This is a genomic window from Corynebacterium diphtheriae (genome assembly GCF_001457455.1).
Lineage (GTDB): Bacteria > Actinomycetota > Actinomycetes > Mycobacteriales > Mycobacteriaceae > Corynebacterium > Corynebacterium diphtheriae.
This window is the reverse complement of record NZ_LN831026.1, coordinates 344,320-401,990: the sequence shown is the minus strand read 5'-3', so window position 1 is coordinate 401,990 and position 57,671 is coordinate 344,320. Positions and strand designations below refer to the sequence as shown.

The window sequence follows — 57,671 nt, the reverse complement described above, 5'->3', positions numbered from 1 at the left end:
AAGCAGCTGCACATGATCGTACGTGTTTAGTAGTATCCCATGATCCATTTGATGTATCAGCGATCGCCAGCACTATCGTTGTTGTGGATCAAGGCATAGCGATCGCGGCTGGTCCGACCGATAAGGTTTTAGCAGAACCTGCTCATGAGTTTGTTGCTGAATTTGCTGGGGTTAATGTGATATCAGGGCAGGTTTTAGCAGTAGACAACACCATTGCGACCTTGGCCATAGGCACGATTACGCTACAAGGGGTTACTTCCGCAAAGATCAACGTTCACGCTGAGGCTAAGGCGCTGTTCTCCCCTGATGCTGTCACTCTTACAACACGGAATCAACCGGATGCTGTCTCTTCTGCGCAGAATCATTTTGTGTCCACAATTTTGGGCATGACCTCGCATGGTGCGGTTACTGTGGTAACCCTCGCCGTGGAGAATGCGGCTAAAATACGGGTTCCGCTGACCACTATTTCTGCGCGGTCTTTAGATTTAGCGGTGAATCAAACTGTATTTTGTAGCATAAAAACCATGGCTATAAAAATTGTAGAATCATGACTTTGTATTCGATATCATCTCGGGTGTTATCCACCAGCAAAAGGTGGGAGAATGTCTACGCGTTGCGTTTTACGGATATTCGTGTCATGATGCGCGGATTGGCCATCTGTGAGAAAGGTGGAACGTTGGAGAACGTACCCTAAGTTAACTCCACCAGCGCACAATTCTCCATATTGTCGCGTTAAATATCCAACTAGATCAGCGAGCGTTTTCATGTCTGGATATTGAGCAATATCAACATTATCAATCTCTTCGCCTCGGGCTGCTCGTGCCACAGCATAATAATGTATTTCCATTACTCCAGTGTGCCTTAATGTTTCAGTATCGGGCTAATCGCAAAGCACACAGAATTTATGTTTCAAGGAATCTGTTATGTCTCATTCACACTCATCCACTCAGAACTTACGGGGTCTTGTCCTTGTTGCCTCTACACGCGCTGCCGCAGGTGAATATGAGGATACTTCTGGGCCGCTTTTAAGAACATGGCTCCAAGAACGTGGTTTTTCCACCCCCGAGCCAATCGTCGTTGCTGATGCTGACATCGCTGCGGCTGTTGCAAAGATCTTTGCTCAATCGGAAAACCTTCCCGATGTGCTGCTGACTACTGGTGGCACGGGGATTACCTCTGATGACCGCACAGTGGAAGCAGTGTTGCCGTATATCGACACAATGTTGCCGGGCATTGCTCAAGCGTTTTGGAATAAGGGTCTTGAGTCTATTGATACTGCGGTTGTAAGCCGTTGTGTCGCCGGAATTCATGCAGATAAAACCTTTGTTATGACTCTTCCGGGATCACGAGGTGGATGTCGAGACGGGGTTGCGGTGCTTGACCCGCTTATTTCTCATATCATGAACCTCGTCGCAGGCAATCCCACTCATCACGAATCTCAACAGCACCATCACTGTTGTTCTCATTCCGGCCCCGACCCTGATTATGTTCAAGCACAAGTGGGCAAGATTATTGACGGTTTTATCACTGAGGAACCATTGGAAGCATTGGTACACAACGCCCGCTCACAAGTTTTTACCGACGCTATGGGGGCGGTGGTCACGTTTGATGGAATCGTGCGCGATCATGACGGCGGCCAACGAGTAAAACACTTGACGTATTCTGCCCATCCCACTGCAGAAGCTGAACTGCATAAAGTCTTAGCAGAGCAGATTAAAAATCATCCTGATGCACGTGTGTGGGCGGCACATCGAGTTGGCAAATTGCAGGTGGGTGAGGCTGCGTTCATTGTTATTGCAGCTGCAGCGCATCGACAAGCAGCTTTTTCTGCGGCAAGTGCTATCGCTGATGCAGTCAAAGCCCACGTCCCTATTTGGAAGGAACAGCTTATGGCGGATGGATCTACCCAGTGGGTCGGGGTCTGATGTTAGTAGCAGATAACCCACGATACTCGCGACAAGTTTCCTTAGCGGGGTTTGGGATCCAGGGACAGCAGTCGTTAAGCAATGCCCATGTGTTATGTGTAGGAGCAGGTGGCTTAGGTTCACCAGTCGCGCTTTACCTTGCAGCAGCTGGGGTAGGCCGTCTGACTATTGTCGACGACGATGTTGTGGATCTTTCTAATTTACAAAGGCAAATTCTTCATTCCAGTGGTTCTGTAGGACGCCCGAAGGTTGAATCTGCAGCTTTACGTTTAAAGGATCTCAACCCTGAGTGTGAGGTAACTGCGATCAATAGTCGGTTTTCGTGGCCAAGCTGTATAGATGTGTGTCGCGATGTCGATGTTATTGTCGACGGTTCTGATAATTTTGATACTCGCTATGTGGTCAGCAGCACTGCCGTGCGTTTAGGTATTCCACATGTGTGGGGGTCAATTCTTGGTTTCGACGCTCAGATGAGTGTCTTTAATGCACTATCCGGCCCTATTTACGAGGATGTGTTTCCTCAACCACCACTTCCAGGAGATGTCCCTAATTGTGCGGAAGCAGGAGTTTTGGGACCTCTTGTTGGCACCATTGGTTCCGCAATGGCGTTGGAAGCGATCAAGTTGATCGCTGATATTGGTACTCCCCTCGTTGGCTCCATTGGGTACTTCGATGGTTTAACTGGCAGATGGGAATATATACCGATCACGGCTAATCCAGATGTGAAACGGGCCGTCAAAGAATCTATCCCACGCCATATGCCAGCGGTGACTGAAATATCGTCGTTATCCGAAGCGTCGTTTAGCGCGCTTATCGACGTCCGTGAGCCTGCGGAAACTGCTCTTGGTGTTATTCCCGGTGCCCAGATTGTTCCACTGTCGCTGATAGAAAAGGACATCGATGCAGCACAGGCATTAGTGCCGTCTGGAGCAGTATTATATTGTGCCGCTGGAGTACGTTCAGCACGGGCTGGTATTTTGCTTACCCGTGCTGGAACGACCAATTTGATGAGCTTAGCTGGCGGATATAACCGTTGGATGCTCTCTAACACCGATTAAAATAGAGCTGCGGGGTCTGTCTTCGTTGCTAATGCGCAGGCCAGTAGGATTCGTGACTGTCCGGCGCGCAGGATGTCTGCACCAATCACGCCTTTGGCGGCAAGTGTTGCGCCACCGCCGGCACCGCCGTAGGTGCCTTCGACGCGGCCGGCGTCGACACGCGTGGACATCACTACGGGGATTTTCTTGTCCAAGGCGTCGGAGATAGCGAGGGCGATGTCACCGCCTACGTTGCCGGCACCCATGCCTTCGATGACCAGGGCTTTGGCGCCGCTGGCGAGGGAGGCGTCGACAAGCGCGCGAGGTGCGCCTGGGTAGGCGGCGATGATGTCAACGCGCTGGTGTTCTAGGGGTTTGTAGGCCAATGCTGCAGGACGGGTGAGCTCGTTGTCGGCGTTGCTATCAAATCCGTCCACGCTATTGGCGTTGGATTTGTAGGCGCCACGGGCACGAAGTGTCTTTTCACCGAAGGCAATAAACGCGCCTTTGCCGCGGTTTTCGGGGGCGGTAGCGGTGCGAACTGCGAGCAAGAGGTTGGCTGGGCCATCGGTTTTGGGGTCGTCGAAAGGCAGCATGGAGCCGGTGAATACGACGGGTACGTCGGAGTCGAGGAAGGTGTCTACGGCGATGGCTGATTCTTCCATGGAGTCGGTGCCGTGGGTGACGATCACACCGGTCACGCCGTCTTCTTTTACGGCTTTGAGCACCTCGGTGATAATCATGTCGGTGTCTTTGAGAGTCATTGCCGAGGAGTCGAGCTGAGATACTTGGCGGACATCGATGCTGAGTTTGTCTTTGTCGAAGGTGTCGTATACTCCTACGACGAGTTCTTCTCCGGAGACGGTGGGCACCAGTGCTCCATCGACGTTGGTGCATGCGATCGTGCCACCGGTGCCGAGCACGATGAGGTGACCGGAGGCGTCGTTACGCGCACCTGCGCTGCCGGCTTTGTTGCTGCATGCCTGCACCGCACCTGCCACTGAAGCAAGAGCGCATGCGCCGAGGAAACTTCTGCGTGAAATCATAAGGAATACTCCTTGAAAGTGGGATATGGGAAAACTGCCGACCACCTCATGATGAGGCAATCGGCAGCAGGGGATTTATCAGCTACACGGCATAAGTCGTGGCATTAAGACTTTAGCGAGGCCACCAAGGGACGTCTCACGGTATTTGGAGTCCATATCCTTACCGGTTTGGTACATCGTCTGGATAACCTGATCCAGCGACACGGTAGGGGTAGAACCACGCTGTAGCGACATATTTGCCGCATTAACCGAGGTCACAGCAGCAATTGCATTGCGTTCGATGCAAGGAACTTGGACTTGGCCGCACACTGGATCACAGGTAAGACCCAAATTATGTTCCATGGCGATCTCCGCTGCGGCGAAAGCCTGCGCAGGAGTTGCTCCCATGAGTTGTGCAATACCAGCCGCTGCCATTGAGCAGGCCACGCCGACCTCACCTTGGCAACCGACCTCAGCACCTGAGATGGAGGCGTTCTTCTTGTACAAAGCGCCCACCACGCCGCAGGTCAGCAGGTAGTCAATCACGTCTTGCTCACCAACTGGTTTGACCAATCGATCCCAGTAGGACAACACAGCAGGAAGAACGCCGCAGGCACCGTTTGTAGGCGAGGTCACTACACGGCCACCGGAGGCATTTTCCTCGTTGACGGCCATGGCGAACATGTTAAGCCAGCTCATCATGCGTAGCGGTTCATTTTCGCTGGTGGCTTCGAGGCGCTCACGAAGTGCCTTGGCACGGCGTGGTACTCGTAGGTCACCTGGCAGGATTCCTTCTGCTGAGGAACCACGCTCGATGCCGCTTTGCATGACTTTCCATACCTTAGCTAGGTGTTCGCGCACGGCTTCTTCACCGTTTGCCGCAACCTCATTGCGCCATGCGAACTCTGGAATGCTCATCCCCTCGCGATCGCAGTGTGCGAGCACTTCCTCGGCGGTGTTGTAAGGGAAAGGTACTACGGCGGTGTCTTCGACAGGTAGGCCAAAGTGCTCTTTATCGACGATAAAGCCGCCGCCGATGGAGAAATATGCCTTGATCAACAAGACCTCGTCGCCTTCAAATGCGGTGATGGTCATGCCGTTTTCGTGCAGTTGCAGGCAGGTGTTGTGGAAGACGATGCCTTCGGTTCGGCTGAAGTCCACCGTCTTCTTCCCGCCTGCTAGTGCAAGGCGTTGCAAGGAGGCGACGATTTCGAGGAATCCTGGCATGGCGTCGATGTCCACGGTTTCTGGCTCGAATCCTGCCAAGCCCATGATGATGGCCTTGTCGGTCGCGTGGCCGATGCCGGTCAGCGACAGTGAGCCGTAGACGTCGGCACGCACGCGGGTGACTCGATCAAGCAGGTCACGCTCTTCAAGCGTATCGACGAACGCCTTGCCAGCCTTCATAGGGCCAAGCGTGTGAGAGCTCGATGGGCCGATACCAATCTTGAACATATCGAAGCAGCTGATGAACATGATGTACGCTCCTTAACCCGAACTCTAGAAAGCCTGGATGATGCTGTAGACGATGGTGCATAGTGCCAACAGGCCCATGCCGAAGACCAAGTAGTTCGAAATACGACCACGGTACTTAGCCAATGCCGGAACCTTATGGATGGCGTACATAGGCATCAGGAAGAGCAGGATGGCGATTGTAGGACCACACATCGTCTCGATCATTCCGAGGATGGATGGGTTCAGCCATGCCACCAGCCACGAAGAGATCAGCATGAAGGCGAGAGTGCCCAGCACCAGCGCACGGCTTTGAGTATCAACAGTCTTGCCCTTAGAAGCAGCACCCGAAGCAATCAAGCCTTGGAAACCTTCAGCAGCACCGAGGTAGTGGCCAAGGAAGGACTTTGCCACAGCGATCATGGCAATAATGGGAGCAGCCCACTGAATCACAGGGTTATCAAAGTGATTAGCCAAGTAGGACAAGATGGTGATGTTTTGTTCTTTAGCAGCAGCGAGGTCGGCTGGCGACAAGCTCAATGCGCAAGAGAACACAAAGAACATAACCACAACGACCATCAAGATCTGGGCGGCGCTAAGAATGCGACCGGTCTTGTAGTCAGCCCACTGACCGTACTCAGCACGCTTTTCTTGGGCGAAAGAGGAAATGATTGGTGAGTGGTTGAAGGAGAAGACCATCACTGGGACGAGAAGCAGCAGGGTAACCCAGATGCTATGACCGGAAGCCTCAGCTGAAGTGCGCAGGTCGAAGGTCTGGAATAGTGCGGTGTTCCACTTAGGGATCAAGTAAACAGAGAGCACAACCAAGATGGCGATGAAGGGGAATACCAAAACCGACATGGCCTTGACGATCACCGTGCGACCGAGGCTGACTACGAAGATAAGTCCGCCGACCAAGATGAGCGACATCAACCAGCGTGGCAGCGGGGTGATTCCCAGCTGGTTTTCCAAGAAGGAGTTCACGGTGTTGGTGATAGTAACTGAGTAGACCAACAAGATCGGGTAGACCGACAAAAAGTACAAGACGGTGATGAATGCGCCGGCCTTGTGGCCGAAGTGCTCATCGACGACGTCCGTTAGGTCTGCGTCTTCCTTGGATGCTGAAAGGATGAAACGAGTAAGACCTCGGTGTGCCCAGTGGGCCATCGGGTACGCAACGACGGCCATGACGAGCATGGGGATGATTCCGCCGATACCGGCGTTGATGGGGAGGAACAATACGCCCGCACCGATGGCTGTGCCGAAGAGGCTCAAGCTCCATACGGTGTCGGTTTTACGCCAAGAAGGCGCGCTAGATGAGGCAGGTGATTCTGATGGTGCTACACCATCGCGGACCCCAGCAGATGCTGAGTGGGAAACAATCTGAGACACGATAGTTCTTCCGTTCTCTCTCGAAGCACAAACCAACGACCTTGACTAGAAAACGGCAGTTCACCCCACCATTTCCAACATAAACCCACATTGTAAGCAACTTTTCACCCCCGCTAAAGCGGTGAAGAATGCATATAAATATCACTTTCGAAAAGCCAGTGATACAGATTACAAACCGAGTCTCAATGTCCTTGGCATTACATAAGCGAGCGTAACTGATTTCTCACGCTATGGGAAACTTGAAAGCCTTAGTTCGCAGTGTAATTAGAATCACTTTGCTTTTTATGAATCGCGTTAGGTCACTTTTAATAACTTATAAACCCTATAACTACAGTTCAAGCGCCATTTACTTTTCCTTTCCATATTTATTCAATACATCGTAATTCATAATAATAATTTCTATAGCGCGATTGAAGCTGTAGATTTAGGTCACCAATTTCGACTATCAATTAATTGACAGTTTTAATAACTAATTAAATTCAGCACTCCATTTAGTGGAAATAACAGCGCAAAATACATGCAAATCACGGAAGTTTTGCAGGTATTTGATACCCCCTAGCCTATGTACCCGTGTTGGGTACCCCCCGTGCGTATTCCTGCGCCATGAAACAGAAAACTAGGTACAAGTAGCAGCGCCACACCGTCTGAGTACGAGAAAACCCCCTTCCGAAGAAGGGGGTTTCACGTTACTGCTACGAACTAATTAGGCGTCAGCCTTCTTGAATGGGAAGCCGAGCTCGCGAAGCAATGCGCGGCCTTCCTCGTTGTTGGTAGCGGTGGTAACGACGGTGATGTCCATACCGCGTGGGCGATCGATCTTGTCAACGTCGATTTCGTAGAACATGGTTTGCTCGGAGAGGCCGAACGTGTAGTTACCGTGACCATCGAACTGCTGGTCAGACAGGCCACGGAAGTCACGAATACGTGGCAGTGCGACGGTCAGCAAACGATCCAGGAACTCCCACATGCGGTCGCCACGAAGGGTAACGCGAGCACCGATTGGCATGCCTTCACGGAGCTTGAAGTTAGCGATGGACTTCTTGGCACGGCGAAGCTCTGGCTTCTGACCGGTGATCAAGGTGAGGTCCTCAAGTGCGCCGTTGATCAGCTTGGAGTCACGAGCAGCGTCGCCGACACCCATGTTGACAACAACCTTGACAACACCAGGGATCTGCATGACGTTCTCGTAGGAGAACTCATCGTTGAGCTTGGTGCGGATCTCTTCGCGGTAGCGGGTCTTCAGACGTGGAGTGTAGTTCTCGCTCATGATTAGATGTCCTTCCCGTTACGACGCGAGATACGGACCTTCTTGCCGTTCTCATCGAAGCGGTAGCCAACGCGGGTCGGATTGCCGTCGGAGTCCAAAACCATGACGTTAGAAACGTGGATTGGAGCTTCCTGGGTGACGATTCCGCCAGACTCAGCGCCGCGCTCTGGAGCAGAGTTAGCAACGTGCTTCTTGATGCGGTTAACGCCCTCAACCAAGACCTTTTCGGTCTTAGGGAAAGCCTGAATGACTTTACCCTTAGCACCCTTGTCTGGGCCGGAGATCACGAGAACCATATCGCCCTTGTGGATCTTCATAACTAGATCACCTCCGGTGCGAGAGAAACGATCTTCATGAACTTCTTGTCACGAAGCTCGCGAGCAACTGGGCCGAAGATACGGGTACCACGTGGCTCGTTGTCGTTCTTGATCAAAACAGCAGCGTTTTCATCGAACTTGATGTAGGAACCGTCTGGACGACGGGTTTCCTTCTTTGCACGGACGATAACAGCCTTAACGACTTCGCCAGCCTTAACGTTGCCACCTGGGGTAGCTTCCTTGACGGTAGCGACGATGACGTCGCCAATGCCAGCAAAACGTCGGGTGGAGCCACCGAGAACGCGGATGCACAGAATCTCTCGTGCACCGGTGTTATCGGCAACCCGCAGACGCGATTCCTGCTGAATCACTATGGGTCTCCTGACCTGGATCGAATGTGTGGCAGATTTCCGAACTGACACACGCGGTCTATGTACATGAGGCCAGCACTCTTCAACGAACGATTGTCGAGGGGTTTCGATCGCTGTGTCCGGAAACTAACACACTAACGATCGACCAATGCAGGCAACCTGAACATTTAACCACAACCCCACCCCGCTTCTCAACTATTCGTAGCGAAGAGCCTCAATAGGGTTGAGCTTGGCAGCTTTGCCTGCGGGGTAAGAACCAAAGAACAGGCCAATGGCCAAGGAGAACACCAACGAAATAACAATGCCGCTTAGTGGTGGGAAGACAAATTCTCCCATCAATTTCGCACCGAGCATGCCTACTGCCCCACCGAATATCACGCCCAGCAAGCCACCCATCAGGCACACGATCATGGCCTCAACAACGAACTGCAGGCGGATGTCGCGGCGCGTAGCACCCAAGGCTTTACGCACACCAATTTCTCTGGTGCGTTCGGTCACGGTAATCAGCATGATGTTCATAACGCCAATACCACCAACCAGCAGTGAGATTCCACCGATTGCCGCAATAGCCGCGCTAATCGACGTCAAAATCTTATTCACCGATGCTAAGTCCTGCTTCTGATCTGTCACCTTGACCTTATAGTCTTTATTGTCTTGGTAACGCTCATCAAAAAATGCCTGTAGTCGCTTTTTCACTTGAGCATCATGCTCATTACGTTCTGTTTGCGAACCTCCTGTGGGGCTAGCAAGCCGAATACTAATCCCAGGGAATACACCCGAGATCTCTGCGACCTTAGCTTCGGAAGGGTAAGGTACAAGAATTTCTACTTCATTATCAGAAAAACTTAAAAGACCGCCTTTTTCTTCGGGCTTCTTTGTCACTCCCACGATCTGAAAATCTGCAGTACCAAAGTCAGTTTCTATTGTCACGCTGTTGCCCAGCGCTGCTGCGGGATCGCTACCGTAGAATGAAGTCGCAAGCTTTTCAGGAACAACAGCCACTGGACGGTCACCGTCGATGTCCTCATCGGTGATTTCTCTTCCCCATCCGATTTTCACGCTTTTGGTGCGTTGGTAGTCCACGTTGATTCCTCGGACAACGCCCTTGAGCTCTTTATTTGCATCAAGGTCGGTGCTTGCAGTTGCTGGTGTTCCGCCATATCCACCGACTTGTATCTCGGAGATATCCGGCCCAAATTGCGAGCGGAGGTCATCGATCATCTCTGGTGTGATCAGAGCATCGGGTTCGGTTACAGGTGGGCCAAAATTAAAGCCTTCTGGTTCGGGTTCGCCTTCAGGGGTTCGCTCACGAACGTCAGCGTTGTAGTCGTTGATGCCAATGCCTTCCAAACCGCTTGTGGTTTGGGTTTTCAGCGCATGTCCTAGCGTCAAGATGGCAATGACTGAGGCGATGCCGATAATCACGCCCAGCAGTGTCAGAGCTGATCGCATCTTGTTGGTGCGAAGGCTTCCAAGGGCTAAAGAAACTGATTCAAGAACGCTCATTGTTGCCCCGTCGTATGAAAGTGAAAGATATCTTCGTCAACAAACATGCCGTCACGCATAGTAGCTACCCGAGTAGTTTCGGCAGCTAGCTCGGGGTTGTGGGTAATAAACACAATGGTCTTCCCATGTTCTTGATTAAGCGTATGAAACAGGTCCATCACTACCCTGCCGGTGGCAGTATCAAGGGCACCGGTGGGTTCGTCGGCAAGCACAAGGTGCGGGTCGTTCGCTAATGCGCGCGCGATGGCAACACGTTGCTTTTGTCCACCGGAAAGCTCATTGGGCTGGTGGCGCATACGATCGGCCATACCGACAAGCTCCAAAAGCTCCTCCGCCCGTGTTTGCCGTTCTTTACGGTTCACACCGGCGTACATCATGGGCAGCTCAACGTTTTTCAGGGCGTCGATACGCCCGATGAGGTTGAAGTTCTGAAACACAAATCCAATACTCTTACTGCGGTAGCGCGAAAGCTCATCGTCGTTGCTTTCCAGCACATTCACGCCGTTAAAAAGGTAGCTGCCGGCGGTTGGGCGGTCGAGAAGCCCCACGATATTCATCAACGTGGATTTACCCGAGCCAGACGTACCCACCACGGAAACAAATTCACCTTCCGTGACGTCGAAATCGCAGCCATGCAGCACCTGCAATTCGCCAGGTTGCCCGATGTTAAAGCGCTTAACAATCCCGCGCATCTTGATCAGTTGCTCTGCCATTGCACTGACCTCCGCACTAGCGCTTATCGACGGACACCGAAACGCCCTCATAATTCTTATACAGGTCAGGAGCCTTAATCACGAGGTCTTGAGCCTTGAGATCCTTCGATTCCACAGTGGTCTCAAAGTCATTGCCCTTACCAACAGTCACTGCCACTTTCTTAAGAACCTTCGTGCCCTCGTCAGAACCGTCGATGGCAAGCACATAAGAGGTGCCGTCTTCTTCAAACACGGCTTCCTTCGGAACAGCTAGTCCAGGCTTTGATTTAGCGGTCACAATCTTGGCTTTGCCGGAGCCACCCAACAGCAGGCCGTCGCGGTCACCAGATACCGTGATCTCGATCGGGAACTGAGCCTTCTTGGTTTTTTTCTCCGGTTCCCCAGCGTTAGATTCTGCAGCGGTCGATACCGCACTCACGCGGCCTTTGAACTGTTTAGTTCCGGTAGCCGGAGTGGTAAAAGTTACCTCGTTGCCTACCTTGATTTTCGCAACGTCTGCCTCCGACACCGTGCCACGCACCAGCATGTCTGTATCGTCCGCGATGGTCAGCAACGCACCTTCTACAGGCTTGCCTACTTGACCAGTCACAGATGTCACCACGCCACGAATCGGAGCTCGTACCGACGCCTCACCGATAGAAAGCTCCAACTTTCGGTTCGACACCGCTGCAACCGCGTTACCCGCATCCGCTGCCCGAATCGCCTGATCCACGGCCTGGCTTTGAGTAGCTAACTGGTTGTTCGCCTGCAAACGTGCTGTTTCGAGGCCGCGGGCGGCGTCGTTACGCGCAGCGAAAGCCTTTGCCACCGCACGCTGCTGCGTCGCCAATGACTGATCCACCTTGACCAATGCGTCTTCGTAGTTCTTCTGCTCGCGGTTCAACGCATCCCACGCTTGGCGGGCGCGATTAACACTATCGACGGCCGCAATCCCCTGCTCAATAGCCTGTGTGTTCAACTTGGAAGCTTGCTGCTGCTGCAGCTTCTGGGCCGTATCCGTAGCATCCTCTGATGCACCATTCAGCGCAGTACCGAGAGCATTGAAACTTGCACGCACCGCATCCAGAGATGCGGTTTCTACACCATCGCGCGCAGAGTTCACAGCATTCGCCTGCGCCTTAAGAGCGTCATCAATACCTGCGTTACGGTTATGCAGCGAATCCTCAAAAAGCTTCTTTGCCTCCGCATACTCATGATCTGCAGCATGCAACGCATTCTCAGCGCCGTTAACCTCACCATTGAGGCCTTGATGCAACGCATCCCATGTCTGTTGGTACTGCAACTGGGCCTGCTCCACAGCTGCCATCGACTGCGCATAATTCTGAGCCTGCTGCGCATAGTTAGCGTTCAGCTCACCACGCTCATTATCCGTATTGATCTGGGCCAACACCTGGCCTGTCTCGATACGGTCCCCCACCTTCACGTTCAAGGCCTCCACTGGGCCAGTCAGCTTGGAAGCCAACACCACATCACGCTTAGGGCCAAGTGTGCCAGAAAGGTTAATCGACTGTGAGACTTCCTTCTTTTCCACCACTGCGTAGTCGCTAGCTCCAACCACCGGATCACTGGATCCTGCTGTGAGAAAGTAAGTAGCCCCGCCGCCGAGTGCTACCAGTGCCGCAATCGATGCGGGGATAACAATTTTTTTTAACCACGTGCGCGCCTTGTCCTTGTATTTAAAAAGCGAGGTGAGGGAATCAATCTAGATTCCAAAAGTATAACATTGTTCATTAAATAGAATTTTGCGGCATAGCAAAACCCCCAGACTCACCATAAAGGCAGGTCTGGGGGTTCTTTTCTGTCTCAGTGACAGTAGAGCAGCAAATTACTTTGCCTTCTCCACGATCTCGACGAGACGGAAGTGCTTGTCCTTAGACAGTGGGCGGGTCTCTTCGATGCGAACGAGGTCACCGATGCCGGCGATTTCCTTCTCATCGTGAGCCTTGACCTTCGAGTTGGTACGAATGGTCTTGCCGTACTTTGCGTGGGACTTGCGGTCCTCGAGCTCGACGACGATGGTCTTCTGCATCTTGTCAGAAACCACGTAGCCGGTGCGGACCTTGCGTGCGCCCTTTTCCTTTTTGTTCACGTTTGCCTCACTCATGTTTAAGCCTCAGCTCCCGGAACCTCGGACAGGCCCAGCTCACGCTCGCGAATAACCGTGTAGATGCGGGCGATGTCGCGCTTGACCGTGCGAAGGCGGCGATTGTTGGTCAACTGACCGGTTGCGGCCTGGAATCGCAGGTTGAACAGCTCTTCCTTAGCCTCGGTCAGACGGGTCTTAAGCTCCTCGGCGTTCAGCTCGCGAAGCTCGTGTGCGGGGGTACCGTTAGCCATTAGAACTGGTCCTCCTTCTTAACGATACGAACCTTGCAAGGGAGCTTCTGGCCTGCACGACGCAGTGCTTCAAGAGCAACTTCCTCGTTAGGGAAGCTCATCTCGAAGAGGATGCGACCTGGCTTGACGTTGGCAACCCACTTCTCAACTGGACCCTTACCGGAACCCATACGAACGCCGAGTGGCTTCTGGGTCAATGGACGGTCCGGGAAGATGTTGATCCACACTTTGCCACCACGCTTGACGTGGCGGTTAATGGCAATACGTGCAGATTCGATCTGACGGTTGGTGATGTAGGCAGGCTCGAGAGCCTGGATGCCGTAGTCACCGAAAGTGATGCGGTTACCGCCCTTAGAAACGCCGCTACGGTGAGGGCGGTGCTGACGACGGTACTTTACGCGCTTAGGGATAAGCATTTCTTAGCCCTCCTGCTTCTGCTCAGAGCGCTGACGACGCTGACCGCCACGACGTGGACGTCCGTTGCGGTCGCCGCGGCCGCGACGCTCTGCTGGTGCGTTGATCTCGCTCTCACGACGACCACCGACGACATCACCCTTGTAGATCCACACCTTAACGCCAATGCGGCCGAAGGTGGTGTGAGCCTCGTAGGTGCCGTAGTCGATCTCGGCGCGGAGGGTGTGAAGTGGAACGCGACCCTCGTGGTAGCGCTCGGTGCGGGACATCTCGGCACCGCCAAGACGACCGGAGCACACAACCTTGATGCCCTTGACCTGTGGCTGACGCATAGCGCCCTGGATTGCCTTGCGCATTGCACGGCGGAATGCCACACGGTTGGTCAGCTGCTCGGCGATGGACTGTGCCACCAGCTGAGCGTTTGCATCAATGTTCTTGACCTCGAGGATGTTGAGGGCGACCTGCTTGCCGGTGAGCTTCTCCAGCGAGGTGCGGAGGCGGTCAGCCTCAGAGCCGCGGCGGCCGATCACGATGCCCGGGCGGGCGGTGTGAATGTCGACGCGAACGCGCTCGCGGGTGCGCTCGATGACAACATCGGCGATACCTGCACGGTCGAGGGTCTTTACCAAGTACTCACGAACACGGATGTCTTCAGCGAGGTACTCAGCGTAGTTCTTGTCGGCGTACCAGTGGGACTTCCAGTCGGAAGTAATGCCCAGACGTAGGCCGTGAGGATGGATTTTCTGGCCCACTACTTGGCCCCTTCCTTCTGGCTCTCAACCACGATGGTGATGTGGCTGGTGCGCTTGCGGATCTGGAAAGCACGACCCTGAGCGCGTGGACTGAAACGACGCATGGTTGGGCCCTCGTCGGCGAATGCCTCGGAGACAACCAGGGAGCGGCGATCCAAGCCGAAGTTGTTTTCGGCGTTAGCTGCAGCGGAAGCTACAACCTTTGCTACTGGCTCGGAAGCTGCCTGTGGGGCGTACTTCAGAATTGCGAGTGCTTCCTCAACGGACTTGCCGCGGACCAAATCGATCACGCGACGTGCCTTCATTGGGGAGACACGGACGAAGCGCGCGGTTGCGCGTGCGGAGGTGATTGCTTCACTCATCGCTTATCGACGTCCCTTCTTGTCGTCCTTGATGTGACCCTTGAAGGTCTTGGTTGGAGCAAACTCACCAAGCTTGTGGCCGACCATGGAGTCGTCCACGAACACTGGAACGTGCTTGCGACCGTCGTGAACGGCGAAGGTGTGTCCAATGAAGTCTGGGAGAATGGTGGAACGGCGGGACCAGGTCTTGATGACCTGCTTGGTGCCCTTTTCGTTCTGAGCGTCGACCTTGTTGAGGAGGTGCTCATCGACGAACGGGCCCTTCTTTAGGCTGCGTGGCATCTAAGTTTTCCTCCTCTTAGCGCTTCTTGCTCTTGTTCGTGCGGCGGCGCTGCACGATCATGTTGTTGCTGTAACGGTTAGGGTTACGGGTGCGGCCTTCCTTCTTGCCCCATGGGGAAACAGGATGACGACCACCAGAGGTCTTACCTTCACCACCACCGTGTGGGTGGTCGACCGGGTTCATAACGACACCACGGACGGTTGGGCGAACGCCCTTCCAGCGCATACGGCCAGCCTTGCCCCAACGGATGTTGATCTGGTCAGCGTTGCCGACCTCACCAACGGTTGCGCGGCAGCGGATGTCGACGCGGCGGATTTCGGAGGAAGGCATACGCAGAACCGCGTACTTGCCAGCCTTACCGAGCAACTGGATGGAAGCACCAGCGGAACGAGCCAACTTTGCACCTGCACCTGGCTTGAGCTCTACGCAGTGGATGGTGGTACCGGCAGGGATGCTACGCAGTGGGAGGTTGTTGCCAACCTTGATGTCTGCGTTAACACCGGACTCAATCATCTGACCCTGCTGGAGGCCCTTAGGAGCGATGATGTAGCGCTTCTCGCCGTCCACGTAGTGGAGCAGCGCGATGTTAGCGGTACGGTTTGGGTCGTACTCGATGTGTGCGACCTTGGCTGGGATGCCGTCCTTGTCGTTACGACGGAAGTCGATCAGACGGTACTGGCGTTTGTGTCCACCACCCTTGTGGCGAACGGTGATGTGGCCGTGTACGTTACGGCCACCCTTCTTAGGAAGGGGGCGTACCAAAGACTTTTCCGGAGTCGAGCGAGTGATCTCCTCGAACATGGAAACGGAGCTCTGGCGGCGACCCGGGGTTGTCGGCTTGTACTTACGAATAGCCATAATGTGTCCTTACCTCGACCCTTACGCGGCGTTTCCGCCGAAGATGTCGATAGCGTCGCTGCCCTCTCGAAGCGTCACGTAGGCGCGCTTGGTTGCCTTACGAACGCCGTAACCGGTGCGGGAGCGCTTGCGCTTGCCTGCACGGTTAGCGGTGTTAACGGAGTCAACCTTAACGCCGAAGATCTGCTCGATGGCGATCTTGATCTCTGTCTTGTTAGCAGTTGGAGCAACGAAGAACGCGTAGGTGTTCTGCTCCATCAGGCCATAAGACTTCTCAGAGACGACCGGGGCGAGAATGATGTCACGGGGGTCTGCGATCTTAGCCATTACTTCTCCTCCTGAGCCGCACCGGAAGCGCGGTTAATGAAGGTGTTCAGAGCCTCGACGGAGAACACAACGTCGTCCGAGTACAGAACGTCGTAGGTGTTCAACTGGTCAGCGAACAGGATGTGTACGCCTGGCAGGTTACGAGCACTCTTCTGTGCGGTTACGTCCTCACGGCCGACAACGAGAAGAACGTTGCGACGATCCGTGATGCGCTCGATGAAGGAGCGTGCGGACTTGGTGGATGGGGTCTGACCAGCAACCAATTCAGAGATGACGTGGATACGCTCGTGACGTGCACGGTCGGTGAGAGCACCGAACAAAGCGGCCTTGATCATCTTCTTAGGGGTGCGCTGGCTGTAATCGCGTGGCTTAGGGCCGTGCGAAATACCACCACCGGTGAAGTGAGGAGCGCGGATCGAGCCCTGACGTGCGCGACCGGTGCCCTTCTGGCGGAACGGCTTACGTCCGCCACCGGAAACCTCTGCACGGGTCTTAGCCGAGTGGGTTCCCTGACGCTTTGCAGCGAGCTGTGCGTTGACGACCTGGTGGAGGAGTGCCACAGATGCTTCGCGATCGAAGATCTCTGCTGGCAGCTCGACCTGACCATCGGTCTTGCCCTCAGCGGTGAGGACGTCCAACTTCAGATTGGTCATGCGTGTGCACCGCCCTTCACTGCGGTCTTAACGGTTACGATGCCACCGCGAACGCCTGGGATAGCGCCCTTGATCAGGATGAGGTTGGCATCTGCGTCGATCTTTTGAACCTTGAGGTTCTGGGTGGTGACGCGGTCACTACCCATGCGGCCTGCCATACGGGTGCCTTTGAAGACACGACCTGGGGTAGCGCAGGCACCGATGCCACCGACGCGGCGGTGTGCAGCCTGGTTACCGTGGGCAGCGCCCTGGCCAGCGAAGCCGTGGCGCTTCATAGCGCCGGCGTAGCCCTTACCCTTGGTGGTGCCGGTGACGTCAACGAAGTTGATACCTTCGAAGATCTCAACGGTCACGTCCTGGCCGAGCTCGTAGCCGGAGACATCGTCCATACGAATCTCTGCTACGTGACGGCGGGGGGTAACGCCTGCTTTCTTAAAGTGACCCGCAGCTGGCTTGTTAGCCTTGCGTGGGTCGATTTCGCCGTATGCGATCTGGATAGCGTTGTAGCCATCGGTCTCTACGGTGCGAATCTGGGTTACGACACATGGACCAGCTTCAACGACGGTAACCGGAATTACGCGGTTGTCCTCGTCGAAGATCTGAGTCATGCCGAGCTTGGTGCCCAGAATGCCCTTGATCTCAGTTTCACTCATTAGTTATTCTCCGCTGCCAAAAATTTCGTCGATCACTGAATATTCACGTCGACGCTGGCCGGAAGGTCGATGCGCATAAGTGCGTCAACCGTCTTCGGCGTCGGGTCGAGGATGTCGATCAGGCGCTTGTGCGTGCGCATCTCGAAGTGCTCGCGAGAATCCTTGTACTTATGGGGAGAACGAATAACGGCGTATACGTTCTTTTCGGTGGGCAACGGCACTGGACCAACAACACGAGCGCCGGTACGGGTGACCGTCTCGACAATCTTCTTTGCAGAAGCGTCGATCGCCTCGTGATCGTAGGCCTTCAGCCGAATGCGGATCTTTTGTCCCGCCACGCTTATCCTCTTCCTCGCTTGTCCCACATCCTTGGATTGGTGGGAATCGCTTCAATATTTCTCTATAACGTTGTCCGGATCTTTGGGGACCTGGGCGCAACGCCAGTTCTTAACTTGACTGTCTTATCGACTTGGTGGAGTTCATAGGACGATGGCACATAACAAACGCCGTAAACATCCTGACGGGGTACAAGACCCGTAGTGTCAAGCCGGAAGGGACTTTATCTCACGATAAGCGAGACCCTTACGTATACTGCCGCTGTTTATTTGCCATGCCCCTTCAAACTCCGGCCCTCAAGGTTGAACAGGCTTAACGCCTTGGCCTCAAGGATCCTTAACGTGTGGTCCATTTCTGAACCCACACCATGAAGGTGTCATGGTTGCTGCGCCAGCTCGCTTAACCGCGACCTGTCAAAGCAACTTGATTATTAAAACACGTATAAAACGACTTTGCAACACTATTGCTAAGTTTTTTTAAAAATTTCCGCAGGTAGTTAGTCCTCACCGGAAACTATGGGTAGATATATTCCACACCCGCAACATTCTTAAGTAATTCCGGATCCATCGACACGCCTTCTCTAATAACCGATAGGTCTCCTGTGGGCTCGAGGATCATGCACTGAACTTGGCTCAAACTGGCAAGACCAGCTCTGCGCACTGCCAGTCGTACGTCACTATAAGATAGGCGCGTTTTTCGCAGCTGCTCAGTGATGATTTCTCCATGTGCCATGACTACGTGCGATCGGCCGTTCAGGGTGTGTTGGAACCTCGAGAATCTCCGGATTTGTCCAAAGATCGCTTCAAGCAGCATGAGGGTTGAAAGTCCAATGAGCCCGGCTGCAAGGGTTGGTGGGTGTCCGATGGTAACACGGCCTGCTACTGCCCCAAACATGACAAGGACAACTGCGTCAAAAGCGGTCATTTTTGCGAGTACTCGGGTGCCAAAAATTTTAACCAGTGCTAAAAAGCCAATGTAGGTTCCCACTGCGGAAAGCACTACGACGGGGATGCGCCAGGGATCGATTGTTAGTTGTTCGAGCATCACGTCGCGAAAGTAGGGATTTAGCATAGGTTCGATAATACGAGAAAAGCCGCCTCCCCTTTGTGGGGAAGCGGCAATTCTATGCGCCTAGGCGCAGTTGATCATTACTTGATGATCTTGGTAACGCGACCAGCGCCGACGGTGCGGGAGCCCTCGCGGATAGCGAAGCGCAGGCCCTCATCCATAGCGACAGGCTGGATCAGGGTGACGGACATGTCGACGTTGTCGCCAGGCATGACCATCTCGGTGCCCTCAGGAAGCTTCACAACACCGGTAACGTCGGTGGTGCGGAAGTAGAACTGTGGGCGGTAGTTGTCGAAGAATGGGGTGTGGCGGCCACCCTCGTCCTTGGACAGAACGTAGACAGAGCCCTCGAACTCGGTGTGAGGGGTGTAAGCGCCTGGCTTAACAACAACCTGGCCACGCTCAACGTCTTCGCGCTTAACGCCACGGAGAAGCAGACCACAGTTGTCGCCAGCCTCGGTGTAGTCGAGAAGCTTACGGAACATCTCGATACCGGTAACGGTGGTGGTGGTAGCCTTCTCGCGGATACCGATGATCTCGACGTCCTCGTTGACCTTCAGGGAGCCACGCTCAACACGGCCGGTAACAACGGTACCGCGGCCGGTGATGGTGAAGATGTCCTCGATAGGCATGAGGAATGGCTTGTCGGTCTCACGCTCTGGGTCTGGGATGGAATCATCGCAAGCCTGCATGAGGTCGATGATGGACTGGGTCCACTTCTCGTCGCCCTCAAGAGCCTTCAGTGCGGAGATGTGGATGATTGGAGCCTCTTCGTCGTAATCCTGCTCAGCGAGCAGCTCACGGATCTCCATCTCGACGAGCTCGATGATTTCCTCATCATCAACCATGTCGCACTTGTTCAGAGCAACGAGGATGTAAGGAACGCCGACCTGGCGAGCGAGCAGAACGTGCTCACGGGTCTGAGGCATTGGGCCGTCGGTGGCAGCAACAACGAGGATTGCGCCGTCCATCTGAGCAGCACCGGTGATCATGTTCTTGATGTAGTCAGCGTGACCTGGAGCGTCAACGTGTGCGTAGTGGCGCTTCTCGGTCTGGTACTCCACGTGGGAGATGTTGATGGTAATACCACGCTCTTTCTCTTCCGGTGCCTTATCGATGGCATCGAAAGCGAAAGCTTCGTTCAGCTCTGGGTAAGCGTCTGCCAAAACCTTGGTGATAGCAGCGGTGGTGGTGGTCTTACCGTGGTCAACGTGACCGATGGTGCCGATGTTGACGTGCGGCTTGGTACGCTCGAACTTAGCCTTTGCCACTGTGTGTCCTCCTGGACTTCGTGGTGGCTACGATTTCGCAGCCACGAGTTGACAGTGCTGTACATTTCTGACTGCTAATTCGGCAGCCTGGCAGTACAGCTATTTACATTGTGCCAGTTACATGATCCTAGGGTCACAACGGGGTATTTATCAAACCACCGAAGAAACCAGATGGGATCGTACAGGGTAACGGCCGGCTCAACATTCCCTTTGATGTAGAGGAAGTGCTCAGCAAGCCGCTACCCCCGCCTACGCTCCCCCTATGCCCTGTAACTGACTAGAAATTTTGCATAGGGAGATAAGCGAGAGGCTAGTTGTTAGGCAGTGCCGTTGCGCTCTGCCACGATCTCAGCTGCCACGTTGGTAGGAACCTCAGCGTAGGAGTCGAAGATCATGGTGTAGTTTGCACGGCCCTGGGTACGGGAACGCAGGTCGCCCACGTAGCCGAACATCTCGGACAGTGGAACCTTAGCCTTAACAACCTTTGCGCCAGCGCGGTCATCCATTGCGGAGACCTGGCCACGGCGGGAGTTGATGTCGCCGATAACGTCGCCCATGTACTCCTCAGGGGTGATAACCTCAACGGCCATCAGTGGCTCGAGAAGAACTGGCTTTGCCTTTGCGACGGCTTCCTTCAGCGCTTGGGAACCAGCGAGCTTGAAGGCCATTTCAGAGGAGTCAACCTCGTGGTAGGCGCCATCGATCAGGGTTGCCTTGATGTTCACCAATGGGAAGCCTGCGAGGTAACCGTACTGCATAGCATCCTGGATACCAGCGTCGACGGATGGGATGTATTCCTTTGGCACGCGACCACCGGTGACGGCGTTCTCGAACTTGTAGGTTGCGGACTCGCCCTCTTCCAAGGTCTCAGCTTCTGGAGCGTAAGGCTCGATGCCGATGATGACCTTAGCGAACTGACCGGAACCACCAGTCTGCTTCTTGTGGGTGTATTCGAGCTTCTCGACAGGCTTACGGATGGTCTCACGGTATGCAACCTGTGGGTTACCAACGTTTGCCTCAACCTTGAATTCGCGCTTCATGCGGTCAACAAGAACGTCGAGGTGGAGCTCGCCCATGCCGCCGATAACAGTCTGGCCGGACTCTTCGTCGAGCTCAACGGTGAAGGTTGGGTCCTCTTCAGAAAGCTTCTGAATAGCGGTGCCGAGCTTCTCCTGGTCAGACTTGGTTTTTGGCTCGATGGAAACCTTGATCACTGGGTCCGGGAAGTCCATGGACTCGAGGATGATCTGGTCGTTCTTATCGCAGAGGGTATCACCGGTGGTGGTGTCCTTCAGGCCGATGAACGCGTAGATGTTACCAGCGCGTGCTTCGTCAACAGGGTTCTCCTTGTTGGCGTGCATCTGGAAGAGCTTACCGATGCGCTCGTTCTTACCCTTGGTGGAGTTAGCAACCTGAGCACCTGGCTCAACGATGCCGGAGTAAACGCGGACGAAGGTCAGCTTACCGAAGAATGGGTGAGCTGCGATCTTGAAGGCAAGAGCGGAGAAAGGCTCATCAACGGATGGCTTACGGACCAAGTCAACGGTCTCGTCGCCGACCTTGTGGCCGTGGACCTCTCCGATATCCAGTGGGGTTGGCAGGTAGTCGATGACAGCATCGAGCAGTGGCTGAACGCCCTTGTTGCGGTAAGCGGTACCACAGAGAACTGGGTAGACCTCGGAGTTAACGGTCAGCTTACGGATGCCAGCCTTGAGCTCTTCGATGGTGAGCTCTTCGCCACCGAAGTACTTCTCCATGAGAGCTTCGTCGGACTCAGCAACGGTTTCAACGAGCTTCTCGCGGTACTCAGCAGCCTTGTCAGCCAAGTCAGCTGGGATCTCTTCGATAACTGGCTCTGCACCGGTCTCGACCTTGCCGCGCCAGGTGATGGCCTTCATCTCGAGAAGGTCAACAACACCGTCGAAGTCATCTTCAGCGCCGATTGGCAGCTGCATGACCAATGGCTTTGCGCCGAGGCGGTCGATGATGGTCTGAACGGTGAAGTAGAAGTCTGCACCGAGCTTGTCCATCTTGTTCACGAAGCAGATACGTGGAACGTCGTACTTAGCAGCCTGACGCCACACCTGCTCGGACTGAGGCTCAACGCCCTCTTTACCGTCGAACACTGCGACTGCGCCGTCGAGAACGCGAAGGGAGCGCTCAACCTCAACGGTGAAGTCAACGTGGCCTGGGGTATCGATGATGTTGACCTGGTTGCCGTTCCAGAAACAGGTAACAGCAGCGGAGGTAATGGTGATACCGCGTTCTTTCTCCTGCTCCATCCAGTCGGTGGTGGAGGCACCGTCGTGGGTCTCGCCGACCTTACGGTTAATACCGGTGTAGAAGAGGATACGCTCGGTGGTGGTGGTCTTACCGGCGTCAATGTGGGCCATGATGCCGATGTTGCGGACCTTGTTCAGATCCTTAAGCACTTCTTGTGCCACAGTTGTCCCTAACTTATGTAGCCGGAGTGAGCAAACTTTTGTTTCCTCACTCACTGCATGGATAGTTCCTGTTCAATTCTGCCAAATCCGAGGAAATTTCTCAGCATTGCTGGCAAAAATCGAGGTGTGCTTCTGCCATATATCCCCGTGGGGCTATATGGCAAAGGCCCAACTACCTGTAACAATAATGGTAACTTCGCGCACAAGCAGCGAAGCCGTGCCAGGAAGGTTGGGCCGGAATGCGCATGTGGATTACCAGCGGTAGTGAGCAAACGCGCGGTTTGCTTCAGCCATCTTGTGGGTATCCTCGCGACGCTTAACGGATGCACCAAGGCCGTTAGCTGCATCGAGAATCTCGTTAGCGAGGCGCTCGATCATGGTGTTCTCACGACGCTGGCGGGTAAAGGTAACCAACCAACGAAGAGCGAGGGTGTTAGCACGTGCTGGACGAACCTCAACTGGAACCTGGTAGGTTGCGCCACCGACGCGGCGGGAACGAACCTCGAGGTCTGGCTTGATGTTGCCGAGAGCCTTCTCCAAGGTCAGGACTGGATCGGTGCCGGTCTTTTCCTTGCACTTGTCAAGAGCACCGTAGACGATACGCTCAGCGGTGGACTTCTTGCCATCCAAGAGAACCTTGTTTACCAGCTGGGTAACAACCTCAGAGCCGTAAACTGGGTCTTTAACGATCGGACGCTTTGGAGCTGCATTCTTACGCATTGATTACTTCTCCTTCTTTGCGCCGTAGCGGGAACGTGCCTGCTTACGATCCTTAACGCCCTGGGTATCCAGTGCGCCACGGATGATCTTGTAACGAACACCTGGGAGGTCCTTAACACGACCACCGCGAACGAGCACCATGGAGTGCTCCTGGAGGTTGTGGCCCTCACCTGGGATGTAAGCGGAAACCTCGATGCCGGAGGTAAGGCGCACACGGGCGACCTTACGCAGTGCAGAGTTAGGCTTCTTAGGGGTAGTGGTGTACACACGGGTGCACACGCCACGACGCTGCGGGGAACCCTTCAGGGCTGCGGTTGCAACCTTGGCAGTCTTATCGTGGCGGCCCTTGCGGACCAGCTGCTGAATAGTGGGCATAACCGTCTTTCTATTTCGGTAACTTTTCCAAAGCTCCACCGAGGTGGTGCTTTAAAAAATTTTCGCTTTTGTTCGCGCCTAGTAGTGCACAAAAGAGTCCGGACAAACCAAAAAAGGGGCTCTTTCCGGGGCCTCTTCCGTGCATTTCCTTAACGCTTCTTGATAATCACCAATCGGCAAGAATCTACTAGGCAAAACGTAAGGCTCCCACGCATCAAACATGTGGGACTGTTGGCCACCCTACCAACTAAGGCAGCCTGAGTCAACTTAAAAATTACTCCGAAATAATCACAACGCCTTGACTAGCAGCTCGTGCACTGCGATAAAGATCAGTGAGCACCTCAACCGCTTCACCCGATAGGCTAGCTAGAGAATCCAGCATCTCCTCAACGCGTTCCGAGGGTACTAATCCTGCCATCGGGTCGCCCACGATAACTTCACAGCCACGAACTGCATAACCACGGAATCCGGCTGTACGTAGTTGCTCCTCCACGTCTACCCAAGCCGATCCGATAGTCACAGGATCGCCAAGAGCGCCGCTAAAAAGCTGCTCTAAAAGCTCGTCGTCTTTGATGCGAAGTTCGTCGAGAATACTGTCATCTACAGCAATGAAAAGTGGATGAGCCATGAGTTCTTTTTTACACGCCGATCAATGTCACTGCCACAATATGTGGGCACTTTTGCCAGCACATTCTCACACAAGCACCACTACATATTGATTTAGTGAGTTGTTACACAACTATATCTTGTAGTTTTTCGGGCACCTCAAGGCTTAAGTTGTTCCATATGAGTGATTCCCAAATTAATAGTCGAACGACTATCGACGAGTACCTTTCTCGCGCCGATTGGCGCGTCAATGCCAACGCCAACCAGGACTATTCCTTGGGCGGAATGATCCTCAACGCCGCTGGAAAAATCACGGCTAATTACTGGCTCGACCAAGTATTTAGCTCAGCAGCAAGTGCCGCTCACCGTGAAGGCTCTATCCACATCCACGACCTCGATATGCTCTCCGGATACTGCGCCGGCTGGTCCCTACGCCAACTCCTTGAAGAAGGCTTCGGTGGCGTACCTGGCACGATCTCCTCTCGGCCGCCCAAGCACTTCTCCTCTGCATGCGGCCAGATTGTTAATTTCTTGGGAACCCTCCAAAACGAATGGGCAGGCGCACAGGCATTCAGCTCCTTTGACACCTACATGGCACCATTTGTACGACTGGATAACCTCACGTACGACGAGATCGTCCAAGACATGCAGGAGTTCATTTTCAATCTAAACGTTCCATCGCGCTGGGGCACTCAGACACCTTTTACCAACCTGACCTTTGACTGGACCTGCCCAGCCGATCTTAAGGACTCGGTGCCGTTTATCGGCGAAGAACCTGTGGACTTCACCTACGGCGAGCTCCAAGAAGAAATGGACCTGATCAACCGCGCATTCATTCAGGTGATGTCGGCAGGCGATGCCGATGGCCGGCCGTTTACGTTCCCTATCCCGACCTACAACATCACCAAGGACTTCGATTGGGACTCCCCTAACACGGAAGCCTTGTTCACCATGACCGCGAAGTACGGTCTGCCCTACTTCCAGAATTTCATTAACTCCGATCTGGACCCCGGAATGATTCGTTCCATGTGTTGCCGTTTGCAGCTTGATCTTCGCGAGTTGCTCAAACGCGGCAATGGGTTGTTCGGTTCGGCGGAATTGACTGGTTCCATCGGCGTAGTCACACTCAACTGCGCACGTTTGGGCTACCTCTATGCCGGTGATGAACAAGCCCTGCTGGGCGCAGTAGATGAGCTCATCGAGTTGGGAATCGATACTCTTGAGCGCCGCCGGGATTTCGTCGCAACGCATATGAAGCAAGGCCTCTACCCTTATAGCGCTCGCTGGCTACCTAGCTTGGACAACCATTTTTCCACGATCGGCGTTAACGGCTGCAATGAGATGATCAGAAATTTCACTCACGACGCCTACAATCTCACCGATCCGCAAGGCCATGCCCAGGTCGCGCGACTTCTCGACCACATCAATGCCCGCCTCGTGCAAGCACAGGAGCGCACCGGCCACCTGTTTAACCTTGAGGCAACCCCAGCCGAAGGCACGACCTACCGATTGGCTAAAGAAGATCTCAAGCGTTACCCCGATATGTTGCACGCCGGCACGCCGGAGGAGCCCTACTACACCAACTCTTCGCAACTACCAGTTTCGCACACCCCGGATCCTTTCGAGGCCCTCGCTTTACAGGAGGATTTGCAGTCGAAGTACACCGGCGGCACGGTGTTGCACCTTTATATGGGCGCTGCGATGAGCGATGGTAAGGCTTGTGCGGCTCTCGTTCGTCGCGCGTTAACCAACTTCCATCTGCCGTACATCACGATCACCCCAACGTTTTCTATTTGCCCAGATCACGGCTATATTTCTGGCGAGCACCCTGAGTGCCTGCACTGTGGTGCTACGACGGAGATGTGGACGCGCGTGATGGGTTATTTCCGCCCGGTACAAAGTTTTAATACCGGAAAGAAGGGCGAGTTCCATGAGCGCACCTACTTTGCCGAAGCACTTATCTGATCTGCCCATCGCCGGAATTATTCCGTTTTCTGCGACTGATTGGCCTGGCAAGCTAACGATCACTGCGTTTACACAGGGGTGCCCGTTGCGCTGCGTGTATTGCCATAATGCCCAGCTACAGGAGTTCGCACCCGGCGCGGTGGGCGTGGATGATCTGGTGGATTTGGCGCGGCGTCGGATAGGGCTTATCGACGCCGTGGTGATCTCCGGCGGCGAGCCTACCGCGGTAGCGGGTCTTGCCGAGGCTATCTGTCGGATCCACGAGCTGGGCCTGCCTGTCGGGTTGCATACCTGTGGTTATGCGCCGAAGCGCTTGGCTACTTTGGTGTCACAACCGGAGTCGCGTCCCGATTGGATTGGCTTAGATATTAAGGCCTTGCCGCGGCACATGCATGAGATTACGGGATGTTCGCCGCGGGTCGCGCAGTCTTGTTGGGAGAGTTTGGCGATCATTGATGCCGTGGGTATCGAGGTTCAGACTCGGACCACGTTGTGGCCAGGTAGTGTGATCGAGCAGAATCTGCGGGAGTTGGAGGTCATGGTGGCTGCTCAGGGCCATGAGTTGGTGGTGCAGCAGGCCCGTTTTTAGATATCGCCGAAGCTGATACTGCCTACGCCGATGGCTACGGTGATGGCAACAAGCAGTGTCAGCGGTACGAATCGGGCGACAAAGCCGCGCCCCCATGCGCCTTGTTGCATGGCGATGAGTTTGACGTCGACCATGGGGCCTACCACCAGAAATACTAGTTGGGCGGTGGCGGGCATCATGGTCAGTGATGCGGCTACGAAGGCGTCTGCTTCTGAGCACAGGGATACTACGATGGCCAAGGTTGCCATGATGAGACAGGCAATGAGTGGTCGGGCACCTACGGCGGTGATTACCTCTACGGGGATGAGGACTTTCATGACTGCCGCTAGCATTGCTCCGATGACGAGGAACCCGCCTGCATTGAGCAGATCGTGCATGCAGGATTCTCGGAATCGATCCCAAGTGTTGCCGTGTCCGTGGCAGTGGGTGTGCTCGGAGTCTAAGGTGATGTCGAGTCGGGCGCTGATCCATACCCAGCCGACGATGATGGCCGCGATCAGGCTGGCGCATAGACGTGCGATCATCATGCGGGGGTCGCCGCCGAATGCGACAGCGGTGGAGACCAGAACCACGGGATTGATTGCGGGGCTTGCTAGTAAAAATGCTAGTGCGGCCGCAGGGGGTACTCCTCTATGGACGAGTGATTGCGTGACGGGTACGGAGGCGCACTCGCAGGCAGGTAGTAAGAAGCCGGAGGCAGCGGCGATGGGGACTGCGGCTTTTTCGTTGCGTGGGAGGCGTCGAAAAGCGGTTTGGGGTACAAATACTTCGATAACAGCCGAAATGATAACGCCGAGCACCAGAAACGGTACCGCTTGCAACACAATGGCGGTACTGATCTGCGACCACGCTTCCGCCTGCCCTTTGAGCTGAATAATCGGCCCCAGAACTAACGCGGCGATAATTCCGGCCCACCCGATCACAACTTTTTTCATAGGTATGGCTCCGTGGGGGTATCAATCGCCTCTAGCTTGTCTACCTCAATCACGGGGAATTGCGGGTTATGCGCGGACGAGACGCGCACAACACCACGCACGCGATACCACTGGTCGCTACGCATGCTTGTCGACGTCTCCAATGTTGCGGTGTAAGCCATCGCATCGGCGGCACAACAGTAGATCTTGTAACGGCTTAACCGCCACGTGCCATCCGCAGCAGCCGAGGCAAACCCTTCCACCTCAACCACTGTGCCGTCAAAAGTGGCGGAGTCACTGCGCAGAAATCTAGTGATGAGCTCCTCCATCGTCATCGGATTGAGTTGATCTTTGGCAAGTTTGGGCAACGCGAGATCGTCAAGATTATTTCCCACCACACGGGTCACCCCACTGCTATTAAGCGTTGCCGCCCCCAAAGCCGCTGGCGCAAACACAGCAACGACGCACACCGGAACCAAAAGGAACCACGATGTGCGCCGAGAAGAAAAACTATTCGGGCGTACTGCGCTCCACAGCGCAAGGGCAACCAACACGAGGCCAGTTGCCAAACTGACGGGGCGAAAACCTGGTTGAAGATAATTATTGATCCGCCCCGTAAGCGCCAGGTACGTCATGGTGATTCCCAGCGCGCCCACTATAAAGACATGTGTCTGCGCAGTCTGCTTCACCCAGCGGATTGTACCTTAACGGACATCGCGAACACGGTTGACCGCAAAAACAGACACCGTAGCAACAACCACCCAGCCCGCAATCACAGCAACGTTGAACCAATCGGGCTGAATCTGTCCGAGCTCAAAACCATGCTCCATTCCGGTTTCCACCGTTCCAGCAATCGTATCAGCCAACTGGCCGCTGCGAGGACGAGGGCTCAGCAGCCACAAGAATGTTGCTGCCTCAATCTTGGATGCTGCCAAGGGAATGAGCTGATCTATCACCAGCATCCACGCCAGTGGAAGAGCCACCGCCGCAACCTTACTGCGTGTGAGCATGCCGATAGCGAAAGCAAAGCTACCAAAAATAATGGCATAGAATAACGCTATGAACAGGTCCGTGGTTTCCCCGCCGCTAAAACTGCTGTCGGGGAATACTTGGGCAACTGCTACCGCCAGACCAATGCCGATGGCAAAAGTAATAGCCAAGAAAACGGTGTACACCACGGATTTTGCGGCGACCCAGGTGCTTCGGGAATTCTGGGTGAGATAAGCATGCGCGTGCATGTGATCGTCTAGTTCACCGGCAACACTGGCACCGGCAAAAGCAGTCGAAATTGCTACTGCGATGCCCCAGCCCACCAGCAACGAACTCCAATCAACACCCGAAGATGTATCAGCAAGGCCCACCAGCAGCACCATGGGCCCATAGAGGGCACCGGTGATCAAGATGAAATACACCGCCGTACTGCGCAGGCTCATCAGTTTGGTCCACTCGGATTTTAAAGCGTTAAAAAACATGGGTATGAGTTCTTTCCTAATTAGTTGCCGGCGTTGGAGGTTCGGTATTCTTGGACACTTTGCGTTGCTGCAAGGAACCGCTGCTCTAGGTTTTCTTGGCGGGTTTCTAGTCGGGTTACCGCGATACCGTATTCGAGAGCAAGCGCTGCCACTTGGGCGCGCACCGCGGGGTCGTCGTCAGCATTCTCCAACGCAATGACCACCTGGGTGTCCTGTACTGCGGCGGCAAGACCACGGTTTTTCAGGGCGTCGCAAAGCTGTGCTGCCTGTGGAGATTCCACGAGCACCGAGGTGCCATCAGCCAAGAACTCGCTCATCGTGTACTCGCCGATCATCTTGCCCTTGCCGATCACCACGAGTCGGTCCGCGGTCTGCTGCATTTCGGACAACAGGTGGGAGGACACCAGCACGCTGCGGCCCTGGCTTGCTAAATCGCGGATAGTGTTACGCATCCAGCTCACGCCTTCTGGGTCGAGGCCGTTGACCGGCTCGTCCAAGATCAGGTGCTGCGGGTTGCCCAATAGTGCTGCTGCAACACCAATGCGCTGCTTCATACCAAGGGAGTAGCCGCCTACTTTTTGGTGCGCTGCTTCGCGCATGCCTACGTAGTCGAGGCATTCCTCCACGCGAGCGTCGCTAATGCCAGCGCCGCGGGCGATAACGCGCAAGTGGCTGCGGCCGGACCGTGCTGGGGTGAACCAGCCGGCGTCGAGAATAGCGCCAGCGACGCTGGGCTTATTGCTCAAGCGCGCGAACTCATCGTTGTAGGACTTGGACTTGAAGGTCACGCGGCCTTCTGTGGGGGTATCCAATCCCAACATGCAACGCATGGTGGTGGATTTTCCGGAGCCGTTGGGGCCGAGGAAGCCGGTGACTTGGCCGTCTGGCACATGAAAGTTCAGGCCAGCGATGGCGGTTTTCTTACCGTAAGTTTTTCCGAGGTCTTGGACTGTGATCATGATGTCTATCATCGCGACCACAGGAGGCGAAAACATCAGACCACAGTCGGAACCTCGGAATATCAGCCCTGGGTATGAGTCAGCAGTTGGTTGGGCGCTACCAATCCCCTGCTAAAAGCAAACAGCACCGCATGGACTCGGTCTCGGGAACCAGTTTTGGATAGCACCTTGCTCACGTGGGTTTTTACCGTGGGCAACGAGATGAACAGTTCTTCGGCGATCTCGGTATTGGACTTGCCCAATGCAATAAGCAGCAGAATTTCCTGTTCACGCGGGGTAAGTGGGTCAATCAGCCCTGCGTTGATATCGCCGCCTGGGGTTGCCACCAGGTCGGTTTGCGGTGCGTGGCCGCGCATGCTCTTAAACAGTACGGCGGTAGCGGCTGGGCTAATCACAGCGCTTTGCTCTCCCACAGTACGCACCGCTGCTATGAGGTCTTCGGGGGCGGTGTCTTTTAGGAGGAATCCTGAGGCACCGTGTTCTACGGCCCCGACCACATAGTTTTCGCTGTCAAAGGTGGTCAACACAATAATGCGGGTATCGGTGTTGGTTGCCACGATCCGTTTGGTGGCTTCGAGGCCATCCATCACCGGCATTTGCACATCCATCAAAATCACGTCTACCGGCGTATTTGCGGCGTTTTCTAGTGCTTCTTTGCCGTCGTTGGCTTCCCACGCCACGGTGATATCGCTTTGCGAATCCAACACCATACGAAACCCAGCCCGCACTAGCTGCTGGTCATCCACTAACCCTACAGTGATCACCGTTTTAGCCTTTCACCGGAATTTCCGCTTCAACATACCATCCCCCAACGTAGCTTATCGACGCTCCCCACCGCGCCCGACCACCATGAATCAACGCACGCTCCCGCACACCAACAAGCCCTTTTCCAGTGGACTGCGTATCCACCAGCGCTTCCCCCGCTTCATTGTCTACTTTGATCCGCACCACGCTCGGGTCACTCCAGTCCATTACTACCCACGCACGCGTTGTACCCGCGTGCTTGAGCACGTTAGTCAGGCACTCCTGCACAATACGAAATACGCTCAGGCTTCGCGATTCATCCAACGCCTGCGGCTCCCCCACCACCTCATAGTGAATATCTAACCCAGCAAGCTGTGCCTCGTGGATAAGCGTGCCCACACTTTCAATACCAGGTGCTGCAGTCACGTCACGATCATCTGTTTCCCGCAACACGCTCAACAACCCACGCATCTGAGAAAGCGCCTCCCTACCCACCGAAGAGATCGTCTCCAAAGCTGCGAGTGCTTGTTGCGGATTATCCTTACCTGCAAACCGGCCACCATCTGCCTGTGCAATAACAACCGTGAGCGAATGGGCAACAATGTCATGCATCTCGCGCGCAATGCGGTTGCGTTCAGATACCGCTGCCAGCTCCGCGCGCGCACGCAAATCCCGCAGCTCATCAGCTTTCCGCTTAGTGGATAACCCCAGCTGCCAAAACAACGCGATAGACACCACCACCAGCGTGACCACTATCGCGACAAATAACCACGTTTGTGGCTCCTGGATAATCTCTTTGATCCCAACAGCTCCCCCTGTTTCCAATACGTTGAAAAACAGGATGGGAAACAGCAGATTAAAAGCAATAGAGCCAAAACTGCCTACGAACAAGGCGGTGAGCCAACGAGAACGATGCCTCATGATGCGTGCAGAAATAAACCACGCCTCATAACAAACAGCCACATATCCCGCTAAAAAGTTATACGTAAGCGAGAGGCTTATAAACACCAATCCGACGGTTACCGTGGTCACGCCACTGACCGGCTTCCAGCGTTGGAGCAAGAGCCCCACATAGGTCAACGCGATTCCCACATATGAGCAGATGTACAACACTGTCTGCCATGTTGGTGAGATATTAAAATTACCTACGAGCCCAGTAGCGCTAATAAATCTCAACGATACGAACGCTACAATCGTCTGGATAACAAGCTGTATCCAAAAACTTGGGGTCAGAAAGCGAAAAGTTGCCACACGCTCATGCTAGTCGCAGCGAGACTCGCCTAGGTTCGTACCCCAACGCCATAACCGTTCCAATGGGGCCTTGGGAGAAAAACTTAGTCACCCAGCAGAGCAGATACTTTGGGTGATCAGCATGACTGCCACCGCAATCATTGCGTGGTGATGTACTTAAGGAAGATGTGGAGAATGAAATTTACGTTTGAAGTTCCAGCACCGCTGCAGCAGGTCGCTCCGATTTCATACTATGAAAGCCTTCTGTCTAACTACCGCTATCGCGACATTTCGTTTCTCGAAATGTCGACCACAGGAAAAATTCTTGGAGAATGTACTATCGGCGAAAACAACTACACCATTCAGGGTTCTGAATGTGACGGATTGATTTCGTCCATCGAGATTTTAGATGTGAAAGAAGCGGACAGCTTCCTTGATATCCCGTTGTCGTTACCAAATCGAAAGTTTGTGAAAGCTTTGAAGGATTTGAGCATTGAGTTCGTCCACGACAGGGACGGCATTAACATTCACCATGAAAATAGAGTGATCGCATTGTCGTACCAATTCGGCAAAGTTGCCGCTATTTGCTGGGCTAGCGAATAAACCTCTGGCATGTAACTGCACGTATTAACCTACGCGACAGGATCGCCATAACCTGATGGATGAAACAACCAACGAAAAGGAAGACGCAGAAAATGAAGATTGAAAGTTCCTGCCCGTTGCCAGTCAAACCCGGTATGACGGTTGCTCAGGCTACCGAGGCGTGTTATCAGTCTGAATTGGGTGCTGATACCTATGTGGAGGAGTTTGAAGGGTGGGTTGATATCGAGGCTTTAGAGCCCGGTGACCCTGGCCGGAAGATCGTATGCTGCGTCGAGGATGGTATCTGTATCACGGTTGAGATGAAGTACATGGAATTACCGATTACGGATACCTTCTACGGCGTAGACCTTAACTGCCAGCCCGGTGAAGGTTGGATGACTAGTCTTGAGCGGGTCGCGCGAGCATTGGAAGATAAGGGGCTCGAAGTAGTAAAACGGGACTCCTATGTTTTGCTTCCCGACGTTTTTGTAGCTATTGAGGTGGGTGAAACAATTGGATGGTTTGACCCCGCATATTGGAGCCGTGAGGAGTTCCTGGAGGAAGCCATACTCGCTTAGCTTGCATAACCGCGTGCACGCGAGGATATTTTATAGTCCCTTCACCCTCAATGCCTGCGCCGTTGCTCTAGCCAACGTAGGTCACCATGTCTACTTAAGTACACCACCGTGGGGCGCCACAAGGAGATTGACAATCTCATGGCTCGTAAAATCTACAAGCAAATCGGAATGGAACAGTAGGACATGAATACGTTTACTGCCTGTGTTGAGCGCGGCGAGAACTGGTGGGTTGCCCAGCTTGTCGAAGACCCTGGCGTTATCGTTCAGGCGCGTCGTCTTGACCAGATTCAAGAAGAAATCCGTGACGCTCTCGCCCTTTTCCCGGAGCTTACCGATTCACCGGAAACAGCTAGTGTTCATCTTGACCTTGTTGGTGAGATGGAACAGAAAGCTCAAGCTACCCGCGACCAGCTTGCCGCCATCCGCGAGCGTGAAGCCCACGAGCTTGCCAATATGTCGCAGCATGCGCGGCAGCTGCAAGCAGCAGGAGTACTCCGTGACGCTATACGAATAGCTAGCGGAAGCCAAGCGGCGCGGTCTTGAATTTGAGGAAATCGTCCTATCGCGCCATGACGCTTATCGGGTAGGAACCGTGAGATTGACGATGTGACAGTCAAGAAGTTTGTCGACCAATACGCCCAAGAATTAGGGAAAGGCTGGTGGAGGTAATGACCACGACATACACAGTAACCGCAGAACGCGGAACCAGCAGAGTATGGGTGCTCGAATATGCCGAACTAGGGGCAGTGCCCCAAACTAAGCGGCTGGCTAATGCTGCCGACGAGATGCGCGAAGCACTGGCCTACCAGGCAGACCTAGCCCCAGACGAACTCAACATTATTGTTGATGTTGTTCTCCCACCGGGCCTTGCGGAAATGAAAGCTCGCGCCGAAAAAAGAACGCGAAGAAGTGACCTCGCTGTTGCAATGCGAAACGCTGGAATGACCGTGTGAGGTATGGGAACAGTCCTCGGAGTGTCTTACCAGCGCGCCCAAAAGCTTGCAGCATCCTAAAAGAGGACATCACACTGAAAGCGAAAGTCGCCCAGCACGTGCATGATAGACACGCGTACTGGGCGATTTTTATCGACCGGTAGACCCGTATGCGTTAGTGGCGCGTGACGGTGGGCTTACAAGGTGCAGCAAGGTCCTCAGGCAACCGTTCAGTAACGCGCCCCTCACGCCGAGCGGGCTTGCGTCCATTGCCTCGCCGTGTGCCACGAAACTCCAAGCTTTGGAGCCACGAACTTGCACGCTGCCTGCATGGAAATATTCTCCGCCAGGATGCGATCTTCCACGAGGCGGACAACGCGGCCCTTCGCTTCCTGGTCAAATTTTCTAGGCATGTTCGAAGATTTTCCCATCTACCCAAACGGAACAAAACCTGGGGCACTTCAGTCTTGGTTGTGCAATTTTATCGGGTGCCAACGCAGAAGCAGCAGAAACAGTGGGAGCACAGAGACCATAAAGAAGGTAACCAACTACCAAAAATCCATCTAATACTACATACCTAGAAATAGATAAAGCTATAAAGCTAAATTGTTAGAAAGGTAACACTCAAGACAGGAAAATATTTTCTTGCCAAAACACACCCAAATAGGTGGAATTAGACAGCGTTCAAAAACATACTCGAACGAAAAACTTGTATAGAAAACTTCTCCCTCATGAATAATTCTCATGCTTGTAGTGCATGAATCAACTTAACAGCTAGCCTTACTTGAGTTCCACCAAAAATTTCCCACTCTCAGGAAGCAACAAATTTGCGATTTAAACAAAAACGACAAGCGTTTGTATTAATCTGATTAACGACTCGCCGAGTCAAAACTGACGCAGAATAGGATTGTTTCCTACTCTCAGTTTCATCTCATCTCACAAGGAGCCGTAATGGATTCTATCAACTCCCTCATCCAGAATGATGCCGTCATTGATCTCGCAGATCAGGACGATTTGGGCTATTTCGTTACCGGAGGAACCATCCTGCACTGGTAATTCCGACACACAAGGGAGGGAATGGAAAGTATCCATCCCTTCCTTCCCCTTTTTAGTAATCTCCACTTTGAGTGAATTAGGCGCAACATGGTAGCCCTTGGCATAGTTATTGACAGGAAATGCAACATTAGATGCGGACACTGTTGTTTTTCTTCCACCCCTCAGGCCGAGGAACATCTCACAGATGAACAGATTCTTCGAATCGTTAAGGAAGGTTGTGAAACCCCCGCTATCGACACAATTTCATTGAGCGGCGGGGAAGCTCTCTTGCGTAAACCTTTAGTACTGGAAGTACTTCGCGTTGCTAAATCCTATGGGAAAGCCGCAACCTTAGTAACTAATGGGTTCTGGGGACAAAATAAGAAACGAGCTGAGGAAACACTTTTTGAGCTAAAAGAAGCAGGTCTTTGCGCTCTAAAGATCAGCTTCGATGATTTCCATCAAGATCTCCTCAAGGTAGAGAAAGTCAAAAATATCCTCGATGCCAACTTGAGTGTGAGGGTACCAATCGCAATTAATGTTGCGGTATCTAAAAACTTCTCTTCCGATAGGATTCTAGCGGCGCTTGGAGAATCGCTCATGGGAGTCAAAGTGATTAAGTTCCCCATTCAACGAGTGGGAGCAGCGGAACAATACCCTGAAGAATCAATCATTCGCCGCCATCGTATAGAAGACAATCTAACCTGTCCGGGTTTTGAACCCACCTACCACTACGACGGCAAAGTCTATCCTTGTTGCTCCCCCACGGTCTTTACCACAGGTCTCACCTTTGGAAAGGCAGAAGATCTTCCCGTAGAACGCGCAGTTTCCAGTATCGAGAGAAATCTTCTTTTTGCCGCGATCCGACAAAAAGGTTTCAAATGGCTCTTTGAGCGATGCATCGAAGAAAGGGTTCTGGATATTTCCTACATTGACCGCAGTTATGTCGACGCATGTGAAATGTGCCAAATCCTCTTCTCAAATCCACACACGCTGAAAGCTGTAGTGTCTATCGTTTCAAACGAATACACAAGTATCTCGAAATAAGCCCATGACTCAAAGATACAAAAACGATTCTTTCGAGATACTTAAAGAAGGAAATGTTCTAGTCATTAAAGATCTGTCTACAAAAAGGATCGTTCAGGCGCCTCTCTCCGCAGGCAAAAACCTTCCTTTTACAGAAACCTCACCTATTGTGAGCAAACCAGTTTTTACAGTTTATTTACTGCTTTCGATTTCCCTCATTGTATCCTCTACTGCATTAGGCATTTGGGGAGCGCATCAGGTGGACTTATCACAACTGGGCTGGCACAATTTTGCGATACTCATTGGCTACGCCTCCTGCCAGATAGCCATTCACGAGGCTGGCCACTATGCAGTATTCAGGCTGATGGGAAGATCTCCAGATAAGGTTGGATTTAAGCTTAATTACGGAGTATTTCCCGCTTTTTACGTGAGAATGAACGACTCCCACCTTCTCGTTCGCACGGATCGCTACGTTGTTCATTCTATCGGGATCGTTACCAACGCAATCATTACCGTTATAGCTTTTGGAATGCTCTGGGCAGACCTCTTAGAGAGAGATTGGCTGTTCGTGTTTTCTTGGTATGCCATTGCTATGGCTTATAACTGTATCCCCATACTTAACTCGGATGGTTTTAAGTCTCTGCTAGTCCTAGTCAACCAAAGGGAAGCAAAATCATTCAAAGATAACTCACTCTTAGTACGAGCCATTATTATTATCAGCTATGGTGTTGCGGTTATATATACCGCGCGAATCATTTGGCTGATTTGCGACATCTTAACGGAGGCACACATATGATCTTCAAAATCGCTTTAAACTCCGTACGTAAGGGAATAGCGTCATGGATCGCTCTACTTGTTTCTTCCATCGCCCTTTCGGTCGTTCTCACCCTCAATGTCGCCCTCATAGTTGCCGGCGCTGCCGTATCTGGAGATGCCCAGCAGGCATATATAAGCATGGGAGGAGTTGCACTCGCGTTCAGTGTACTTACAGGCCTCGCTTCATTCCACTTAGTTGTAGACACATGTATTCGCTTACAGCAACGTGAAGTTGCGCTTTGGCAAATAGCTGGGCTTCTACCTCCCACAGCACTTGCAATCCTCTTCACGGAAGTAGTGTTAGTTACCGCCGCATCAGCTGTGGTCGGTACGATAATCACGATCATAATCTGGCCAAGCTACGCAAGCTTCGTAGGACACAGTGGGCTCCCTTACAGTAGCGTTCTCGAGCACAATATCCCAGCTCCCGCCATTTCTATCGGCATAGCCATTACCGTCATCGTTAGCATTTTGGCTGGAATTAGCTCATCTCGAAAAATTGTACGCGGTGATCTTATTACTGGCGTTAAAGCCTCCTCATCTTTCGAGACAAAGCGCGGTTCAGTCAAAGGCTACATATTCACAACTACGCTCGGGGTGGCGTTCCTCGTTGGAATCATCGCAATCTATTCTGCGATTGGAAACCGAACCGAACTTACCGATCCTCAGGAAATCGGTGATTTCGTCACAATCTACCCAGGCATGGGCATACTACTTTGTCTTGTTTTTGCATTCCTTGGCCCATTCTTAATCCGTGCACTTGTCGCACTAATTCAACTATGTCCTGGCAAAGTTTCCTTTTTTCTAGCCGCTAGGGAAGCCTCCGCGCGCCCTGCACTAACTAAAGCGCTTGTCATGCCAATTAGTCTCGCAGCCTCCGCTGTTGGGGTAATGACATCGTGGGTATCGAAACTTAAAGATATTCTCGAAACAGTTAGCGGGGCTTCTAGCTCCGTCTCTGCCCCACCTGAGCAAATGGCATTATTACTCGCAGGTCCTATCATTGCGGCATGCGTATCGGCATCATCAATCGTCTTTGCGACGGCCTCAAACAGAGAGCAAGATAATGCACTCTTGATTGTGTCCGGTTCCACTCGGAGCGCAGCTTATACAAAAGCACTGTTTGAGACCGTCGTTTATGCGTTTATCTCACTATTCTGCGCTTATTTCATAATCATCGCTAACGAACTTGCAATGGTCGCTGCTTTTTCATCGGGACCAATTCCCTCCGCACAAGTTTCATTACCAAGTTGGGCGGCTACCGGGGTTATCACATTTGGCATGTCACTCACACTGCTCATGCTGCTTACCGTGACAAGCACAGGTTTCCGAAAAGAATCCATAACCGTCGTACTGGGGAGTAAATAATGCCAACACTCATCACAGCCACCGGAGTGAAGAAAAGCTTCGGTAAAGGTAGTCAGAAAGTAACAGTTCTCAAGGGAATTGATCTCACTATTTTACCTGGAGAATCTGTTGCAATTGTCGGAAAATCTGGTTCAGGAAAATCTACATTACTGTACTGCTTAAGTGGATTACTCGCACCCGATGAAGGATCTATCTACCTAGCCAATCAGAAAATCACCGCCACCTCGCCACGAAAAGTCGCTGAGATCAGGAGAAATCACGCAAGTTTCATCTTTCAAGACTTAAACCTCATTAGCTCCCTGACGGTCGCCGACAACATCCGGCTTCCTTCAAAGCTTGCTGGCCGAAACCCCAAAAAACGCGAAATCGACTCAGTTCTTGAAAAAGTGGGGCTGTCAGGAGCTGGCAATAAGTATCCAAACCAATTATCCGGAGGACAACAGCAACGCGTAGCTATCGCACGTTCTCTTGTCAGATCTCCCCAGATACTCTTTGCCGACGAACCGACCGGAGCACTAGACGTTACAACCAGCGCAATTATCCTAAAACTACTTCAAGAAACGGTCACCAAGAGAACTTCTCTAGTTATGGTCACACATGATCTGGATATTGCAGCATCAGCTGACCGTGTTGTGGTACTAAAAGAAGGAAACACAGGTCAAATTCTCCATCACACAACACCAACAAACATATTTGATGCTATGCATAAGAGTTAGTCAAAACGGTATCACCGCCAGTCTTGAAGGCGCGCCCTCAGTGTGAACAAGCCGAGAAAAGACTCGACTAACATTGCCAAAGCATCCCACAGGGTTTGACCAGCAGGTTTACCTATTTCCACAGGTTGCCTATAACCGTATAAACATATACCTAGGGGTAAAACAGATCAATAACCGCTATTGCTGGCAGGATACTAAACCACAGCATATTTTTCTGCTTATTCACAACTGTTCAACTTATAAAAAGAAGCGCCGCCTAGAAAAACTAGGCGGCGCTTCTACAACAGACCGAAATTGCGGGTTCGGCCGGTTTTAGAGGTCGTATGCCTCATCCAGTGGAACCGAAGCTCCGGTGAACTCACCGTAGCCATCATCACCGTAGATCGAATCACCATATGTTGGGATCGAGTATGCGGCATTTCGTGCAGCCTCCGTTGGCTTCACGGAGATGTTGCGGTAACGAGAGATACCGGTACCAGCTGGGATCAGCTTACCGATGATCACGTTCTCCTTCAGGCCGATCAGCTTGTCGGAGCGCTTGTTGATAGCGGCGTCGGTAAGCACACGAGTGGTTTCCTGGAACGATGCGGCGGATAGCCACGACTCGGTTGCCAAGGAAGCCTTGGTGATACCCATGATCTCGGAGCGAAGCTCTGCTGGCTGGCCACCGTTTGCCAATGCCTCAGCGTTTGCAGCTTTAGCCTCGGACAGATCCACCAGCGTACCTGGGAGGAACTCGGTGGAACCAGACTCGATGACGGTTCCGCGACGCAGCATCTGTCGAATGATGATTTCGATGTGCTTATCGTGAATAGCCACACCCTGGGCACGGTAGACGTCCTGCACCTCGTCGACAAGGTGCTGCTCAACACCACGGCGACCCAGAACCTCGAGTACATCATGTGGATCGGCAGGGCCGCGCAGCAGGCGGTCGCCAATCTCAACATGGTCACCCTCGGCCAAGGTGCGCTCGATCATGGCACCTGGGTTGGATTCCATTGGAACGCGGACAGTTGCCAAGCCCTGACGCTTCGACAGCTTCTCGTAGACCACAACGTCAGATCCATCGTCTGGGTTGATGGTCAGGGTGTAGAAGTTGCCTTCGTCATCAAGGTGGACGGTACCTGCGACAGAAGCGATCGGTGCACGGTTCTTAGGAACACGAGCCTCGAAGAGCTCCTGGACACGAGGCAGACCACCGGTAATGTCGCCACCGACACCACCCTGGTGGAACGTACGCATTGTCAGCTGGGTACCAGGCTCACCAATCGACTGTGCAGCCACAATACCGACTGCTTCTCCGATGTCGACCAGCTTGCCGGTTGCCATGGACTTGCCGTAGCACTTTGCGCACACACCGGTTGGGGTCTGGCAAGTCAAGACCGAGCGGACCTTGACTTCCTTGACTCCAGCGGCGATGAGCTCGTCGATAAGCTGATCGGTCAGGTTCTCACCTGGCTCGACCATGACGTTGCCTTCGGCGTCCTTGACTGCGGTAGCTGCCACACGACCGGCCACGGAGGTTTCGATCAGGCTGTGTCCGGTGTAACCGGTCACGTTGCCCTCAGCGTCCTTGACTTCAACGGCTACAGGAACACGAATGCCCTGCTTGGTGCCACAGTCGTCTTCGCGGACGATAACGTCCTGTGCCACGTCGACGAGACGACGGGTGAGGTAACCGGAGTCTGCGGTACGCAGAGCGGTATCGGCCAGACCCTTACGGGAACCGTGGGAGTTGTTGAAGTACTCGAGAACCGACAGGCCTTCACGGAAGGAGGTCTTAATCGGGCGGGTGATGTAGTCACCCTTCGAGTTCACAACCATGCCCTTCATACCAGCAAGCGTCCAGATCTGACGCATGTTACCGGCAGCACCCGACTTCACGATCATTGGAATTGGGTTGTCGTCTGGGTAGAGCTTCTCGACGGCGTTACCAACCTCGTCGGTAGCGTCCTTCCACAGCTCAACGAGGCGGTCGTAACGCTCGCGCTCGGTCAGAGCACCCTGCTCCCAGTACTTGCGCTCAATCTTGCGTGCCTCGGCCTCGTAGCGGTCAAGGATTTCTTCCTTGTTAGGAAGAACGAGCACGTCAGACATGGTGATGGTCACGCCAGAACGGGTTGCCCAGTAGAAACCGGCATCCTTCATCTTGTCCATCGTCTGAGCAACAGTGATCATTGGGTAGGTTGCTGCGAGGTCGTTAATCACGTCACCGAGCATGATCTTGCCGGTGCCGCCACCCTTACGAACCATCACACCTTCAAGGTATGGGTAGTTCCAAGGCAGCAGTTCGTTGAACATGATGCGACCCAAGGTGGTGTCTGCCAACCAAACATCGCCCTTGTTCCAGCCCTCTGGGAACTGCTCAGCCTCGATGTCTACTGGTGGACGCAGGTGAGAAATACGCACCTTGATCTTAGCCTGCAGGCCAAGAACGCCGCGGTCACGAGCCATGATGGCCTCAGCATAAGACGAGTACACGCCCTGTGCTGGTCCTTCTTCGGTTGCTGGAGCGTATGCGCCCTGGCCACCGATCTCGTTTTCGTCCTTGTCCATGGTCAGGTAGTACAGGCCGGTCACCATGTCCAGACGTGGCATGGCAAGTGGCTTACCCGATGCAGGGGAAAGAATGTTGTTCGAGGCCAGCATGAGGATGCGAGCTTCTGCCTGAGCCTCAGCGGACAGTGGCAGGTGGACTGCCATCTGGTCACCGTCGAAGTCGGCGTTGAAGGCTTCACATGCCAATGGGTGCAGCTGAATTGCTTTACCCTCGACAAGCTTTGGCTCGAATGCCTGAATACCCAGGCGGTGCAGGGTAGGTGCACGGTTGAGCATCACTGGGTGCTCGGAAATTGCCTCTTCGAGGACGTCCCACACCTCTGGACGCTGGCGTTCCACCATGCGCTTTGCCGACTTGATGTTCTGCGCGTAGTCGTTTTCCACGAGGCGCTTCATCACGAACGGCTTGAACAGCTCGAGAGCCATCAGTTTAGGCAGACCACACTCGTGGAGCTTGAGCTGAGGACCAACGATAATAACGGAACGACCGGAGTAGTCGACACGCTTACCCAGCAAGTTCTGACGGAAGCGGCCCTGCTTGCCCTTGAGCAAGTCAGACAGGGACTTCAGTGGACGGTTACCAGGACCGGTGACTGGACGACCGCGGCGGCCGTTGTCGAACAACGCGTCCACGGATTCCTGCAACATGCGCTTCTCGTTGTTCACGATGATCTCAGGGGCACCGAGTTCAATCATGCGCTTGAGGCGGTTGTTGCGGTTGATCACACGACGGTATAGGTCGTTGAGGTCGGAGGTTGCAAAGCGGCCACCGTCGAGCTGCACCATGGGGCGAAGCTCTGGTGGGATCACAGGAATGCAATCCAAAACCATGCCAGCTGGGTCGTTACCTGAACGCTGGAAGGCTGCAACAACCTTCAGACGCTTCAGGGCACGCATCTTCTTCTGGCCCTTGCCGTTGTTGATGATCTCGCGTAGTTCCTCAGCCTCGGCGTCAAGATCGAAGTTGCGGATCAGGGTCTGGATAGCCTCTGCGCCCATGCCGCCGGTGAAGTAATCCTCGTAGCGGTCCACAAGCTCTTCGTAGATGGTCTCATCGATGATCATCTGCTTAGGAGCAAGCTTGATGAAGGTCTGCCAGATCTCCTCAAGGCGGTCGATCTCACGCTCCGCGCGCTCGCGGATGTGCTGCATTTCCTTCTCGGCAGCCTTCTTGACCTTGTTGCGAGCGTCGGCTTTAGCGCCGGCTGCTTCGAGTTCTGCAAGGTCTTCTTCCAGCTTGGCGGCACGCTCGGCGATTTCGGACTCCATGTCCGCCTCGACGTCCTTCTTCTCCAGAAGCATTTCTGCTTCCAAAGTGGTCTGGTCAGCGTGGCGAGCCTCATCATCAACACTGGTGATGATGTTAGCTGCGAAGTAGATGATGCGCTCAAGATCCTTTGGAGCCAAGTCCAGCAGGTAGCCCAAGCGGGATGGAACACCCTTGAAGTACCAGATGTGAGTCACTGGTGCAGCCAACTCAATGTGGCCCATGCGCTCACGGCGAACCTTAGACTTGGTCACCTCAACGCCACAGCGCTCACAGATGATGCCCTTGTAGCGGACACGCTTGTACTTACCGCAGGCACACTCCCAGTCACGGGTTGGACCGAAGATGCGCTCGCAGAAAAGGCCGTCCTTTTCTGGCTTCAGGGTGCGGTAGTTAATGGTCTCCGGCTTCTTAACCTCGCCCTTGGACCAACGGCGGATGTCGTCGGCAGTGGCCAGGCCGATTCGAAGCTCGTCGAAGAAGTTGACGTCGATCACGTAACTCCCTTTCGTTTAGTGCTGATTCTGTAGTTTCTTGCCTGGCGTTAGGCGATGTCTGCGTCGGAACGCTCGTCGCGCGACAGGTTGATGCCCAAGGAGGCACCGGCCTGATCGAACTCGTCGTCATCCGATCCAGACAACTCCATCGGGGTGCCGTCTGCGGAGAGAACCTCCACGTTCAAGCACAGCGACTGGAGCTCTTTTAGGAGCACCTTGAAGGACTCTGGGATACCAGGATCCGGAATATTTTCGCCCTTCACAATGGCCTCGTACACCTTGACGCGGCCAACCACGTCGTCAGACTTGATGGTCAGGAGTTCCTGCAGGGTGTAGGCAGCGCCGTATGCCTGCATTGCCCACACCTCCATCTCGCCGAAGCGCTGACCACCGAACTGTGCCTTACCGCCCAGTGGCTGCTGGGTAATCATGGAGTAAGGACCGGTGGAACGTGCGTGGATCTTCTCATCAACCAAGTGGTGCAGCTTCAGGATGTACATGTAGCCAACAGACACTGGGTATGGGAATGGTTCGCCGGAGCGGCCGTCGAACAGCGTAGCCTTGCCGTTTTCGTCGACCATGACATCGCCGTCGCGGTTTGGACGAGAATTGCCCAACAGACCTGCGATTTCCTCGTTGGTAGCACCGTCGAACACTGGGGTTGCGGTCAGTGAACCAGCTGGGAAGTCGTAGAGATCCTCTGGGAGGGTCTTGAGCAATTCAGCGTTTGCTGGGTCTTCGGTGTCGATCTTCCAACCGGCAGCGGCCAACCAGCCCAAGTGAACCTCGAGCACCTGGCCGATGTTCATACGACGAGGCACACCGTGGGTGTTCAGGATGATGTCCACTGGGGTGCCGTCTGGCATGAATGGCATATCTTCCTGAGGCAGGATCTTGCCCACGACACCCTTGTTGCCGTGGCGACCAGCGAGCTTGTCGCCGTCTTGGATCTTGCGCTTTTGGGCAACGTAGACGCGAATCATCTCGTTGACGCCTGGTGCGAGATCGTCATCGTCGTCACGCGAGAAGCGGCGAACGCCGATGACCTTACCGGTTTCACCGTGAGGTACTTTCATGGAGGTGTCGCGGACTTCGCGTGCCTTCTCGCCGAAGATGGCACGAAGCAGACGCTCTTCAGGGGTCAGCTCGGTTTCACCCTTCGGGGTGACCTTACCGACGAGGATGTCGCCGTCGCGAACGTCCGCACCGATGCGAACGATACCGCGCTCGTCGAGATCCTTGAGCACGTCTTCGGAAACGTTCGGGATCTCGCGGGTGATTTCCTCAGGTCCCAGCTTGGTGTCGCGAGCATCGATCTCATGTTCTTCGATGTGGATCGAGGTGAGGATATCCTCTTCGACCACGCGCTGGTTCAGGATAATAGCGTCCTCGTAGTTGTGGCCTTCCCATGGCATGAAAGCTACGAGGAGGTTGCGTCCGAGGGACATTTCGCCGTTGTGCGTACCTGGGCCGTCGGCGAGAACCTGACCGGCCTCAACACGATCGCCGATGTTTACCAGCGGCGTCTGGTTGTAGCAGGTGCCCTGGTTGGTGCGCTCGAACTTACGCAGGATGTAGGTTTCGCGGGTTCCGTCGTCAGCCATCACGGTGATGATGTCTGCGGAGACGTTTTCAACCACGCCGCCCTTCTTGTTGATGATCAAGTCACCAGCATCGTAGGCAGCTGCGCGCTCCATACCGGTGCCAACGAATGGTGCCTCAGAACGCACGAGTGGGACAGCCTGACGCTGCATGTTCGCACCCATCAAGGCACGGTTAGCGTCGTCGTGCTCGAGGAATGGAATCATGGCGGTTGCCACGGAAACCATCTGACGTGGCGAAACGTCGAGGTAATCGACGGATTCCGGTGCGACGACCTGGATGTCGCCGTTCTTCACACGCACGGTTACGCTGTCTGCGGTGATTTTGCCGTCAGCGTCATGCTCGACGTTTGCCTGCGCGACGACGAAGCGATCTTCCTCATCAGCGGTCAGGTAGTCGATCTGGTCAGTCAGAACGCCGTTTTCTACCTTGCGGTATGGCGTTTCGATGAAGCCGAAGGCGTTGACGCGAGCGTAGGACGCAAGCGAACCGATCAGACCAATGTTTGGACCTTCCGGAGTCTCAATTGGGCACATACGGCCGTAGTGAGAAGCGTGAACGTCTCGGACCTCAATGCCGGCGCGCTCACGCGACAGGCCGCCTGGGCCCAGTGCGGAGAGACGACGCTTGTGGGTCAGACCGGACAAAGAGTTGTTCTGGTCCATGAACTGCGACAGCTGCGAGGTTCCGAAGAACTCGCGGATGGCGGCAGAAACAGGGCGAACGTTGATCAGCGAGGTAGGGGTGATCGACTCAGCATCCTGAGTGGTCATGCGCTCGCGAACAACGCGCTCCATGCGAGAAAGTCCCACACGGACCTGGTTTTGGATCAGCTCGCCGACGGTACGCAGACGACGGTTACCAAAGTGGTCGATGTCATCGGTTTCCACTGGGATGACCTCGCCGGTTGGCGACGTCATGGTGGTTTCACCTGCGTGCAGGCGTACCAAGTACTCCAAGGTGGTTGCGATGTCTTCTTCAGTGAGGGTCATGAGGCCCTCGTTGTCGCCACCCAAGCCCAGCTTGCGGTTGACCTTGTAGCGGCCCACCTTTGCTAGGTCGTAGCGCTTTGCACGGAAGAAAGAGTTGTCCAGCAGGGACTGTGCCAAGTCGCGGGTAGGCTGCTCACCTGGACGCTGCTTGCGGTAGATTTCCAGCAAAGCCTCGTCGGTGTTAGATACACCGTCGGACTCGAGGGTGGACATCATGATCTCAGAGAAGCCGAAGCGCTCCGTGATCTGCTCAGTGGTCCAACCAAGGGCCTTGAGCAAGACGGTCACAGGCTGACGACGCTTGCGGTCGATACGCACACCAACGGTGTCACGCTTATCCACGTCGAACTCGAGCCATGCACCGCGGGAAGGAATGACCTTCACGGAGTGCAGTGGACGCTCGGTGGACTTATCGATCGTCTGATCAAAGTACACGCCAGGAGAACGAACCAGCTGAGAGACAACAACACGCTCGGTACCGTTCACAATGAACGTGCCCTTGTCCGTCATCATCGGGAAGTCGCCGATGAATACGGTCTGCGATTTGATCTCTTGGGTTTCGTTGTTGATGAACTCTGCGGTCACATACAGTGGCGCGGAGTAGTTGATGTCTTTGTCTTTGCACTCATCAATAGTGTTCTTCATGTCCTCAAAGCGAGGCTCAGAAAGAGACAGCGACATATTTCCGGAATAATCCTGGATAGGAGATAGCTCCTCCAAGATGTCTTCAAGTCCGCTTGTTACGCGAACCGAGTCGCCCAGCTCTTCTTGCTGGCGGGCGCGCCACTCAGGCGTACCAATCAACCAAGCAAAGGAGTTGAGCTGAATATCGAGAAGCCCCGGAACCTCGATTGGTTCCGTAATCTTTGCGAACGACTTGCGTTCGGGGGCCCCAGGGATGTTGGCCTTGGTCTGGCGGGAGACTGCCAAGATGGGTCCTTCCAGCACCTCACGCGGCGGTGGCCCCGCAATATTGACCACCATTTCCGCTGGTAATTGAGCATTCGGTCTGCAGAGGAGCTCTCATACCCAGATAGCACGGAATGACCTTGTCAAATTGGTTTTTTACACCGTACTGATCAAGGTCGACATGCTAACTGGATTTAGGCTCCAGCGCAACGACCTAGCTTATAGCATAAGTGCCCTAATGTAAAGCAACTGGACGACGGCGAAACGCGCCCATCAGACCAACGACGCTCAGCACCGCCCCAGCGGCGAGCGCCACGCGGTAGAGCACTCGAGCCACGGAGCCATCGGAGACTGCGGACGCCTGCTCAAAGAGCGCCGCTTTGTTATCCTCGCTCATTCGCCCATGGAATATCAACGCATCTTCACGACGCGTGCCATCGGCATCACCGAAATAATCCTCGATATTTTCTTCCACGTCAACCACAAGCCCCGAAATTTGGTCCACATACCACTGCCGATTTCCGGAATGATACAGGTAGAGCCTGTTTTCATCTTTTTGCGTCGTGTTGAAAACCGAGGCGTATTTCTCAGCCACATTGGTCGGTTTTATCTCTTGGCTATACCGATAAATTGTCCGACCGCCCCGATCGATCTCCTCGGAAAAGACGGCAGGCGTTGTGCTTCGAAGAGTTGGATCGAATACCTCATAGGTGGTCTGCTGGGCATCGCTAGGAAACTTCAACCAGGCACCGTCAACCGGAACGCTTTCGGTGGGGCTTCCCAGTTGCGCGCTCACAGTCGCAGGCGCTAGTGCTTCGCCACTGAGCCGGTCGAGGGGGTACGTCCACACGGAAGCCTGAATGAGGCGATCGACGTCTGTCTGTCGGCTCTTCCGCACATCAGTTACTCCAATGCGCACTGTTGCGGTATCGGCATCGGTGGGCGGCAAAATATCCATGTGCCACTGGCGCACAACCCCTGCATCGAGCACACGCCCATCGTTGATAAGCCGTGTACGTGCATGATCATCTACGAGGGTAAAAGTGGTCTGCGATAGGTCGAGCGGCAACCGAGCATCAGTATTGACCCATCGCGGGGCTAAAATTCCCACGGCTACCAGACCAACGCCTAAGCCGAGTAGTAGCACGGACAGGATTCGAGTCGTGGGAAGCATAGACTCAGATCTTACCTTGCTGCTTCTTCATGTTTTTGGCTTGACTAAAGAACACGATGCCGCCCACCATGGCCATAGCACCTAGCCCAAGCAGAAAACCAGACCACCAGCCGCGCTTGCGTATTGCTTCCGCTGCGGTACGAACATCTTGCTCTTCCGCTTTTTTCGCATGCGTTGTACTCTCCCGCTCCGACTTGGGGGCAGGTTTACGCTCTGGTTTCTTGTCTTCTTTTGGCTCTTTTTTCTCTTTTACTTTCTTTTCTTTGGGTTTTTGCGACGGTTTTTGCTGCGGTTTTTGCGACGGTTTTTGCTGCGGTTTGGAATGCGACTGCGGCTTCTCCTGCGGTATTACAGGAGCCGGCTCTGCAGCTTCAGGTTCCTCGGTTTCCACAACGCTAGGAGGTGTGGAAGCCTGCTCTATTTCCTTGGTCAACTCTCGTAGGCTTTGTTGGACGTCGGCAAGCCCGCGTTTGATTCCCGCATAGTCTAATCGTGCAGGCGCATCACCGACATAGAATTTCCACACTGTCGAGTGGTTGTTCAAGATGATCTCTGCGACATACAGGCCGGGCTTTTCAAATTCCACCCCTTGGGCGTAGCTTCCAGGTGCTGCCATGTCCACTGGCTTGTCAAATTTCATGGTGCCAGGACCACTCATTTTTCCAAGGCGTGCGTGAGCATTTTCTTCTGAAGTCTCAAATACGAGGCGCGTCATTTTATCGCGCACCAAGTCCTCCGGTTCCCCAGCTGCCGGCAGTGACCAGTGCTGGTCTTTGGTTTTGGCAGCGTCGGGAACTACAACCACGAACTCGGCAGAGGTGTGCTCGATCAGTTCAGTATCGGTTTCTTGAACAATGCTGTTTTTATCGCTGAGTGTGACCACCCCACCGCGAATGACAGCAAGGGGATGTTGATCCCCTGTGCGGTCAGCCCATGTGTTGACCACGGTGACATCATCAAGCGTGGCGGGATCAGCCCATGCCTGCGGAGTGATTCCGAAGGCCAGCATCACCGTTAAAGCGATAAATTTTTTCACGAACTTATTTCCCAGACTGTCCTGCACGCACCAAACGAACCATTCCGGCACCGAATACCATTAACCCGAGACCAAGAACGATGAAGGAAAGCGTCATAAAGTTGGGGCCTGTATCAGGAAGCTGTTTCTTAGCCGTCGACGCAGCCTTCTTTGTAGAGGTTGCAGGCGCCGACTTTCCCTTTGAGGCTGGTGCAGCAACTGGAGCCGCATTGCCTTCGCAATCAGCAACATTATTGGGACCGCCATCACCCACTTGCCATACGTATTTTCCAACGTTGGAAGAAGATCCATTGCCTGTAGCTTGTACGCACATAGTGTATGTACCAGGTTCAGTGAAAACCCAGTTGGTGTGAACGTGAGATGGTGGGTCTTGGTGGATCGAGGAGCCGCTGGTCACCTCGTAATTACCGCCTGCAAGCAGGCTTTCTGTTCTTCCAAAAGAGCCAGTTTTAAACATATAAACTTCACCAGGACCTGACACCTTATTGAAGTTAATATCGATTGCGCTGAAGCCTCCTTCGCGAACCCCTTGTGTATCCCATCCGGGCCAAATTAGCCCAGCGTCTTGAGCCATTGGCAATAGGTATCCAGATTTGCCAATCTCAGCTACCTTGGCTACGTCCTCATTCATAGCTTCTTGCTTGACTTTCAGTATGACATCCTGAGGATCATGAAGGACATGCTGACCAGTAGCGTCTTCTTTAAGAGTGAGCTTTAATCCACCGTCTTCTGCCGTTACGTTGAATGCATCTATGTGCCCAGTTTCTAAAACTAGGGATTGCGCCCATGCTGCTGGAGTGCTAATCGATATCCCTAGTACCAGACCAAGCGCAGATAGCTTATATACGAACTTTTTCACAATACCTCTACTTAAGTTTAGTTATTTCGCATACTTTTACGGAACAAAACAAAAGCACCCACTATGCCCAAAATTCCGAGCAAAGCAGAAAGCTGAGTCCACCAAGTATCTAGTTCTTGCCATTCAGCAGCGGTAGTTACCGCTTCATCTTGAACATCACCGTCATGGAATGAATAGATACCGTTTGTATCCGAGCCACTTGTTGCGGCGAGCTGCTGGCGCTTCCGCGCCGATTCAGAACCAACAGTATCTTTATTGTGTTTTCCGCTCTTGTTTTGGACTGATGCCGGTTTCTTGGATTCTTTTTCTTGAGGTTTCTTTTTCACGGAACCGCCAAGTTTTTCACCAGCCAAAATTTCTTTGGCTCGAGCTATAGTCGCATCGCCAACTAGATAGGAAATATGCAGAGGATAAGATTCTTGTTTTCCAGATGCTGTGGTGATATCAAAGGAGTACTCAAGACCATACGCGCCCTCTTTGGTGAAAAGCATGGACTGATGGTCGTGCGCGTGGAGTCCATACTTCAGATTCTTCGATAGATCGTCGGTATCTGTCAGCAAATCTATTCCAGATATGCCGTTATGCCAGCTAATCATCCGGCCATCGTGGGGCAGTTCGACCTTTTTCAGAGATACAGTCATCTTGGAGCCTGCTAGAAGTGCGTCTGATGGCAAATCCTCATTTGAGAATCCAACCCATGGAAGCTTGTGATCCTGTGACTCGGGAAGCACCCACGCTTGGTCAGGCAACGAACCAGAGATTTGTGCTTCGATACGATCTTTCCAGCTATTGGTCTTTACGAGGGGACCACCTTGATCACCACCAGAATCTGGAACCGTTAGCGTCACATCTCCACTTGAGTATTTCTCACCTTCGCGATTAATTACTGTTACAAACTCTTTATCAGGTCGAGTTAGAGCTAAATCCATGTGCCCATCGTTGATAATAGTTTTTGGAGTTCCAGTAAGCTTCCAAGCACGTTCTATAGAATCGTCAAGTGCACTACGTGACGGTGTCTCTGAGTGGCCTTTCTCTGGCCGTTGAGGCTTTTTCTTTTCACTAGGATCCGTCGGTGGTTCGTTAGTCGCATCTTTGTCAAGCGGCTTAGTAATCTTATTGAGATTTGTAGTGGTTCCTTCCGGAAGCCCCACTTCCTCATCGGATCCAACTAACCATATTTGACGTACAGACTCTGATTTTATAGTGAAAGGTCCGTTTTTTACATAGGCTTTCCACGTAAGTTCGTAGATACCAGGCTTAGAAAAAGTCCAGTTGAAATGCCCATGTGAACCCATTTCATATTCAATGGTTTTTAACTCTTCGTCGTTACTTGAGAAAATCCGCTCGACTTCTTTCCGAGAATTATTTTTGAAAAATACATTGACGTCACCGGGACCAGAAAATTTTGTCAACTCAAAATACATGTTTTTATCGAGATGCGCCGGTATTGAGTCCTTGCCTTTAGGCTCATGGTGGGGATCAAAAGCCCCTATGCCTGCCCAAATAGGGCGATGATCGTTTGCGAACGGAATGTTCTGGGGTGCGTACCATACAATATCGCCAGGTTCGCCCAAGAAGCTAAATTCTTCGTCATCTGGAATTCGTATCCGCGATAGTTCTTCACCGTCTTTTCCAGCATCTGGAGGAAGGCGAAAACATAAAGACTCTTGCGGCACTACCTGCTGGCCGTCAACAGCCATGAGTTCCAGCTTGGGCGAGCCTGACTCAGGATCTTTGACAGGATAGTTGTAGGTACCGTAAAGAGCATCAAAATGCCCCTGATAACCAATTTTACGATCGACGCATGGATGCGCAACTTCTTTGCCATCAGCGCCACGGTATGTTGTTTCTTTGGGAATTGTCACACCAAATGCTGGTTCCCCCTTTTTATGTCCAGTTGCGTCGAGATCTGCACTTTCACTAGCTGAAACTGGCAACATACTCAAAGATGCTATTGCTAGACAGCACAGCATCGACGTGACTTTGGTGACCTTAGCCATGATGGTAGTAGTCCTTCTTTTTAGTTTTGATCGTTCCCAATGATTGCATCCAAGACCAAAGGAAAATGAAAAAGATAACCAATACCATAGTTGCGCCTGTGGGATAATCCAAAGCCCAAGATAAATAGACCCCCAAGATCGAACCAATAGCTCCAACTAACGCCGACAGCCACATCATGGTACTCAATTTGTCTGTAAGCATGCGTGCCGTCGCAGCGGGAGTAATCAGCAGCGCCAGCACGAGGATATTACCGATCGTTCGGATCGAAATGACCACGGCTGCGGTCACCGCGAGGTAGAGGACGAGGTCGAGAAGCAGCACTGGCATGCCCATGGTGCGCGCGGTTTCACGATCCAAGGACACCGCCACAAGCTGCGGAGTTAGCACGATGAGCACGAGCACGATAATGCTGCCGACGATCGCCGCAATCACCACGTCGGAATCCGGAACACCGGTAATAGAACCGAACAGGAAACTGGTTAACGACGCCGTATAACCTTCCACCCGCGAAATGATAATCAGGCCAAGCGCAAACGCCGCGGCGAAGAAGATACCAATAATCGAGTCTTCTTTGAGCCGCCTTCGCTGGCTAAATGCCGCGATAAGGACGGCTACGATCACACCAGCGACCGCGCCACCAGCAAGCACAGAAATCTGTAGGGCGAATGCCACGGCAAGACCGGGAAAGACGGCGTGTGATACGGCGTCGCCGATAAAGGCCATGCCGCGGAGCACAACATGCGTGCCCACCACGCCGCAGACGATGGAAGACAACACCGCGACCAGCAATGCTTTAGGCAAAAAGGCCAGCGCAGGGTTGCCCAGATCTTGGAAAAATTCAATCGGTGTGAGCACCTCAGTTTGCCTTTCCTATGCCTAACGACGCCAACAAGGGGGATCCATCTTCCACACGGAACGTGGTTTTCCACGGTTGTGCATCCAACATTTGCGACGGCACACCCGTTGCCACCACTTCCCCGTTGAACAACAGCACCCTGTGACAGGCGGCCATTGCTTCTGGCAGGTTGTGCGTCGACATCATGATGGCATTCCCCGCTTGGGCGAGTTCCTCAAAAAGGCCAAGGAGCAATTCCGTGCTGGGATTGTCTAAGCCCGTGAAGGGTTCGTCGAAAAGCAGCAATTGGGGTTTTGTGGCGAGCGCCCTAGCAACAAGCACGCGTTGGCGCTGTCCACCCGATAGTTCCCCGATGGGGCGATCGGCCAAGTGCGTCAGCCGAACCTGCTCGAGGGCGGCGTCGACAGCCGCGAAGTCGGCAACCTTAGGGCGGCGCAACCATCCGATCATGCCGGCACGACCATTGAGCACGGTGTGATAAACGTCGATGGGATAGTCCCACGCGAACTCGTGACGCTGTGGCACATACCCAATGCGACCATCTATGTGTATGTTTCCTTGGCTGGGGATCAGCCCGAGTATCGCCCGCATCAGTGTCGTTTTACCTGCACCGTTGGGCCCCAGCAGTCCTAGAAATTCGCCAGCATCTACGCTGAAATTGATCCCTTTGACCACCTCGCGTCCGCTCAGCGACACTCGGAGGTCACTACATTGCAAAACCTTAGCCATTGGCCACGTTCTTTGCCTCAGCGCGACGACGTGCCGACTGCCGGCTCATAAACACCGCAGCGCCAGCAATCACGACGATCACAGCGACCACGCCGCCTGCGATCAAGCCAATATTTGTGCTACCCTTCGCCTGCTCTTCACCGCTTTCCGACGCAGTCATCTCCCCATCAAAAGTAGCCTTTTGTGCTTCTGCGACACTGGCATCACCAACAGCAAACCGCAGTACACGAGTGGTTTCCACCTCGGTGCCATCTGTGCGAGGCAGCTTCAAACGAACGGCAACCTGATGCACGCCTGGCTCAGTAAACACCCAGTTGGCATGGGTATGAGTGTTCAGTTCCACCCACATTGGCTGCGCGCCTTTTTCATCAGCATCCCAAATCACCTGGGGTTTTTGTACGCCACCTGCCTGCAGGAACAAGCTAAAGTGACCAGGGCCTTGGTAGCCTGCCAACTCGAGAGTTACTCCGCGATCAGTCACTTTTTGGATGCTAGGTGCCTGGGAGTTCCAGCCGATCCATGGCACACCCGAAATTTGTGACTGTGGCACCACGTAAACTTTGTCGCCGGCTTTCGCACCTGTGAATTCGAAGGTGCTGTCTTCTGGCAAGGTTTGCAATGCGGCATCGGATACTTTAAACACCATATCGTCGAGGTGTCGCCATACGGGATGCGCTTCTGTGTCATCACGAGCTAGGAGATCGAAGTCGCCATCGACCTCGATCGCTCCGATATCGATGTGCCCGTGGTCGATAACAACCTTCTCCCCTGCTGGCGCAATCCTTTCCGTCTCGGAAACCTGCTGCTGCAAGGCGGGATCCTGCTGGGCATATGCTGGCTGCGCGATGAGCAAAGAAGCAGCGCAGACAGCGGCGGCGATACGTTTCATTTATTTTCCTTCCGATTGTCCGAGACACCGCGCGAGGGAATGCGCGTTGTACTTCATAAAGTCGAGATATGTGGGAACCTCGTCGTCGAGGGAGTCACCGTAGATGCGGCATACCTGTATTCCGAGTTTGTCGGCGGTAACAGTGAGGTGGTTGGCGCGTAGTGCCAGTTGCGGTTCGATGAACACCGCGGGCACATGGAGGTTTTCCAAGGTGCGCGTCAACGCAATAATGTCGCGTGGCGACGGCTCCACTGACGGATTGGGGCTGACAAACCCAGCGATACTTAATCCGTAAGCATCCCCGAGGTAGGAGTATCCGTCGTGAGTAGTCACCAAATGCCGATTCTTTTTCGGAATGGTGTCTAAGATCATGCGCACTTCGTTATTAACGCGATCGATCTCAGCGATATACGCAGCTGCATTGGCGCTATAAATTTGTGCGCCCGCTGGATCGACCTCACTGAGTTTGTCGCGGATTGCTTCCACCATGGCCCGCGCATTAGCCATGTTGTGCCACACATGCGGGTCTACCTCACCATGAACGTGCTTACCGAGCACCGCTTGGGGCAACAGGTACACCTCATCACCTGGACGACCCATGAAACGATACTGCGCAGGTATCTGTTGCAGCGTGCTGTTAGGAACACTAATCGTGGTGGTTGCTGGATCGTAGTCATAGGCAATGTTGGTGCCATCGGGGCTATCGCCGCGCAGCATAATGTTTTTGTGCGCCAGATCTACAGCAATATCAACGTGCCCTTCATCCAGCACGTCGTTGGGGGCATCCACACCCACGGCAACATTGATGGTATTGCGTGCGACGAGCTTCCCTTTCACCTTCGCTGCGAAGGTGAGATGATACATTCCAGGCTTGCTAAACGACCATGAGACGTGAGTGTGGGCGTCGGCAGGCAGGAAGTAGTTGTCACCTTCCTCATCAAAGACAAGTTCTGGGACACCAAAGGTAGAGGTAATGTAGGCCGTTGCTTTGGAATCCTCGGGGCCATCAATCTTTTCTGTAACGATCTCGACTTCGGAGTCTGCTTTACCCACAATGCGCATGCCCAGCCACACGGTGTCGAGGGCAATATTTTCCACTAGGGGTTTGAGTTTTCCGCCATAGGAGGTCACTTGCTCCGCCAGCGGAACCATCGGAGCATTGTCCGGCAATGCTTCTTCAATAGTGGTAGATAGGCTGTGGGGTTCCAACAACAGCCCGTTGGTAAAAGCTATATCAGCATTGGCGATGTCGCGTACCGCACGCAGTCGGGGCTCATATGTGTGGGGATCAACTCCTGGCGGCATAAGGGCGGTTACCTCTGCACGCTCCCCTGCTACGTGACGGACTAAATCAGCAACTATCGGAGTGGTTGCTACTACCTCAGTGCGATGATGCTGTTCTACAGGAGCAGCGCAGGCACTCAGCGTTGCTACCGCAAGTACCGCTAGAAGTGAGCGCACCCTGACCACGTAACCTGCCTCCAATATGCATGAAATCAACTCTAAGCATATTAGTGCACATCACAATCATTTTCATTATTGGGGGTACGAAAAAACTCCCGCCCACAGAGTGGAACGGGAGCTTAATCAAAAGATTACTTAAGGGTAACCTTTGCACCAGCCTCTTCGAGCTTAGCCTTTGCAGCCTCAGCGTCGTCCTTGTTAGCACCCTCGAGGATAGCCTTAGGAGCACCCTCAACGAGCTCCTTAGCTTCCTTCAGGCCCAGGCCGGAGACGAGCTCGCGAACAGCCTTAATAACGCCGATCTTCTTAGCGCCTGCGTCCTCGAGAACAACATCGAACTCGGTCTTCTCTTCTTCAGCAGCAGCTGGAGCAGCACCTGCAGCAGCAACAGCAACTGGAGCAGCAGCGGTAACCTCGAAGACCTCTTCGAATTCCTTAACGAACTCGGAGAGTTCGATCAGGGTCATTTCCTTGAAAGCCTCAATGAGCTCGTCCTTGGTGAGCTTAGCCATAATGGTGTTCCTTTCGGTAAAAATTTAGTGAAGTTGTGGAGCTTTACGCTTCCTTCTTCTCCTGGAGTGCAGCGCCGAGGCGTGCAACCTGAGAAGCTGGAGCGTTGAATAGGCCAGCGGCCTTTGCCAAGTTGCCCTTCATGGCGCCGGCAAGCTTTGCGAGAGTGGTCTCGCGGTTGTCAAGCTCGGCAATAGCATCGACCTGAGCTGCGCTCAGAGCGTTGCCATCCATGTAGCCACCCTTGATAACGAATGCCTTGTTTTCAGAAGCGAACTTCTTCATAGCCTTAGCGGCATCAACAGCCTCGCCCTTAATGAAGGCAACAGCGGTTGGACCGGTGAGGATATCATCAAGGCCTTCGATGCCAGCTTCCTTAGCGGCAAGCTTGATCAGGGTGTTCTTGGCGACGGAGTACTGGACATCAGAACCCAGAGCACGACGCAGCTCAGTGATTTGAGCAACGGTCAAGCCACGGTATTCCGTGACGAATACAGAGTCAATGTCTGCAAAGCGGTTCTTCAGCTCTGCGAGGGACTCGGTGTTCTTTGGATTTGCCATTACTTCGCCTCCTTCCTCATGTATATCTTTTATTGTCTGATCCGCCGAGACTTCAATGAAAGCAATCAGCCAACAAAAAAGCCTCGTGCAAGAGCACGAGGCGCACATAATCCGAAAGGATTGTGAACTCTTCAGTGTCTCCTGCGTGGGCCGTTCCGCGTGGGAATCCTTCGAGCCCTAATGGCTGACCGACGGTCTTCGGTGAAACTTGAAATCATTCAAACTTCTTTGAGGAACCCTATCACCGATTCCATAACAGTGCAAATCATAGAAAAATCCCCCCAAGCTCTGCAGCTCAGGGGGAAAAATCTTTAAGCTTGGGTGTAGTTCTTCTGGATAGAAGGATCCACTGGAACGCCAGGTCCGAAAGTGGAAG

59 protein-coding genes and 1 pseudogene (2 of these 60 only partly in view) are annotated in these 57,671 nt (G+C 53.5%); 13 read left to right on the top strand and 47 right to left on the bottom strand.

All coding sequences use genetic code 11. The features are described from left to right. Nucleotides 1-551: the end of an ATP-binding cassette domain-containing protein gene (locus tag AT687_RS02035; protein ID WP_014318658.1), read on the top strand. It extends 1,357 nt beyond the left edge of the window; 551 of the gene's 1,908 nt are visible here — the last part of the coding sequence; the start codon falls outside the window, past its left edge; the stop codon is at nt 549-551. Between the two features lie 26 nt (nt 552-577). On the opposite strand, the gene AT687_RS02030 is transcribed toward AT687_RS02035, so the two are convergent. Beyond that, on the bottom strand, nt 578-847 hold the full coding sequence (locus AT687_RS02030) for a MoaD/ThiS family protein (RefSeq protein ID WP_014318657.1): 270 nt from the start codon (nt 845-847) through the stop codon (nt 578-580). Between the two features lie 76 nt (nt 848-923). On the opposite strand from AT687_RS02030, the gene AT687_RS13375 reads away from it, so the two are divergent. Then, complete coding sequence (locus AT687_RS13375; protein ID WP_014318656.1) at nt 924-1,925, top strand: molybdenum cofactor biosynthesis protein MoaE; 1,002 nt, start codon at nt 924-926, stop codon at nt 1,923-1,925. After that, nucleotides 1,925-2,983 (top strand): ThiF family adenylyltransferase, encoded by a 1,059-nt coding sequence (locus AT687_RS02020; protein WP_014318655.1) that lies wholly within the window; start codon nt 1,925-1,927, stop codon nt 2,981-2,983. Before AT687_RS13375 ends, AT687_RS02020 begins: the two co-directional genes overlap by 1 nt. Here the strand turns inward: AT687_RS02020 and AT687_RS02015 are convergent. From AT687_RS02015 to AT687_RS01890, 26 genes are all read right to left on the bottom strand, one after another. After that, a complete protein-coding gene (locus AT687_RS02015; protein WP_014318654.1) occupies nt 2,980-4,008 on the bottom strand; it encodes an asparaginase in 1,029 nt (342 codons plus the stop codon). The genes AT687_RS02020 and AT687_RS02015 overlap by 4 nt on opposite strands. A 78-nt stretch (nt 4,009-4,086) precedes the next feature. Continuing rightward, entirely contained in the window at nt 4,087-5,463 is a 1,377-nt protein-coding gene (locus tag AT687_RS02010) for an L-serine ammonia-lyase (protein ID WP_014318653.1), read from the bottom strand. A 24-nt stretch (nt 5,464-5,487) separates the two neighbouring features. Next, nucleotides 5,488-6,831, bottom strand: a complete 1,344-nt coding sequence (locus tag AT687_RS02005; protein ID WP_014301420.1) for a serine/threonine transporter — start codon at nt 6,829-6,831, stop codon at nt 5,488-5,490. Nucleotides 6,832-7,534: 703 nt separating this feature from the next. Beyond that, complete coding sequence (gene rplE / locus AT687_RS02000; protein WP_004566766.1) at nt 7,535-8,098, bottom strand: 50S ribosomal protein L5; 564 nt, start codon at nt 8,096-8,098, stop codon at nt 7,535-7,537. A 2-nt stretch (nt 8,099-8,100) separates the two neighbouring features. After that, entirely contained in the window at nt 8,101-8,415 is a 315-nt protein-coding gene (gene rplX / locus AT687_RS01995) for a 50S ribosomal protein L24 (RefSeq protein WP_004566765.1), read from the bottom strand. Between the two features lie 2 nt (nt 8,416-8,417). Next, nucleotides 8,418-8,786 (bottom strand): 50S ribosomal protein L14, encoded by a 369-nt coding sequence (gene rplN, locus AT687_RS01990; protein WP_004566763.1) that lies wholly within the window; start codon nt 8,784-8,786, stop codon nt 8,418-8,420. A gap of 195 nt (nt 8,787-8,981) precedes the next feature. Further along, nucleotides 8,982-10,292, bottom strand: coding sequence for an ABC transporter permease (locus AT687_RS01985; protein WP_004566760.1), 1,311 nt, complete (start codon nt 10,290-10,292; stop codon nt 8,982-8,984). Beyond that, on the bottom strand, nt 10,289-11,005 hold the full coding sequence (locus AT687_RS01980) for an ABC transporter ATP-binding protein (protein WP_014318652.1): 717 nt from the start codon (nt 11,003-11,005) through the stop codon (nt 10,289-10,291). The genes AT687_RS01985 and AT687_RS01980 overlap by 4 nt, the downstream gene beginning before the upstream one ends. Nucleotides 11,006-11,021: 16 nt before the next feature. Beyond that, nucleotides 11,022-12,620 (bottom strand): HlyD family efflux transporter periplasmic adaptor subunit, encoded by a 1,599-nt coding sequence (locus AT687_RS01975; protein ID WP_047928633.1) that lies wholly within the window; start codon nt 12,618-12,620, stop codon nt 11,022-11,024. Nucleotides 12,621-12,830: 210 nt separating this feature from the next. Continuing rightward, nucleotides 12,831-13,109, bottom strand: a complete 279-nt coding sequence (rpsQ, locus tag AT687_RS01970) for a 30S ribosomal protein S17 (protein WP_004566753.1) — start codon at nt 13,107-13,109, stop codon at nt 12,831-12,833. Nucleotides 13,110-13,111: 2 nt separating this feature from the next. Next, nucleotides 13,112-13,342 (bottom strand): 50S ribosomal protein L29, encoded by a 231-nt coding sequence (rpmC, locus tag AT687_RS01965; protein ID WP_004566751.1) that lies wholly within the window; start codon nt 13,340-13,342, stop codon nt 13,112-13,114. Further along, nucleotides 13,342-13,758, bottom strand: coding sequence for a 50S ribosomal protein L16 (rplP, locus tag AT687_RS01960; RefSeq protein ID WP_004566732.1), 417 nt, complete (start codon nt 13,756-13,758; stop codon nt 13,342-13,344). Before rplP ends, rpmC begins: the two co-directional genes overlap by 1 nt. Before the next feature lie 3 nt (nt 13,759-13,761). Then, nucleotides 13,762-14,508: a 30S ribosomal protein S3 gene (rpsC, locus tag AT687_RS01955; protein ID WP_004566730.1), complete on the bottom strand. Its 747-nt coding sequence runs from the start codon at nt 14,506-14,508 to the stop codon at nt 13,762-13,764. Next, the gene (gene rplV, locus AT687_RS01950) at nt 14,508-14,870 is read right to left on the bottom strand and encodes a 50S ribosomal protein L22 (RefSeq protein ID WP_004566729.1); all 363 of its coding nucleotides are present in this window, start codon (nt 14,868-14,870) and stop codon (nt 14,508-14,510) included. The genes rpsC and rplV overlap by 1 nt, the downstream gene beginning before the upstream one ends. Before the next feature lie 3 nt (nt 14,871-14,873). Then, nucleotides 14,874-15,152 carry a 30S ribosomal protein S19 gene (gene rpsS, locus AT687_RS01945; protein ID WP_004566728.1) on the bottom strand — a complete coding sequence of 93 codons (279 nt, stop codon included), beginning with the start codon at nt 15,150-15,152 and terminating at the stop codon, nt 14,874-14,876. Between the two features lie 16 nt (nt 15,153-15,168). Further along, entirely contained in the window at nt 15,169-16,011 is an 843-nt protein-coding gene (rplB, locus tag AT687_RS01940) for a 50S ribosomal protein L2 (protein ID WP_014318651.1), read from the bottom strand. Between the two features lie 21 nt (nt 16,012-16,032). Then, the gene (gene rplW, locus AT687_RS01935; protein ID WP_004566725.1) at nt 16,033-16,338 is read right to left on the bottom strand and encodes a 50S ribosomal protein L23; all 306 of its coding nucleotides are present in this window, start codon (nt 16,336-16,338) and stop codon (nt 16,033-16,035) included. Further along, nucleotides 16,338-16,991, bottom strand: coding sequence for a 50S ribosomal protein L4 (gene rplD / locus AT687_RS01930; protein WP_010934329.1), 654 nt, complete (start codon nt 16,989-16,991; stop codon nt 16,338-16,340). The genes rplW and rplD overlap by 1 nt, the downstream gene beginning before the upstream one ends. Continuing rightward, nucleotides 16,988-17,644 (bottom strand): 50S ribosomal protein L3, encoded by a 657-nt coding sequence (rplC, locus tag AT687_RS01925; protein ID WP_004566722.1) that lies wholly within the window; start codon nt 17,642-17,644, stop codon nt 16,988-16,990. The genes rplD and rplC overlap by 4 nt, the downstream gene beginning before the upstream one ends. Before the next feature lie 32 nt (nt 17,645-17,676). Next, nucleotides 17,677-17,982: a 30S ribosomal protein S10 gene (gene rpsJ, locus AT687_RS01920; RefSeq protein WP_003848085.1), complete on the bottom strand. Its 306-nt coding sequence runs from the start codon at nt 17,980-17,982 to the stop codon at nt 17,677-17,679. Nucleotides 17,983-18,493: 511 nt separating this feature from the next. Further along, the gene (locus tag AT687_RS01915) at nt 18,494-19,051 is read right to left on the bottom strand and encodes a DUF421 domain-containing protein (RefSeq protein WP_014318650.1); all 558 of its coding nucleotides are present in this window, start codon (nt 19,049-19,051) and stop codon (nt 18,494-18,496) included. Nucleotides 19,052-19,128: 77 nt separating this feature from the next. After that, nucleotides 19,129-20,319 (bottom strand): elongation factor Tu, encoded by a 1,191-nt coding sequence (gene tuf, locus AT687_RS01910; RefSeq protein WP_004566712.1) that lies wholly within the window; start codon nt 20,317-20,319, stop codon nt 19,129-19,131. 317 nt (nt 20,320-20,636) lie between these two features. Continuing rightward, a complete protein-coding gene (fusA, locus tag AT687_RS01905) occupies nt 20,637-22,763 on the bottom strand; it encodes an elongation factor G (protein WP_004566710.1) in 2,127 nt (708 codons plus the stop codon). A gap of 252 nt (nt 22,764-23,015) precedes the next feature. Then, on the bottom strand, nt 23,016-23,483 hold the full coding sequence (gene rpsG / locus AT687_RS01900; RefSeq protein WP_004566708.1) for a 30S ribosomal protein S7: 468 nt from the start codon (nt 23,481-23,483) through the stop codon (nt 23,016-23,018). Nucleotides 23,484-23,486: 3 nt separating this feature from the next. Beyond that, nucleotides 23,487-23,858 carry a 30S ribosomal protein S12 gene (rpsL, locus tag AT687_RS01895; RefSeq protein ID WP_004566706.1) on the bottom strand — a complete coding sequence of 124 codons (372 nt, stop codon included), beginning with the start codon at nt 23,856-23,858 and terminating at the stop codon, nt 23,487-23,489. A gap of 274 nt (nt 23,859-24,132) precedes the next feature. Continuing rightward, entirely contained in the window at nt 24,133-24,486 is a 354-nt protein-coding gene (locus AT687_RS01890; RefSeq protein WP_014318649.1) for a hypothetical protein, read from the bottom strand. Between the two features lie 158 nt (nt 24,487-24,644). On the opposite strand from AT687_RS01890, the gene AT687_RS01885 reads away from it, so the two are divergent. Both AT687_RS01885 and AT687_RS01880 read left to right on the top strand, forming a co-directional pair. Continuing rightward, a complete protein-coding gene (locus tag AT687_RS01885; RefSeq protein WP_014318648.1) occupies nt 24,645-26,429 on the top strand; it encodes a ribonucleoside triphosphate reductase in 1,785 nt (594 codons plus the stop codon). Continuing rightward, nucleotides 26,395-27,018, top strand: a complete 624-nt coding sequence (locus AT687_RS01880; protein ID WP_021334857.1) for an anaerobic ribonucleoside-triphosphate reductase activating protein — start codon at nt 26,395-26,397, stop codon at nt 27,016-27,018. The genes AT687_RS01885 and AT687_RS01880 overlap by 35 nt, the downstream gene beginning before the upstream one ends. On the opposite strand, the gene AT687_RS01875 is transcribed toward AT687_RS01880, so the two are convergent. The 6 genes from AT687_RS01875 to AT687_RS01850 are packed head-to-tail and all read right to left on the bottom strand — an operon-like array spanning nt 27,015 to nt 32,358. Further along, nucleotides 27,015-27,953 carry a permease gene (locus AT687_RS01875; protein WP_014318647.1) on the bottom strand — a complete coding sequence of 313 codons (939 nt, stop codon included), beginning with the start codon at nt 27,951-27,953 and terminating at the stop codon, nt 27,015-27,017. The two genes, AT687_RS01880 and AT687_RS01875, sit on opposite strands and share 4 nt — an antisense overlap. Next, a complete protein-coding gene (locus AT687_RS01870; RefSeq protein ID WP_021334856.1) occupies nt 27,950-28,621 on the bottom strand; it encodes a TIGR03943 family putative permease subunit in 672 nt (223 codons plus the stop codon). The genes AT687_RS01875 and AT687_RS01870 overlap by 4 nt, the downstream gene beginning before the upstream one ends. Before the next feature lie 15 nt (nt 28,622-28,636). Continuing rightward, nucleotides 28,637-29,404 (bottom strand): ABC transporter permease, encoded by a 768-nt coding sequence (locus AT687_RS01865; protein ID WP_014318645.1) that lies wholly within the window; start codon nt 29,402-29,404, stop codon nt 28,637-28,639. Between the two features lie 20 nt (nt 29,405-29,424). Next, a complete protein-coding gene (locus AT687_RS01860) occupies nt 29,425-30,399 on the bottom strand; it encodes an ABC transporter ATP-binding protein (protein WP_014318644.1) in 975 nt (324 codons plus the stop codon). 26 nt (nt 30,400-30,425) lie between these two features. Next, nucleotides 30,426-31,127, bottom strand: coding sequence for a response regulator (locus AT687_RS01855; protein WP_010934320.1), 702 nt, complete (start codon nt 31,125-31,127; stop codon nt 30,426-30,428). A gap of 4 nt (nt 31,128-31,131) precedes the next feature. Next, nucleotides 31,132-32,358: a sensor histidine kinase gene (locus tag AT687_RS01850; protein ID WP_014318643.1), complete on the bottom strand. Its 1,227-nt coding sequence runs from the start codon at nt 32,356-32,358 to the stop codon at nt 31,132-31,134. A 174-nt stretch (nt 32,359-32,532) separates the two neighbouring features. Between AT687_RS01850 and AT687_RS01845 the strand changes: the two genes are divergently transcribed. The 4 genes from AT687_RS01845 to AT687_RS01830 all read left to right on the top strand — a co-directional run bounded on the left by AT687_RS01845 (nt 32,533) and on the right by AT687_RS01830 (nt 34,450). After that, a complete protein-coding gene (locus AT687_RS01845) occupies nt 32,533-32,940 on the top strand; it encodes a hypothetical protein (RefSeq protein ID WP_014318642.1) in 408 nt (135 codons plus the stop codon). A 92-nt stretch (nt 32,941-33,032) separates the two neighbouring features. Beyond that, nucleotides 33,033-33,497 (top strand): hypothetical protein, encoded by a 465-nt coding sequence (locus tag AT687_RS01840; RefSeq protein WP_014318641.1) that lies wholly within the window; start codon nt 33,033-33,035, stop codon nt 33,495-33,497. 183 nt (nt 33,498-33,680) lie between these two features. Beyond that, a complete protein-coding gene (locus tag AT687_RS12560) occupies nt 33,681-34,040 on the top strand; it encodes a hypothetical protein (protein WP_004566687.1) in 360 nt (119 codons plus the stop codon). A 125-nt stretch (nt 34,041-34,165) separates the two neighbouring features. Further along, entirely contained in the window at nt 34,166-34,450 is a 285-nt protein-coding gene (locus tag AT687_RS01830; RefSeq protein ID WP_004566686.1) for a hypothetical protein, read from the top strand. Between the two features lie 224 nt (nt 34,451-34,674). Here the strand turns inward: AT687_RS01830 and AT687_RS12820 are convergent. Beyond that, a pseudogene (locus tag AT687_RS12820) lies at nt 34,675-34,889 on the bottom strand (hypothetical protein). Between the two features lie 683 nt (nt 34,890-35,572). Between AT687_RS12820 and AT687_RS01820 the strand changes: the two are divergent. The 4 genes from AT687_RS01820 to AT687_RS01805 are packed head-to-tail and all read left to right on the top strand — an operon-like array spanning nt 35,573 to nt 39,390. Continuing rightward, the gene (locus AT687_RS01820; RefSeq protein ID WP_004566682.1) at nt 35,573-36,511 is read left to right on the top strand and encodes a radical SAM protein; all 939 of its coding nucleotides are present in this window, start codon (nt 35,573-35,575) and stop codon (nt 36,509-36,511) included. Between the two features lie 4 nt (nt 36,512-36,515). After that, complete coding sequence (locus tag AT687_RS01815; protein ID WP_004566679.1) at nt 36,516-37,286, top strand: hypothetical protein; 771 nt, start codon at nt 36,516-36,518, stop codon at nt 37,284-37,286. Continuing rightward, on the top strand, nt 37,283-38,674 hold the full coding sequence (locus AT687_RS01810; protein ID WP_004566678.1) for an FtsX-like permease family protein: 1,392 nt from the start codon (nt 37,283-37,285) through the stop codon (nt 38,672-38,674). The genes AT687_RS01815 and AT687_RS01810 overlap by 4 nt, the downstream gene beginning before the upstream one ends. Then, nucleotides 38,674-39,390 (top strand): ABC transporter ATP-binding protein, encoded by a 717-nt coding sequence (locus AT687_RS01805; RefSeq protein ID WP_014318639.1) that lies wholly within the window; start codon nt 38,674-38,676, stop codon nt 39,388-39,390. The genes AT687_RS01810 and AT687_RS01805 overlap by 1 nt, the downstream gene beginning before the upstream one ends. A gap of 312 nt (nt 39,391-39,702) precedes the next feature. Here AT687_RS01805 and AT687_RS01800 read toward each other — a convergent pair whose 3' ends face one another. The 13 genes from AT687_RS01800 to rplA form a co-directional block, all read right to left on the bottom strand. Then, nucleotides 39,703-43,713, bottom strand: a complete 4,011-nt coding sequence (locus tag AT687_RS01800) for a DNA-directed RNA polymerase subunit beta' (RefSeq protein WP_021334854.1) — start codon at nt 43,711-43,713, stop codon at nt 39,703-39,705. Between the two features lie 47 nt (nt 43,714-43,760). Next, complete coding sequence (gene rpoB, locus AT687_RS01795) at nt 43,761-47,255, bottom strand: DNA-directed RNA polymerase subunit beta (protein WP_021334853.1); 3,495 nt, start codon at nt 47,253-47,255, stop codon at nt 43,761-43,763. Nucleotides 47,256-47,451: 196 nt separating this feature from the next. After that, nucleotides 47,452-48,390 (bottom strand): cell envelope lipid trafficking protein PgfA, encoded by a 939-nt coding sequence (gene pgfA, locus AT687_RS01790; RefSeq protein ID WP_014318636.1) that lies wholly within the window; start codon nt 48,388-48,390, stop codon nt 47,452-47,454. Nucleotides 48,391-48,394: 4 nt separating this feature from the next. Next, the gene (locus AT687_RS01785; RefSeq protein WP_014318635.1) at nt 48,395-49,426 is read right to left on the bottom strand and encodes a hypothetical protein; all 1,032 of its coding nucleotides are present in this window, start codon (nt 49,424-49,426) and stop codon (nt 48,395-48,397) included. A gap of 4 nt (nt 49,427-49,430) precedes the next feature. Then, the gene (locus tag AT687_RS01780; protein ID WP_014318634.1) at nt 49,431-50,285 is read right to left on the bottom strand and encodes a choice-of-anchor M domain-containing protein; all 855 of its coding nucleotides are present in this window, start codon (nt 50,283-50,285) and stop codon (nt 49,431-49,433) included. Between the two features lie 17 nt (nt 50,286-50,302). Continuing rightward, complete coding sequence (locus AT687_RS01775; RefSeq protein WP_014318633.1) at nt 50,303-52,285, bottom strand: choice-of-anchor M domain-containing protein; 1,983 nt, start codon at nt 52,283-52,285, stop codon at nt 50,303-50,305. Next, nucleotides 52,278-53,141 (bottom strand): anchored repeat-type ABC transporter permease subunit, encoded by an 864-nt coding sequence (locus AT687_RS01770; protein ID WP_014318632.1) that lies wholly within the window; start codon nt 53,139-53,141, stop codon nt 52,278-52,280. Before AT687_RS01770 ends, AT687_RS01775 begins: the two co-directional genes overlap by 8 nt. A gap of 1 nt (nt 53,142) precedes the next feature. Next, nucleotides 53,143-53,871 (bottom strand): anchored repeat-type ABC transporter ATP-binding subunit, encoded by a 729-nt coding sequence (locus tag AT687_RS01765; protein WP_010934303.1) that lies wholly within the window; start codon nt 53,869-53,871, stop codon nt 53,143-53,145. Continuing rightward, a complete protein-coding gene (locus AT687_RS01760; protein ID WP_004566666.1) occupies nt 53,864-54,760 on the bottom strand; it encodes a choice-of-anchor M domain-containing protein in 897 nt (298 codons plus the stop codon). The genes AT687_RS01765 and AT687_RS01760 overlap by 8 nt, the downstream gene beginning before the upstream one ends. Next, nucleotides 54,761-56,230: an anchored repeat ABC transporter, substrate-binding protein gene (locus AT687_RS01755; protein ID WP_014309977.1), complete on the bottom strand. Its 1,470-nt coding sequence runs from the start codon at nt 56,228-56,230 to the stop codon at nt 54,761-54,763. Nucleotides 56,231-56,355: 125 nt separating this feature from the next. Next, complete coding sequence (gene rplL / locus AT687_RS01750; RefSeq protein WP_004566663.1) at nt 56,356-56,736, bottom strand: 50S ribosomal protein L7/L12; 381 nt, start codon at nt 56,734-56,736, stop codon at nt 56,356-56,358. A gap of 43 nt (nt 56,737-56,779) precedes the next feature. Then, the gene (gene rplJ / locus AT687_RS01745; protein WP_004566661.1) at nt 56,780-57,295 is read right to left on the bottom strand and encodes a 50S ribosomal protein L10; all 516 of its coding nucleotides are present in this window, start codon (nt 57,293-57,295) and stop codon (nt 56,780-56,782) included. Between the two features lie 311 nt (nt 57,296-57,606). Further along, a protein-coding gene (rplA, locus tag AT687_RS01740; RefSeq protein WP_004566660.1) for a 50S ribosomal protein L1 crosses the window boundary here: on the bottom strand, nt 57,607-57,671 show its 3' portion. The gene runs 643 nt beyond the window's last position; the window shows 65 of its 708 coding nt (coding positions 644-708); its start codon lies beyond the right edge, outside the window; the stop codon is at nt 57,607-57,609.

Coding starts and splice junctions, on each gene's coding strand:
- AT687_RS02030 (WP_014318657.1), bottom strand. CDS start 847: ATGGAAATACATTATTATGCTGTGGCACGAGCAGCCCGAGGCGAAGAG.
- AT687_RS13375 (WP_014318656.1), top strand. CDS start 924: ATGTCTCATTCACACTCATCCACTCAGAACTTACGGGGTCTTGTCCTT.
- AT687_RS02020 (WP_014318655.1), top strand. CDS start 1,925: ATGTTAGTAGCAGATAACCCACGATACTCGCGACAAGTTTCCTTAGCG.
- AT687_RS02015 (WP_014318654.1), bottom strand. CDS start 4,008: ATGATTTCACGCAGAAGTTTCCTCGGCGCATGCGCTCTTGCTTCAGTG.
- AT687_RS02010 (WP_014318653.1), bottom strand. CDS start 5,463: ATGTTCATCAGCTGCTTCGATATGTTCAAGATTGGTATCGGCCCATCG.
- rplE (WP_004566766.1), bottom strand. CDS start 8,098: ATGAGCGAGAACTACACTCCACGTCTGAAGACCCGCTACCGCGAAGAG.
- rplX (WP_004566765.1), bottom strand. CDS start 8,415: ATGAAGATCCACAAGGGCGATATGGTTCTCGTGATCTCCGGCCCAGAC.
- AT687_RS01985 (WP_004566760.1), bottom strand. CDS start 10,292: ATGAGCGTTCTTGAATCAGTTTCTTTAGCCCTTGGAAGCCTTCGCACC.
- AT687_RS01980 (WP_014318652.1), bottom strand. CDS start 11,005: ATGGCAGAGCAACTGATCAAGATGCGCGGGATTGTTAAGCGCTTTAAC.
- rpsQ (WP_004566753.1), bottom strand. CDS start 13,109: ATGAGTGAGGCAAACGTGAACAAAAAGGAAAAGGGCGCACGCAAGGTC.
- rpmC (WP_004566751.1), bottom strand. CDS start 13,342: ATGGCTAACGGTACCCCCGCACACGAGCTTCGCGAGCTGAACGCCGAG.
- rplP (WP_004566732.1), bottom strand. CDS start 13,758: ATGCTTATCCCTAAGCGCGTAAAGTACCGTCGTCAGCACCGCCCTCAC.
- rplV (WP_004566729.1), bottom strand. CDS start 14,870: ATGAGTGAAGCAATCACCTCCGCACGCGCAACCGCGCGCTTCGTCCGT.
- rpsS (WP_004566728.1), bottom strand. CDS start 15,152: ATGCCACGCAGCCTAAAGAAGGGCCCGTTCGTCGATGAGCACCTCCTC.
- rplB (WP_014318651.1), bottom strand. CDS start 16,011: ATGGCTATTCGTAAGTACAAGCCGACAACCCCGGGTCGCCGCCAGAGC.
- rplW (WP_004566725.1), bottom strand. CDS start 16,338: ATGGCTAAGATCGCAGACCCCCGTGACATCATTCTCGCCCCGGTCGTC.
- rplD (WP_010934329.1), bottom strand. CDS start 16,991: ATGACCAATCTGAAGTTGGACGTCCTCACCGCTGAGGGCAAGACCGAT.
- rplC (WP_004566722.1), bottom strand. CDS start 17,644: ATGAGTGAAACTGAGATCAAGGGCATTCTGGGCACCAAGCTCGGCATG.
- AT687_RS01915 (WP_014318650.1), bottom strand. CDS start 19,051: ATGCTAAATCCCTACTTTCGCGACGTGATGCTCGAACAACTAACAATC.
- rpsG (WP_004566708.1), bottom strand. CDS start 23,483: ATGCGTAAGAATGCAGCTCCAAAGCGTCCGATCGTTAAAGACCCAGTT.
- rpsL (WP_004566706.1), bottom strand. CDS start 23,858: ATGCCCACTATTCAGCAGCTGGTCCGCAAGGGCCGCCACGATAAGACT.
- AT687_RS01890 (WP_014318649.1), bottom strand. CDS start 24,486: ATGGCTCATCCACTTTTCATTGCTGTAGATGACAGTATTCTCGACGAA.
- AT687_RS01885 (WP_014318648.1), top strand. CDS start 24,645: ATGAGTGATTCCCAAATTAATAGTCGAACGACTATCGACGAGTACCTT.
- AT687_RS01880 (WP_021334857.1), top strand. CDS start 26,395: ATGAGCGCACCTACTTTGCCGAAGCACTTATCTGATCTGCCCATCGCC.
- AT687_RS01875 (WP_014318647.1), bottom strand. CDS start 27,953: ATGAAAAAAGTTGTGATCGGGTGGGCCGGAATTATCGCCGCGTTAGTT.
- AT687_RS01865 (WP_014318645.1), bottom strand. CDS start 29,404: ATGTTTTTTAACGCTTTAAAATCCGAGTGGACCAAACTGATGAGCCTG.
- AT687_RS01860 (WP_014318644.1), bottom strand. CDS start 30,399: ATGTTTTCGCCTCCTGTGGTCGCGATGATAGACATCATGATCACAGTC.
- AT687_RS01845 (WP_014318642.1), top strand. CDS start 32,533: ATGAAATTTACGTTTGAAGTTCCAGCACCGCTGCAGCAGGTCGCTCCG.
- AT687_RS01840 (WP_014318641.1), top strand. CDS start 33,033: ATGAAGATTGAAAGTTCCTGCCCGTTGCCAGTCAAACCCGGTATGACG.
- AT687_RS12560 (WP_004566687.1), top strand. CDS start 33,681: ATGAATACGTTTACTGCCTGTGTTGAGCGCGGCGAGAACTGGTGGGTT.
- AT687_RS01830 (WP_004566686.1), top strand. CDS start 34,166: ATGACCACGACATACACAGTAACCGCAGAACGCGGAACCAGCAGAGTA.
- AT687_RS01820 (WP_004566682.1), top strand. CDS start 35,573: ATGGTAGCCCTTGGCATAGTTATTGACAGGAAATGCAACATTAGATGC.
- AT687_RS01815 (WP_004566679.1), top strand. CDS start 36,516: ATGACTCAAAGATACAAAAACGATTCTTTCGAGATACTTAAAGAAGGA.
- AT687_RS01810 (WP_004566678.1), top strand. CDS start 37,283: ATGATCTTCAAAATCGCTTTAAACTCCGTACGTAAGGGAATAGCGTCA.
- AT687_RS01805 (WP_014318639.1), top strand. CDS start 38,674: ATGCCAACACTCATCACAGCCACCGGAGTGAAGAAAAGCTTCGGTAAA.
- pgfA (WP_014318636.1), bottom strand. CDS start 48,390: ATGCTTCCCACGACTCGAATCCTGTCCGTGCTACTACTCGGCTTAGGC.
- AT687_RS01775 (WP_014318633.1), bottom strand. CDS start 52,285: ATGGCTAAGGTCACCAAAGTCACGTCGATGCTGTGCTGTCTAGCAATA.
- AT687_RS01765 (WP_010934303.1), bottom strand. CDS start 53,871: ATGGCTAAGGTTTTGCAATGTAGTGACCTCCGAGTGTCGCTGAGCGGA.
- AT687_RS01760 (WP_004566666.1), bottom strand. CDS start 54,760: ATGAAACGTATCGCCGCCGCTGTCTGCGCTGCTTCTTTGCTCATCGCG.
- rplL (WP_004566663.1), bottom strand. CDS start 56,736: ATGGCTAAGCTCACCAAGGACGAGCTCATTGAGGCTTTCAAGGAAATG.
- rplJ (WP_004566661.1), bottom strand. CDS start 57,295: ATGGCAAATCCAAAGAACACCGAGTCCCTCGCAGAGCTGAAGAACCGC.